General features: G+C 44.9%; 65 protein-coding genes and 2 pseudogenes (2 of these 67 only partly in view). 53 read left to right on the top strand and 14 right to left on the bottom strand.

The genetic code is table 11. From position 1 onward, the window contains the following. From cobD to RRU94_RS22400, 11 genes are all read left to right on the top strand, one after another. Positions 1–10: the 3' end of a threonine-phosphate decarboxylase CobD gene (gene cobD / locus RRU94_RS22450; RefSeq protein ID WP_315693072.1), read on the top strand. Its footprint begins 1061 nt before the window's first position; 10 of the gene's 1071 nt are visible here — the last part of the coding sequence; its start codon lies beyond the left edge, outside the window; it ends in the stop codon at positions 8–10. Further along, a complete protein-coding gene (locus RRU94_RS22445) occupies positions 7–549 on the top strand; it encodes a bifunctional adenosylcobinamide kinase/adenosylcobinamide-phosphate guanylyltransferase (protein ID WP_315693071.1) in 543 nt (180 codons plus the stop codon). The genes cobD and RRU94_RS22445 overlap by 4 nt, the downstream gene beginning before the upstream one ends. Then, complete coding sequence (locus RRU94_RS22440; protein ID WP_315693070.1) at positions 537–1994, top strand: cobyric acid synthase; 1458 nt, start codon at positions 537–539, stop codon at positions 1992–1994. Before RRU94_RS22445 ends, RRU94_RS22440 begins: the two co-directional genes overlap by 13 nt. Then, positions 1991–2767 (top strand): adenosylcobinamide-GDP ribazoletransferase, encoded by a 777-nt coding sequence (gene cobS / locus RRU94_RS22435; protein ID WP_315693069.1) that lies wholly within the window; start codon positions 1991–1993, stop codon positions 2765–2767. Before RRU94_RS22440 ends, cobS begins: the two co-directional genes overlap by 4 nt. Further along, positions 2725–3336 (top strand): histidine phosphatase family protein, encoded by a 612-nt coding sequence (locus RRU94_RS22430; protein WP_315693068.1) that lies wholly within the window; start codon positions 2725–2727, stop codon positions 3334–3336. Before cobS ends, RRU94_RS22430 begins: the two co-directional genes overlap by 43 nt. Further along, positions 3288–3713 carry a bifunctional adenosylcobinamide kinase/adenosylcobinamide-phosphate guanylyltransferase gene (locus RRU94_RS22425; protein ID WP_315693066.1) on the top strand — a complete coding sequence of 142 codons (426 nt, stop codon included), beginning with the start codon at positions 3288–3290 and terminating at the stop codon, positions 3711–3713. The genes RRU94_RS22430 and RRU94_RS22425 overlap by 49 nt, the downstream gene beginning before the upstream one ends. Beyond that, positions 3710–4297, top strand: coding sequence for a cob(I)yrinic acid a,c-diamide adenosyltransferase (locus RRU94_RS22420; protein ID WP_315693064.1), 588 nt, complete (start codon positions 3710–3712; stop codon positions 4295–4297). The genes RRU94_RS22425 and RRU94_RS22420 overlap by 4 nt, the downstream gene beginning before the upstream one ends. Further along, positions 4294–4782, top strand: coding sequence for an ECF transporter S component (locus RRU94_RS22415; protein ID WP_315693063.1), 489 nt, complete (start codon positions 4294–4296; stop codon positions 4780–4782). Before RRU94_RS22420 ends, RRU94_RS22415 begins: the two co-directional genes overlap by 4 nt. Further along, entirely contained in the window at positions 4775–5449 is a 675-nt protein-coding gene (locus tag RRU94_RS22410) for a type 1 periplasmic-binding domain-containing protein (RefSeq protein ID WP_315693062.1), read from the top strand. The genes RRU94_RS22415 and RRU94_RS22410 overlap by 8 nt, the downstream gene beginning before the upstream one ends. A gap of 248 nt (positions 5450–5697) precedes the next feature. After that, a complete protein-coding gene (locus tag RRU94_RS22405) occupies positions 5698–6147 on the top strand; it encodes a DUF6376 family protein (protein ID WP_315693061.1) in 450 nt (149 codons plus the stop codon). Positions 6148–6303: 156 nt separating this feature from the next. After that, the gene (locus tag RRU94_RS22400) at positions 6304–8373 is read left to right on the top strand and encodes an amidase family protein (RefSeq protein ID WP_315693060.1); all 2070 of its coding nucleotides are present in this window, start codon (positions 6304–6306) and stop codon (positions 8371–8373) included. A 48-nt stretch (positions 8374–8421) separates the two neighbouring features. Here RRU94_RS22400 and trhA read toward each other — a convergent pair whose 3' ends face one another. Beyond that, positions 8422–9066, bottom strand: a complete 645-nt coding sequence (gene trhA / locus RRU94_RS22395) for a PAQR family membrane homeostasis protein TrhA (protein ID WP_315693059.1) — start codon at positions 9064–9066, stop codon at positions 8422–8424. A 138-nt stretch (positions 9067–9204) separates the two neighbouring features. Here trhA and RRU94_RS22390 point away from each other — a divergent pair, with 138 nt between their 5' ends. Then, positions 9205–9756, top strand: coding sequence for a DUF1836 domain-containing protein (locus RRU94_RS22390; RefSeq protein WP_315693058.1), 552 nt, complete (start codon positions 9205–9207; stop codon positions 9754–9756). 76 nt (positions 9757–9832) lie between these two features. Here the strand turns inward: RRU94_RS22390 and RRU94_RS22385 are convergent, their stop codons facing one another. The 3 genes from RRU94_RS22385 to cidR all read right to left on the bottom strand — a co-directional run bounded on the left by RRU94_RS22385 (position 9833) and on the right by cidR (position 11794). Beyond that, on the bottom strand, positions 9833–10207 hold the full coding sequence (locus RRU94_RS22385) for a hypothetical protein (protein WP_315693056.1): 375 nt from the start codon (positions 10205–10207) through the stop codon (positions 9833–9835). 13 nt (positions 10208–10220) lie between these two features. Then, positions 10221–10751: an acyl-CoA thioesterase gene (locus tag RRU94_RS22380; protein WP_315693055.1), complete on the bottom strand. Its 531-nt coding sequence runs from the start codon at positions 10749–10751 to the stop codon at positions 10221–10223. A gap of 146 nt (positions 10752–10897) precedes the next feature. After that, positions 10898–11794, bottom strand: coding sequence for a cidABC operon transcriptional activator CidR (cidR, locus tag RRU94_RS22375; protein WP_315693054.1), 897 nt, complete (start codon positions 11792–11794; stop codon positions 10898–10900). 79 nt (positions 11795–11873) lie between these two features. Here cidR and RRU94_RS22370 point away from each other — a divergent pair, with 79 nt between their 5' ends. The 6 genes from RRU94_RS22370 to RRU94_RS22345 all read left to right on the top strand — a co-directional run bounded on the left by RRU94_RS22370 (position 11874) and on the right by RRU94_RS22345 (position 19629). After that, positions 11874–13271, top strand: a complete 1398-nt coding sequence (locus RRU94_RS22370; RefSeq protein WP_315693053.1) for a sigma-54 interaction domain-containing protein — start codon at positions 11874–11876, stop codon at positions 13269–13271. A 330-nt stretch (positions 13272–13601) separates the two neighbouring features. Then, positions 13602–14924: an aminotransferase family protein gene (locus RRU94_RS22365; RefSeq protein ID WP_315693052.1), complete on the top strand. Its 1323-nt coding sequence runs from the start codon at positions 13602–13604 to the stop codon at positions 14922–14924. Beyond that, positions 14924–16318 carry an NAD-dependent succinate-semialdehyde dehydrogenase gene (locus tag RRU94_RS22360; protein WP_315693051.1) on the top strand — a complete coding sequence of 465 codons (1395 nt, stop codon included), beginning with the start codon at positions 14924–14926 and terminating at the stop codon, positions 16316–16318. The genes RRU94_RS22365 and RRU94_RS22360 overlap by 1 nt, the downstream gene beginning before the upstream one ends. Before the next feature lie 20 nt (positions 16319–16338). Further along, complete coding sequence (locus tag RRU94_RS22355) at positions 16339–17733, top strand: amino acid permease (protein ID WP_315693050.1); 1395 nt, start codon at positions 16339–16341, stop codon at positions 17731–17733. A 64-nt stretch (positions 17734–17797) separates the two neighbouring features. Further along, positions 17798–18055, top strand: coding sequence for a YciI family protein (locus RRU94_RS22350; protein ID WP_242233843.1), 258 nt, complete (start codon positions 17798–17800; stop codon positions 18053–18055). 473 nt (positions 18056–18528) lie between these two features. Continuing rightward, entirely contained in the window at positions 18529–19629 is a 1101-nt protein-coding gene (locus RRU94_RS22345; protein WP_315693049.1) for a GGDEF domain-containing protein, read from the top strand. A gap of 1 nt (position 19630) precedes the next feature. On the opposite strand, the gene RRU94_RS22340 is transcribed toward RRU94_RS22345, so the two are convergent. Then, on the bottom strand, positions 19631–21055 hold the full coding sequence (locus tag RRU94_RS22340; RefSeq protein ID WP_315693047.1) for a PstS family phosphate ABC transporter substrate-binding protein: 1425 nt from the start codon (positions 21053–21055) through the stop codon (positions 19631–19633). 215 nt (positions 21056–21270) lie between these two features. On the opposite strand from RRU94_RS22340, the gene RRU94_RS22335 reads away from it, so the two are divergent. The 14 genes from RRU94_RS22335 (at position 21271) to RRU94_RS22270 (ending at position 35084) form a co-directional block, all read left to right on the top strand. Then, entirely contained in the window at positions 21271–22494 is a 1224-nt protein-coding gene (locus tag RRU94_RS22335) for an MFS transporter (protein ID WP_315693046.1), read from the top strand. A gap of 142 nt (positions 22495–22636) precedes the next feature. Beyond that, positions 22637–24262, top strand: coding sequence for a family 14 glycosylhydrolase (locus tag RRU94_RS22330; RefSeq protein WP_315693044.1), 1626 nt, complete (start codon positions 22637–22639; stop codon positions 24260–24262). A 144-nt stretch (positions 24263–24406) separates the two neighbouring features. Then, positions 24407–25138, top strand: a complete 732-nt coding sequence (pxpB, locus tag RRU94_RS22325; RefSeq protein ID WP_410493059.1) for a 5-oxoprolinase subunit PxpB — start codon at positions 24407–24409, stop codon at positions 25136–25138. After that, complete coding sequence (locus RRU94_RS22320; RefSeq protein ID WP_315693043.1) at positions 25135–26139, top strand: 5-oxoprolinase subunit C family protein; 1005 nt, start codon at positions 25135–25137, stop codon at positions 26137–26139. Before pxpB ends, RRU94_RS22320 begins: the two co-directional genes overlap by 4 nt. A 19-nt stretch (positions 26140–26158) precedes the next feature. Continuing rightward, the gene (gene accB, locus RRU94_RS22315; RefSeq protein WP_315693041.1) at positions 26159–26620 is read left to right on the top strand and encodes an acetyl-CoA carboxylase biotin carboxyl carrier protein; all 462 of its coding nucleotides are present in this window, start codon (positions 26159–26161) and stop codon (positions 26618–26620) included. Between the two features lie 13 nt (positions 26621–26633). After that, on the top strand, positions 26634–27986 hold the full coding sequence (accC, locus tag RRU94_RS22310) for an acetyl-CoA carboxylase biotin carboxylase subunit (protein WP_315693040.1): 1353 nt from the start codon (positions 26634–26636) through the stop codon (positions 27984–27986). Positions 27987–28000: 14 nt separating this feature from the next. Then, entirely contained in the window at positions 28001–28780 is a 780-nt protein-coding gene (locus tag RRU94_RS22305; RefSeq protein WP_315693039.1) for a putative hydro-lyase, read from the top strand. A 97-nt stretch (positions 28781–28877) separates the two neighbouring features. Beyond that, positions 28878–29630, top strand: a complete 753-nt coding sequence (locus tag RRU94_RS22300) for an IclR family transcriptional regulator (RefSeq protein ID WP_315696098.1) — start codon at positions 28878–28880, stop codon at positions 29628–29630. A 17-nt stretch (positions 29631–29647) separates the two neighbouring features. Then, a complete protein-coding gene (locus RRU94_RS22295) occupies positions 29648–30412 on the top strand; it encodes a LamB/YcsF family protein (protein ID WP_315693038.1) in 765 nt (254 codons plus the stop codon). 2 nt (positions 30413–30414) lie between these two features. After that, on the top strand, positions 30415–31629 hold the full coding sequence (locus RRU94_RS22290; protein ID WP_315693037.1) for an NRAMP family divalent metal transporter: 1215 nt from the start codon (positions 30415–30417) through the stop codon (positions 31627–31629). Between the two features lie 76 nt (positions 31630–31705). Beyond that, the gene (locus tag RRU94_RS22285) at positions 31706–32638 is read left to right on the top strand and encodes a sensor domain-containing diguanylate cyclase (RefSeq protein WP_315693036.1); all 933 of its coding nucleotides are present in this window, start codon (positions 31706–31708) and stop codon (positions 32636–32638) included. 29 nt (positions 32639–32667) lie between these two features. Continuing rightward, a complete protein-coding gene (locus RRU94_RS22280; protein ID WP_315693035.1) occupies positions 32668–32793 on the top strand; it encodes a hypothetical protein in 126 nt (41 codons plus the stop codon). A 389-nt stretch (positions 32794–33182) separates the two neighbouring features. Further along, positions 33183–34013: a DUF1206 domain-containing protein gene (locus RRU94_RS22275; RefSeq protein ID WP_315693034.1), complete on the top strand. Its 831-nt coding sequence runs from the start codon at positions 33183–33185 to the stop codon at positions 34011–34013. An 81-nt stretch (positions 34014–34094) separates the two neighbouring features. Beyond that, positions 34095–35084, top strand: coding sequence for a lipoate--protein ligase (locus tag RRU94_RS22270; protein ID WP_315693033.1), 990 nt, complete (start codon positions 34095–34097; stop codon positions 35082–35084). Between the two features lie 44 nt (positions 35085–35128). On the opposite strand, the gene RRU94_RS22265 is transcribed toward RRU94_RS22270, so the two are convergent. Continuing rightward, positions 35129–36187 (bottom strand): N-acetylmuramoyl-L-alanine amidase family protein, encoded by a 1059-nt coding sequence (locus tag RRU94_RS22265; protein ID WP_315693032.1) that lies wholly within the window; start codon positions 36185–36187, stop codon positions 35129–35131. A 270-nt stretch (positions 36188–36457) separates the two neighbouring features. Between RRU94_RS22265 and RRU94_RS22260 the strand changes: the two genes are divergently transcribed. Beyond that, positions 36458–38494 (top strand): catalase, encoded by a 2037-nt coding sequence (locus tag RRU94_RS22260; protein WP_315693031.1) that lies wholly within the window; start codon positions 36458–36460, stop codon positions 38492–38494. Positions 38495–38609: 115 nt separating this feature from the next. Here the strand turns inward: RRU94_RS22260 and RRU94_RS22255 are convergent, their stop codons facing one another. Both RRU94_RS22255 and RRU94_RS22250 read right to left on the bottom strand, forming a co-directional pair. Continuing rightward, a complete protein-coding gene (locus RRU94_RS22255) occupies positions 38610–38906 on the bottom strand; it encodes a spore coat protein (protein WP_315693030.1) in 297 nt (98 codons plus the stop codon). Next, positions 38903–39109, bottom strand: coding sequence for a spore coat protein (locus RRU94_RS22250; protein ID WP_315693029.1), 207 nt, complete (start codon positions 39107–39109; stop codon positions 38903–38905). The genes RRU94_RS22255 and RRU94_RS22250 overlap by 4 nt, the downstream gene beginning before the upstream one ends. Positions 39110–39262: 153 nt before the next feature. Here RRU94_RS22250 and RRU94_RS22245 point away from each other — a divergent pair, with 153 nt between their 5' ends. Genes RRU94_RS22245 through RRU94_RS22235 form a run of 3 tightly spaced genes read left to right on the top strand, consistent with a single transcriptional unit; the run spans position 39263 to position 41013 of the window. Further along, positions 39263–39469 carry a spore coat protein gene (locus RRU94_RS22245; protein ID WP_251272012.1) on the top strand — a complete coding sequence of 69 codons (207 nt, stop codon included), beginning with the start codon at positions 39263–39265 and terminating at the stop codon, positions 39467–39469. A gap of 18 nt (positions 39470–39487) precedes the next feature. Further along, positions 39488–39847 carry a spore coat protein gene (locus RRU94_RS22240; protein WP_315693028.1) on the top strand — a complete coding sequence of 120 codons (360 nt, stop codon included), beginning with the start codon at positions 39488–39490 and terminating at the stop codon, positions 39845–39847. Between the two features lie 29 nt (positions 39848–39876). After that, entirely contained in the window at positions 39877–41013 is a 1137-nt protein-coding gene (locus tag RRU94_RS22235; protein ID WP_315693027.1) for a zinc-dependent alcohol dehydrogenase, read from the top strand. 186 nt (positions 41014–41199) lie between these two features. Here RRU94_RS22235 and RRU94_RS22230 read toward each other — a convergent pair whose 3' ends face one another. Both RRU94_RS22230 and RRU94_RS22225 read right to left on the bottom strand, forming a co-directional pair. Then, a complete protein-coding gene (locus RRU94_RS22230) occupies positions 41200–41775 on the bottom strand; it encodes a beta-class carbonic anhydrase (RefSeq protein WP_315693026.1) in 576 nt (191 codons plus the stop codon). Between the two features lie 56 nt (positions 41776–41831). Continuing rightward, positions 41832–42152 carry a thioredoxin family protein gene (locus RRU94_RS22225; protein ID WP_315693025.1) on the bottom strand — a complete coding sequence of 107 codons (321 nt, stop codon included), beginning with the start codon at positions 42150–42152 and terminating at the stop codon, positions 41832–41834. Between the two features lie 77 nt (positions 42153–42229). Between RRU94_RS22225 and queF the strand changes: the two genes are divergently transcribed. The 7 genes and pseudogenes from queF (at position 42230) to RRU94_RS22190 (ending at position 46664) form a co-directional block, all read left to right on the top strand. Then, positions 42230–42727, top strand: coding sequence for a preQ(1) synthase (gene queF / locus RRU94_RS22220; protein WP_242233818.1), 498 nt, complete (start codon positions 42230–42232; stop codon positions 42725–42727). 479 nt (positions 42728–43206) lie between these two features. Next, on the top strand, positions 43207–43692 hold the full coding sequence (locus tag RRU94_RS22215; protein WP_315693024.1) for a hypothetical protein: 486 nt from the start codon (positions 43207–43209) through the stop codon (positions 43690–43692). A gap of 178 nt (positions 43693–43870) precedes the next feature. Next, complete coding sequence (locus RRU94_RS22210; RefSeq protein ID WP_315693023.1) at positions 43871–44575, top strand: DUF2750 domain-containing protein; 705 nt, start codon at positions 43871–43873, stop codon at positions 44573–44575. A 102-nt stretch (positions 44576–44677) separates the two neighbouring features. Beyond that, entirely contained in the window at positions 44678–45181 is a 504-nt protein-coding gene (locus tag RRU94_RS22205) for a HEAT repeat domain-containing protein (protein WP_315693022.1), read from the top strand. A gap of 37 nt (positions 45182–45218) precedes the next feature. Beyond that, positions 45219–45902: a DUF7003 family protein gene (locus RRU94_RS22200; protein WP_315693021.1), complete on the top strand. Its 684-nt coding sequence runs from the start codon at positions 45219–45221 to the stop codon at positions 45900–45902. Positions 45903–46031: 129 nt separating this feature from the next. After that, positions 46032–46264, top strand: a pseudogene (locus RRU94_RS22195) (site-specific integrase); the annotation flags it as partial. Between the two features lie 43 nt (positions 46265–46307). After that, positions 46308–46664: a hypothetical protein gene (locus RRU94_RS22190; protein WP_315696096.1), complete on the top strand. Its 357-nt coding sequence runs from the start codon at positions 46308–46310 to the stop codon at positions 46662–46664. A 472-nt stretch (positions 46665–47136) separates the two neighbouring features. Here RRU94_RS22190 and RRU94_RS22185 read toward each other — a convergent pair whose 3' ends face one another. Then, positions 47137–47337 (bottom strand): hypothetical protein, encoded by a 201-nt coding sequence (locus tag RRU94_RS22185; protein WP_315693020.1) that lies wholly within the window; start codon positions 47335–47337, stop codon positions 47137–47139. A 180-nt stretch (positions 47338–47517) separates the two neighbouring features. After that, positions 47518–47775 carry a colicin immunity domain-containing protein gene (locus RRU94_RS22180; protein ID WP_315693019.1) on the bottom strand — a complete coding sequence of 86 codons (258 nt, stop codon included), beginning with the start codon at positions 47773–47775 and terminating at the stop codon, positions 47518–47520. On the opposite strand from RRU94_RS22180, the gene RRU94_RS22175 reads away from it, so the two are divergent. The 5 genes and pseudogenes from RRU94_RS22175 to RRU94_RS22155 all read left to right on the top strand — a co-directional run bounded on the left by RRU94_RS22175 (position 47752) and on the right by RRU94_RS22155 (position 50880). Next, complete coding sequence (locus RRU94_RS22175) at positions 47752–48081, top strand: site-specific integrase (RefSeq protein ID WP_315693018.1); 330 nt, start codon at positions 47752–47754, stop codon at positions 48079–48081. The two genes, RRU94_RS22180 and RRU94_RS22175, sit on opposite strands and share 24 nt — an antisense overlap. Before the next feature lie 47 nt (positions 48082–48128). Beyond that, positions 48129–48344 (top strand): annotated as a pseudogene (locus RRU94_RS22170) (NADPH-dependent 7-cyano-7-deazaguanine reductase QueF); the annotation flags it as partial. A 471-nt stretch (positions 48345–48815) separates the two neighbouring features. Continuing rightward, entirely contained in the window at positions 48816–49232 is a 417-nt protein-coding gene (locus RRU94_RS22165; RefSeq protein ID WP_315693017.1) for a hypothetical protein, read from the top strand. A gap of 17 nt (positions 49233–49249) precedes the next feature. Then, entirely contained in the window at positions 49250–49582 is a 333-nt protein-coding gene (locus tag RRU94_RS22160) for a hypothetical protein (RefSeq protein WP_251271990.1), read from the top strand. 641 nt (positions 49583–50223) lie between these two features. After that, the gene (locus tag RRU94_RS22155) at positions 50224–50880 is read left to right on the top strand and encodes a M50 family metallopeptidase (protein ID WP_242233817.1); all 657 of its coding nucleotides are present in this window, start codon (positions 50224–50226) and stop codon (positions 50878–50880) included. A gap of 15 nt (positions 50881–50895) precedes the next feature. Here the strand turns inward: RRU94_RS22155 and RRU94_RS22150 are convergent, their stop codons facing one another. Then, positions 50896–52158 carry an erythromycin esterase family protein gene (locus RRU94_RS22150; protein WP_315693015.1) on the bottom strand — a complete coding sequence of 421 codons (1263 nt, stop codon included), beginning with the start codon at positions 52156–52158 and terminating at the stop codon, positions 50896–50898. Between the two features lie 175 nt (positions 52159–52333). Here RRU94_RS22150 and RRU94_RS22145 point away from each other — a divergent pair, with 175 nt between their 5' ends. Beyond that, positions 52334–52555: a DUF378 domain-containing protein gene (locus tag RRU94_RS22145; protein ID WP_315693014.1), complete on the top strand. Its 222-nt coding sequence runs from the start codon at positions 52334–52336 to the stop codon at positions 52553–52555. A gap of 170 nt (positions 52556–52725) precedes the next feature. Beyond that, positions 52726–52896, top strand: a complete 171-nt coding sequence (locus tag RRU94_RS22140) for a hypothetical protein (protein WP_242233814.1) — start codon at positions 52726–52728, stop codon at positions 52894–52896. Between the two features lie 178 nt (positions 52897–53074). On the opposite strand, the gene RRU94_RS22135 is transcribed toward RRU94_RS22140, so the two are convergent. Next, complete coding sequence (locus tag RRU94_RS22135; protein ID WP_050181749.1) at positions 53075–53275, bottom strand: cold-shock protein; 201 nt, start codon at positions 53273–53275, stop codon at positions 53075–53077. A 278-nt stretch (positions 53276–53553) separates the two neighbouring features. On the opposite strand from RRU94_RS22135, the gene RRU94_RS22130 reads away from it, so the two are divergent. From RRU94_RS22130 to RRU94_RS22120, 3 genes are all read left to right on the top strand, one after another. Beyond that, positions 53554–54159, top strand: coding sequence for an FAD-dependent monooxygenase (locus RRU94_RS22130; protein ID WP_315693012.1), 606 nt, complete (start codon positions 53554–53556; stop codon positions 54157–54159). A gap of 119 nt (positions 54160–54278) precedes the next feature. Next, positions 54279–54848, top strand: coding sequence for a TetR/AcrR family transcriptional regulator (locus tag RRU94_RS22125; RefSeq protein ID WP_315693009.1), 570 nt, complete (start codon positions 54279–54281; stop codon positions 54846–54848). 88 nt (positions 54849–54936) lie between these two features. Continuing rightward, positions 54937–55361: the start of an MMPL family transporter gene (locus RRU94_RS22120; RefSeq protein WP_315693008.1), read on the top strand. The gene runs 1657 nt beyond the window's last position; only the first 425 of its 2082 coding nucleotides appear in the window; its start codon is at positions 54937–54939; its stop codon lies beyond the right edge, outside the window.

Here is a 55361-nt window from a genome sequence, read left to right as displayed (position 1 = left end):
GGCGCAATGATCGTTTTTATTACAGGAGGTGTCCGCAGCGGAAAAAGCAGCCTGGCTGAAAAGCTAGCGATGCAGCTGGCCTATGAGGAAAGCCGGCTCGTTTATGCAGCATGCGGACAGCGGACAGACAGCGAAATGAAGGAACGTATCCGGCACCATCAAGATCGCCGGGCAAACTCAGGTGCCAGATGGATAACGGTGGAACAATCTGTCGACCTGGGCCAGATCGAGACAGCGCCGTCTGATATACTGCTGGTCGATTGTATTACAACGCTTTTGGCCGGTGAGTTTTTTCGTGAGGACAAGCCAGTCTCCGAAGCAGACGAACGAATCGTAAGTGATTTGCTTTCGCTGGCTGGCCGGGCGCATGCGGTCGTTCTTGTTTCCAACGAGCTGTCATTCGAGCCGATGCCGGGTGAATTGACGGCGCAGTATGCGAAAAAGCTCGGCCTGGTTCACCAGCGGCTTGTACAGGAATGCGAGACTGCTATTTTAGTAGAGCACGGTATTCCCATTGTCAAGAAAGGCGGGATTTTATGCGCGGAGTGATGATTCAAGGAACCTCTTCCGATGCGGGAAAAAGCTTCGTTGCGACGGCTCTTTGCCGTCTTCTTTTGCAAAAAGGATACCGGCCTGTTCCATTTAAGCCGCAAAATGTATCGAATAACTCCTACGTGACAGCCGACGGAAAAGAAATCGGCCGGGCGCAGGGACTGCAGGCCGAGGCGGCGGGCCTTGAGGCCAGTCCCTTCATGAATCCGCTGCTTTTAAAGCCTGCGGGCAATGGCTCGTCGGAAATTGTGCTGTTTGGGGAACGGCTTGAAGTCATGTCTGGCATGGCGTACAGAAAGTCCTATTATGAGCAGGCCATTTCCGCTATTCAAACAGGGCTGGCAGAAGCAGAAAGGCTGGGCGATACACTTGTGATTGAAGGTGCTGGCAGTCCCGTTGAAATGAATTTGAAAAAACGGGAAGTCGTGAACATGAAAACGGCGGAGCTTGCGGATGTGCCTGTTCTTTTAACAGCAGATATCGACCGCGGCGGCCTGTTTGCCTCGCTTGTCGGAACACTCGCTCTTTTAGAGGAAGAAGAACGCAGGAGGGTAAAAGGCATTATCATAAACCGGTTTCACGGTGACCCTGCTTTCTTTGAAGACGGGAAAAAGTGGATAGAAGATTATACGGGTATTCCTGTTCTCGCGGTTCTTCCGTTTTTGCCGGGGCATGCGCTTGAAGGAGAGGATTCTCTTTCGATCCGCAATGTAAACCGGGAGGGAGCCCATATAAAGCTTGCTGTTATCCGTCTGCCGTACGTATCCAATGGAAGTGATATAGAACCGTTTGCATTTGAGGAAGATGTGAGTGTGCACTGGGTGGGCAGTGCGGATACGTTTGGGCAGCCGGATGCGGTCATTATTCCAGGTACAAAAAGCGCTTTTGCGGATCTCCGCTTTTTAAAAGACACCGGTCTCGCCCAAAAAATCTGTTCCTTTGCCGAAAAAGGAGGAACGGTTATGGGCTTATGCGGCGGCTTTCAGCTCATGGGAAGAGAGCTGGTTGATCCGGAAGGCCGTGACACCGGGGTGCCGGGTTCGATTGAACGAGCACTTAGCCTGATTCCGGCTGATACGGTATTCCAAAAGAAAAAAACGGTCATCCGTACAACAGGAACAGCGAATGGGATTCCACTGTCCGGTTATGAAATTCACTTTGGCCGGACGACCGTAGACGGCCCGCCATTTTTAACGGGGGCTTCGCATGCGGACGGCTATCGTTCAGAAGATGGGCGGCTTTGCGGTACGTATTTACATCATTTATTTTACAATGATGCTTTTCGAGCCGACTGGCTGAATAGGCTTCGTCTGGAAAAGGGTCTGACGAAGCGGCCGCCGGCAGATATAAACCGGGATGGCACCTATGACCGGATTGCCGCTCATCTTGAGAAGTATCTTGATTGGCCGGCGTTTGAGGCTATTTTGGAGGATCGGCAATGAAATCCTACTTATACGCTGCCGGGATCATCCTGCAATTTTTTACGATCGTTCCTTTGCACCGAACTTTGCCCATGGAGCGGGCTGAGCGAAAAGCTGTTCTGCATTTACTGCCGCTGCTTGGCATTGCGAAAGGATGTATCTATGCCGGCGCTTTTTGGATGCTGCTGGAATGGAGTCCCTTTTCAGTGCTGTCCGCTGCATTTCTTGTCTGGCTGCTGCCCATTGCGTTAACCGGAGGACTGCATTTGGACGGATGGATGGACTGGGCAGACGCCCATTTTTCCTTTCGTGATAAGGAAAAGAGGCTTGCTATTTTAAAAGATCCCCATATGGGTGCATTCGGAGTCCTGGCCCTTGTTTTGCTTTTAGCAGCTAAATTTCTATTTATTTACGAAACGGTGCGTGCTGGCAGCGGATATACATACAGCATCGTTCTCATTCCGTTTTTTGCACAGGCGCTCACCGGCCTTCTGCTTCAGTACGTACCGCCGGCGAAAGAAGAAGGCTTAGCTGCTTTTTTTCAACAAGGGCGCTCTGCTTCACTGCCATTTGTCTACGGCTGTTTTTTCCTAATCGCTGTGCTTGTTTATACACTTCACCCTATGTTTTGGGTAATGGCAGGTGCTTCGTGGATATATTTTATATGGATAAAAGGCACCATGAAAAAAGAATTCGGCGGAATGACCGGAGATTTACTCGGTGCTTCACAGGAAGGAGCGGAACTGCTGTTATGGATGATTGTGTGGCTGTCGGTCTCTTTCGGCATGGAATAACAGAAGCAAACGAGAGGAAGCAATTCTGCGGCTGGACCGATGTGCCGCTCAGCGAAAGCGGAAGAGCGGCGCTTGGGCGGCCAATGGCAGAGTATGATTGGATCGTAACAAGTGATTTAGTGCGCTGCAGGCAAACTGCCTCAGTGTTTTGGGCGCAGCCGCAAACCGTGTTCGACAAACTGCGTGAGTTTCATTTTGGGGAGTGGGAAGGGAAAACCCATGTTGAGCTGGAGCATGAACCTGCTTATCAGCGCTGGCTTGAGGACTACTCTCTTCCAGTACCGGGCGGCGATTCGTATGCCTCCTTCGCCAAACGGGTGGAAGAAGGGTTTCGCGATGTATTAAACGAAATGGCTGAGCGGAACATCCAGCGTGCGGCGCTTGTGACCCATGGGGGTGTGATCCGCCATTTATTATCGGTTCGGGCGCCGGAAGCAAAAGGATTTGGTGAATGGACATCAGAAAATGGGCAGGGGTTCGAGCTTTCGGGAAGCCTGGCCGACATGAGGAGGGGGAAACGATGCACTTCGTTACGGGCGGTGCCTTTAACGGCAAGAAAAAATGGGTGACCGCTTTTTATGGGCTGGAGCAGAAACCGCACCAGTGGCATTCGTTTTATAAAGAAAAGGAAGCACCTGAATTAAGGGAAGAAATCGTTGTATTGGAAGGGATAGAGCGGTATATACGTGCCCTGCTGGAGCGGTCTGAAACACCGGAGGAAGCCCGGCTGCTGTTTCGAAAACAGCTGGAGAAGTGGCAAAAAGAAGACCGAATAGTGATTTTAATTGGGACGGATATTACAAAAGGCATTGTGCCAATGAATGCTTTTGACCGTTTTTTCCGTGATGCAGCGGGCTGGTGTTTTCAAGATACGGCAGCCGCCTCCAGACGTGTAGACACCGTCTGGTATGGTATTGCCGAAACAATAAAGGAGGAAACAGAATGAGACTGTATACACGAACAGGCGACAAAGGAGAAACGAGCATTATCGGAGGACGGGTTGGCAAAGACAATGTCCGGGTAGACGCCTATGGCACAGTTGATGAATTAAATTCAGTTGTCGGCATAGCGATGACTGAGCTTGACCCGGTCAATTTTCATGATATTCTGGCGGATCTGGAAACCATTCAGCATGAACTGTTTGACTGTGGCGGTGATCTAGCTACGATCAATGGGAAACGCGGTTTTAAGCTGCAGCAGGAATCGATTGATAACATGGAAGTAAAAATTGACACGTATATTCAGGAAGCGCCGGAGCTGGAACGATTTATCCTGCCGGGCGGCTCAAAAGGCTCTGCCCATATTCATTTGGCACGCACAGTAGCACGCCGGGCGGAACGTCTTGTTGTCGCGCTTATGCGCACGGGTGAAGAAGTGCACCCGGTGACGCTGAAATATTTAAACCGTTTATCAGACTATTTCTTTGCCATTGCCCGTGTTATTAACTTTCGTGAAGGTGTGAAAGATGTGGAGTACGTTCGGAGCGCGAATGTTTTCCGGAAAGGAAAACGGAAAGAGGACAAATCATGAGAGCGGGAAAAGTAAGCTGGCTGGCACTGTTTATTGCGCTGTCTGTGGCGGGCGGGATGATAAAAGTGCCGGCACCTGTTTCAAGTGTGGCGCTTGATTCATTTCCGGCACTGATTGGTGCGGTTTTGCTGGGCCCGGCCGCAGGTGCCTTGATCGGTGCTTTTGGCCATATCGTCTCAGCGCTGTTCGGCGGCTTTCCGATGGGGCCGCTGCACGGGATTGTGGCAGCGGAAATGGCCGCCGTTATGTGGGTGTTCGGCAGGATGTACCGATCAGGCTGGAAATGGCTGGCCCTGCCGGTCTTTGTCTTTTTAAATGGAATCGTGCTGCCGGCGCCCTTTATCCCCTTTATGGGTATGGCGTTTTATGTAAGCTCGGTACCGGCGATTGGAGTTGCTGCTTTGATCAACGGTGCAGCCGCTTATATATTGCTTCCTCGCCTTGTACCTCTATTTAAGAAACGGTATGGACGTTTTTATGCGTGATGTAATTCGAACAAACGGACTGATTATCGCTGCTGATAACAGCGGCGCTATTGGAGAAAAGGAGCATGATGCCGTCCGGGCTCCGTATGAAGTAGTTGGTTACTTTTCAGCCCGGGTTGCTTTAATGGAATGTATTGCTGCTGGCGGAGAGCCGTTTGCGGCAGTTCTTCATAATTTCTCCGGAGATGCGGCATGGAAGCCGCTCAAGGAAGGGGCTCAGCGGGCGGCTGCTGAGCTTGGCTGTGCACTGGAGGTGACCGGCAGTACAGAATCGAACTTCAGTATGCTTCAGTCAGCCGCCGGCATGGTCATCATCGGCCTGCCCGCTCGGGAAGCCGGCTGTGTGGAAGGAAGCGAAGTACAGTACGGCGTTGTCGGCAGGCCGCTCGTCGGCAATGAAGTACTGGAATGCGCAGAAGATGTAGCGCCTCTTGCTGTTTTTCATGAAATCGTCAAAATGGAAGGTGTCCGGGCCGTTTTACCTGTCGGGTCAAAAGGAATTGCCTATGAGCTTGAGCAGCTTTCCGGCAAAAAGGGCCGCTGCGAGCTGGATATGAAAAAATCAGCCGGACCGTCTACTTGTTTTTTAGTTGCCTTTGAAGAAGGAGCGGCACAGCGAATCGAAGAAGCGGCAGGCCGGCTTTACCGGCTGCGCCTCGTTGAATAAGGCTGCCCGCAAACGTCCGTTTTCGGCGTCACTTGCCGTCTGCGAATGCTCATGACCCGAAAACGGTCACTCCGCTTCTCAGTCGGCGGCGTTCCTGGAAGAGCAGGTGTTTTCAATCAGCCTGCTTTCTTATTTTGTCTACACCCTCATTCACCGGCTCAAAGCCGGTGAATTTTTTTGTGAAAGAAATGAATCCATTTGCTTGTATCATTCGTATACTAGATAACGAAGAAACGGGAGGAAATGACATGATGTTAAAATGGGCCGCGGCTGCCGGGCTGTCTGCTATTCTATTAAGCGGGTGCAGCCTGCTCGACCAAGCCAATGATACGTTAACCTATGCCAATGATATATCAGGCTTTTTAGATGAAACACAGCAGTTTGCGAGTGATATTCCGGCGCTGCTTGAAAATGCTGCATCAAATCCAAGCTTGATGGAGGATGCGCAAGGACAGCTTGAAAACATGCAGCAGGAAATTGACCAGGTACAGCAAATGGAAGCGCCGGTCATTGCGGAAGGCGTGCATGAAAAGCTCCTTGATTACAGTGCACAGCTTGAATCAGGTTTAAATGAAGTAAACAGCAAGATCGAAAACGGTACACTTGACCCGGCTGCTCTTTTAGAAAATACGGAACTGTTAAAGACGGTCCAGGAACTTCAGGAGCTCCGGAATAATATAGAAAAGCTCGGCCAGTAAAACAAGCGCAAATCGATTTGCGCTTGTTTTTTTTATTTCCTCCCAATCAAGTAGAAATGGCTTTCTTTAAATCATGTGAGGAAATATTACATGAAAAGAGAAATGAGAACTTGAATTTGCTAATTTAAAAAGTAGATAGCTAGAGGAGGAGATGGCATGAAGAAACAAAGTAAAACAGCTGCACTGTTTACAGCAAGTATTACTATGGGGCTGAGCGTGTTTGCGACAACAGCGGGAGCCGAGTTTTCAGATGTAGAAGGACGGCTGGCAGCAGAAGTAACAGAAGCAAAAGAGCGTGGTTTAGTCAGCGGATACATAGATGGCACATTTAAACCGAAGCAGGCTGTGACGAGAGGGGAATTTGCCCGGCTCGTTGTAGCTGTATACGAGTCAGCCGGTGGAGAGGAGCTGCCAGACGGTTCCTCGGAAACATTTAAAGATGTTCCTGCCGCGAGCACATTAGGACCCGCGATTTTAAAAGCGGCGGAAAAAGGCTGGATTGCTGGTTACAGCGACGGAACATTCCGGCCAAACGAGCCGGTTTCACGCGAGCAGGCTGCCAGAATTTTAGCCGAAACCGCGGAGCTTGCGTCTGCAGCCGAATCGTTCAAGGATGTGAAGGATGACGGGGCGTTTGCCGGTTCGATCGGAGCGGTTGAAAGAGCTGAATTTATGTATGGCGACACGAACGGCAAGTTCAATCCAGCCTTGCATATGACACGTGAACAATCTGCCGCAACCATTTTACGGCTGTTTCACTTTCTCCAAAAAGAACTGGTTGAGCAGTTCGATATAGAAGAAGCAACCATTGCTGAAATGAGTGCCGCGATGGAAGAAGGGAAATTGACTTCAGAAGAGCTGGTCCGTTTTTATTTGGATCGTATCGAAAAGTTTGACCAGCAGGGGCCAAAGATCAACTCAATGATCTCCGTGAACGCACAAGCGATCGAAACCGCAAAACAGCTTGATAGAGAGCGGGCAGAAGGAAAAATCCGCGGAGCGCTGCATGGCATTCCTATTGTATTAAAAGATAATTATGACACAGTCGATATGCCAACTACAGCTGGTTCCTTATCATTGGAAGGATCGATGGCACCGGATGATGCTTTCCAGACAGCAAAGCTGCGTGAGGAAGGTGCCGTCATTATCGGCAAAGCAAACCTGCATGAATTTGCTTTCGGCTTTAATACATACAGTTCATTGGGCGGGCAGACTTTGAATCCGTATGACCTAACACGTTATCCCGGCGGCTCAAGCGGCGGAACCGGTGCTGCTGTTGCTTCAAACTTTGCGGCAGCAGGGCTGGGAACAGATACAGGCGGTTCGATTCGGGTACCGGCTTCTTTCAACAACCTGGTTGGAATCAGGCCGACAATGGGTCTTGCCAGCCGGGATGGCATTATTCCACTTGCACTGACGCAGGACACGGGCGGGCCGCTGGCTAGAACTGTGGAAGACGCGGCTGTTGTGCTGGATGCAATTGTTGGTTACGATGAGGCGGATCCGATCACGGAAAAAAGCAATGGCCATATTCCGGACAGCTACACTGATTACCTGGATGAAGATGGGCTAAAAGGCGCGCGGATCGGCGTTGTCAAAGCTCTGTTTGGAGAAGACGAGCAGATTATTGAAGCGACCGAGCAGGCGATTGATGATATGGAAGCGCTCGGAGCGGAGGTAGTAGATGTGACCATTCCAAACCTGGATAAAATTATGGCTTACCCAAGCTTAAGCTCCTATGAGTTTAAATTTCAGTTAAATGATTATTTAGCTTCGCTTGGAGAAAATGCACCTGTAAAATCGCTGAGTGAGATTATCGCGAGCGGAAAATATCATCCTGCAATGGAAGAATCAATGAAAGCGCGTGATGCGAAAGTATCTCTAGAAGAAGATGCCACTTATCAGGACATCATCGTAAATCGTCCTAAAATGACGACTGAAAGTTTAATGGAAGTGTACGAAGAACAGGATATAGACGCTTTAGTGTATCCAACTTCAGCTATACTGCCGCAAAAAATTGGCGGTGATCAGGGCGGCGGGCCGAATCCTAAATTAAGCCCATTCTCAGGCTATCCAGCAATGTCGGTTCCAATCGGATTCAGTGATGAAGGACTGCCGATTGGCATGGAGATGCTTGGCACAGCGTTTAGCGAGCCGACGCTGATCAAGCTTGCTTACTCGTATCAAGAAGGAACAGAACACCGTCAGGCACCGGACTTTGAATAAAATCGGACAAAACCACGGGACTCACGAGCCCGTGGTTTTTTATTAGCGTTAAAGAACGTAAAGAAACACAGCCCAAAAGTGAGCGAGGCTGCCGAGCAAAATAAAAATGTGGAAAATTTCATGAAAGCCCATCTGTCCAAATTGCATCCAGGACGGCTTGAGCCCATAAATGATGCCGCCGATCGTGTAAAAAATGCCGCCGGCTATAAGCAGGGCGAGACCGCCGGTTTCCATGCTTGAAGAAAGCGGGGAAAAAACAAACACGGCCATCCAGCCCATGAATACATATAGAACGGTTGACAGCCATCTCGGACAGGTGAACCAAATCATTTTAAACAAAATACCTAAAATAGCTGAAGCCGAGACGATCCAAAATAAAATCAATCCGGCCCGGTTATGCAGGCTGATCAAGCAAAAGGGTGCATAAGAGCCGGCGATGAGCACGAAAATCATCGAATGGTCTAAGCGCCTGAAAAAGGCAATCACCGCGTCAGACGCGATAACGGAGTGATAAAGCGCAGAAGCTGAGTACAAAAGAATTAAGCTGATGCCAAAGGCCAGCACAGCTAAAAGCGTAAGTGCAGAGCCGGTTGTAGAAGCCTTGAGCAGCATCGCAGCAAGGGCAGCTACAGATAAAAACGCTCCAAACCAGTGAGTAAGGGCATTGATGGGTTCGCGAATAAGAGAGGTCATAAACGTTCCTCCTGTTACATGTAGTTTTAATAACTATATAATATGATACTGTTATTATGTTATATAGTCAAGTTTTACATGTGGAGGATATTCCCTTATAATAAAAGTAATATTACGATCTAAAAAGCAGGTGTTTATGTGGGAAAACTGACAGACGTTTTAAATGAACTTCATCTTGATAACCAGTTGACACCGGATAAGATACCGAGTATTGACTTATACATGGACCAGGTTATTCAATTATTCGAACGAACATTTGAAAGCTCGACGCGGAATGAAGAAGAAAAAGTATTAACAAAAACGATGATCAACAACTATGCAAAAGGAAAACTGTTGTTTCCTATTCAGCAAAAAAAGTATTCGAAAGAGCACCTGCTGCTGATCAGCCTCATTTACCAGCTGAAAGGCTCATTGTCGATCAATGACATTAAAACAACACTCTCCGGCATTAATGAGCGGATCGGTGACATTGATTTGGATTCTTTTTATGAAGAATTTTTAACGATAGCGGCTGATAACGTAAAGCATGGAAGGGCGGATATTGCCGGCCGGATCGAGGATATTACGGCTCGTACCGATGAGCTTGGCCAGATTATGCAGATCCTGGCTCTTGTTCATATGAGCAACATGTACCGCAAAACAGCAGAAAAGCTGGTCGATCAGCTGGCAGAAAAAAAGAATCTCTCGTAAAAGGAGATTCTTTTTGCTTTTTGAATACAAGCCTGCTGAAAAACAAAAAAACCAGGAAGAGTCCTCCTGGTTCTGATTATTTTACGCTTGATGCCCCGATAAGAGATTCGGGTGAACGGCCAAGAGCAAGCAGGCTGATTTTCGCATAGCCTGTGTCTTTAAATGAACGGAAAAGCTTTTTCAAGGCATCAATATGCTCATCGTTTTTCAGCGTTTGAACTTCTTTTTTATAAAGGCGAAGCACAGAGCTGTATGGAATATTTGGAATGCAGTCATCAGAATTTTCATCCATAATCAAGCAGCCCATATACTGATACTTTAACTGCAGTGAGCGTGTTAAGCCGGCCACATGAACGAATTTTTCACAAAGAGCAGGATAAGAATCCTGCAAGTCGACAAGCGCCGTTTTCGCTTCTTTTAATTCATCAATACTGCACAATGTTGCAATCATTCTTGTTCCTCCTTTATCTGTCCCATGGTTTTTTCAGTGTCATGTATTCAGCAAGTTCTTTGCTTTTTGTTCTGCGGATTTTACGCATTTCCGCACGGTCTTTTGCTGTTTCAAATAAAAACTTTTCTTCTTCGGTTTCAGGAATAACGCCAGGTACTTCGACAGGCTTTTTATCCTCGCCAATAGCTACAAAGGTTAAAAAAGCAGTGGCTGCAATACGGCGTTCGCCTGTGCCGATATCTTCGGCAATCACTTTACAGAACACTTCCATTGATGTCCGGCCTGTATAAGTAACGAACGACTCAACGCAAACCGAATCCGTTTCACGAATCGAATCTAAAAAGTCGATGGAATCGGTTGAAGCAGTCACGCACTGTTTTACGCGAGAATGGCGTCTTGCGGACAGGCAGGCAGCGCTGTCGATTTTTTTCATCAGCACACCGCCGAATAAAGTTTGATAATTATTTAAATCGCATGCCAATACTTGGTCGGTATGGACGATGCGGCTTTCACGTGTTTTGATCGCTTCTTTTACTGCGCTCATGGTTTTCAATCCTTCCATGTTGGAATCACGCTCTCAGTGTACGCCCGTTTACAATGTAAGTAAAATAGTTGTTTTTCATTTTCAGTATAGCTTTTGTCTATGTAAATGTTTTCATTCATAAATAAACAGCATAAAAGGAAGCGGCTTCATTGGGAAGAAGCCGCTTTTGAAAGCTCTTTCTTAGTAAATGACAGCCATTCCTTGGCTGCATAGGATAAATATTGATTTTTTCTCCAAATAATAGCCAGATTCCAATTAATCGATGGATTTACCACTCTCACTGTACAAACGTGATCGCTTAAATGCCGGCATATGCTTTCTGGAAGAAGGGAAATGCCAAGCTTTGAAGCGACCATTTCTTCGATAAATGACCATTGCGAGCTTTCAGAAATCACACGAGGCTGGAATCCGGCATCATTGCAGAAAGAAATGATCCGATCGTTCAGCGCAAAGTCTTTATTAAATAAAATAAAGGATTCGGATGAAAGTGATGCCAGATCGATTTCCGCACGTCCGGCAAGAGGATGGGATGTAGGGAGAACGAGCATTAAATCTTCTTCCATAAAGGCAAAGTGATGAAACAGTTCGTCTTGTGTAGGGAGAACAATCACGCCAACATCCAGCTCGTTTTGTTCCACGGCATCTTCAATAGATTTTGAACCTTCTTCTTTCAGCTGAAACGTAATACCAGGGTATTTTTCATGAAACAATCCGACGACCTTTAAAAAAAAGTGCGCATCAAAAATAGGCGGCAGGCCGATTCGAATGTGTCCGGTTTTCAGCTCCAGCAAATTATCGAGCTCGGTTTCCAGATTACGAAATGCTTTGTTAACAAGCTTTGCCTGCTCCAATAAAATTTTGCCTGCATCGGTGAGTACCAGCTTTTTGCGGGAACGGTCAAACAGTTCCACGCCAAGCTCCGCTTCCAGATTTTTAATCATCTTGCTGATAGTCGGCTGCGTGATAAACAAGTGATCGGCGGCTTTTGAAAAGCTGTTGAAATTTGAAACCTCGATAAAATATTGCAAGTGTTTAATATCCATTTGTTATTCATCCATTTCTTCCGTAGTCGCTCCATTTTTCATTTGATACAATAAAACAAAAAATGGAGTAGTGATTGCGATGGACCATACGCATCTAGAACTTGAGCTTGAAGCGATATTGCATGCATCCAATGATAATATCATTGTAACGGATGGTAATGGAATTGTGTTGCGCGCCATCAAAAACAGCGATGAATTTTACGGAGAATCATCGGAATCTATGATCGGCCGCTCCGTTTACGAGCTGGAACAAAGGAATATTTTTTCTCCGTCCGTTACCGTGAAAGTGCTTGAGCAGAGACAGGAAGTACAGCTTATGCAAAAAACAGCGGTCGGGAAAACGATCATGGCTAAAGGCATTCCTGTATTTGACCGTGAGGGGAACATCGTCCGTGTAATCAGCCTTTCACATGATTTAACAGAAATTCAAAAGCTCAAGGAAGATTATGAGAAGCTGCAGTCAAAAGTTGAACGTTACGAGTCGGAGATCGAAAAACTGCGTGAACAGGAAACAGCTTTTGGCCGTCTGGCCACAAACAGCCCGAAAATGAGAAAAGCACGTGAAACGATGCGGCGTGTGGCCTCGAGTGAAGCAACGGTTCTGCTTTCTGGGGAATCCGGAGTGGGTAAAACCATTTTTGCCCGGGCCATCCACCAGGAAAGCGGGCGGCATGACGGGGCGTTTATTGAAGTGAACTGTGGAGCCATTCCCGCAAGCCTGGCGGAATCGGAGATGTTTGGCTATGAGCCGGGTGCTTTTACTGGTGCAAGTCAAAGAGGTAAAAAAGGATTGATTGAATCTGCAGACAAAGGAACCTTGTTTTTGGATGAAGTCGGTGAGCTTTCGCTTGAAATGCAGGTGAAGCTGTTAAAAGTCCTTCAGGAAAAGGAAATCACAAAAATTGGATCCGTCAAAAGCACAAAAGTCGATTTTCGGCTCGTTGCTGCGACTAATCGTGACTTAAAACAGCTGGTGGAAAAAGGAGAATTCCGCGAAGATTTATTTTACCGCCTGCATGTTGTGCCGGTAGAAATTCCCCCGCTGCGTGAACGAAAAGAAGATTTTCCTATGCTTGTCGATCTGTTTTTAACACAGTTTAACCAAAAGTACAATAAAGCGCTGCGTCTTCATTCAGAGACAATGGCAAAATGTCTTTCATATCACTGGCCGGGAAATGTGCGGGAGCTTGAAAACACAATCGAACGCCTTGTTATTATGTCTGACCAGCCTGTGATTTCACCGGGCCTGCTGTCATTCCATACGGAAACGCCTGATCAGCCTGAACAATGGCCTTCTCTCTCCCTGTTTGAAGAGGGAGGAAAAACACTAAAAGAAATGATTGCTGATGTGGAAACGCAATGGCTGCGGCAAGCAGAAAAAAAGGGGCTTTCCACTTATCAAATGGCAAAAACATTAGGGATCAGCCAGCCGACTGTTGTCCGCCGGCTTCAAAAAATAAAAACCGATTCAAAATGAATTAAACTGATTCATTTTGAATCGGTTTTCGTTTCTTTTTTGATTCATTTTGAATCAAAAGAAATGACAAACGCGAATGTATAGCATATACAGCGGTTGGCACACTTCTTGCAATAAGTAAAACAAAGGAGATGCAAGATTTTATAAAAATATATTAAAATAACAAAATTTTATTTAACTAATATTGTAAGCGATTGCAATTAGAGGTATTTTTATTAATTTAAAAGGGTTTAAAGAAAGTTTGTTATAAAATCTGACAATAGTAATTTCAAAATTTAGATTTTTTGAAATAATAAATTCAAGTCATTTAAACACGGAAGGAAGATCGCAATGATTCAAGAAAAATCAAAATTACAGGAACTAGCAGAATTAGATAAAAAGCACTTTTTTCATCCTACCTCCGCTGTGAAATCACAGCAGGAAAGCGGGCCTGCTTTTATTTTCACAGAAGGAAAAGGCGTGTATTTGTATGATGAAAGCGGCAGAAAAGTAATTGATGGAATGTCTTCGCTTTGGAATGTAAATGTCGGCCATGGACGAAGAGAACTGGGGGAAGCAGCGTTAGAACAAATGTCAAAGCTTGCATTCAGTTCGTCTTTCGCTTCCTTTAGCAATGAACCGGCTATCCGTCTGGCGGCCAAAATCGCGGAGCTTGCACCCGGAGATTTAAATGCGGTGTTTTTCACTTCGGGCGGATCAGAAGCCAATGACACAGCTTATAAACTAGCACGCCACTACTGGGTGTTAAAAGGGCAGCCCGATCGCCAGAAAATTATCTCCAGAACAAAAGCGTACCATGGCGTCAATATTGGGGCGACCAGCGCAACCGGCTTAAAGCCATTCCGTGATTTTACGAATTCACTCGCGCCGGACTTTCATTACGCAGATCACATGTCTACAGAAGAGCTGCGCCGCGTTATTGAAGAAGAAGGGCCGGAAACGGTGGCTGCATTTGTGGCTGAGCCCGTTCAGGGTGCAGGCGGCGTTCATATTGCGCCGGACGGATATTTCAAAGAGGTGCGCCGCATTTGTGACGAATATGGCATTTTGTTTATCACAGATGAAGTCATTACCGGCTTCGGCCGCACGGGTACATTTTTCGGTATTGAACACGATGAAGTTGTCCCGGATATGATGTGTTTTGCAAAAGGGGTTACAAGCGGATATGCACCGCTTGGCGGCGTCGTGTTTTCTGAGTCTCTTTATAAAGAAATGGGTGATCTTTCTACAGGCACGCTTCTGCATGGATACACATACAGCGGACATCCAATGGCCTGTGCTGTTGCTTTAAAGAACATCCAAATCATTGAGCAGGAAGGGCTTGTTGCGAATGCAAAAAGAATGGGAGCGGAGCTGCTGAAAGGATTTGAGACGATCAAAGCAGAGCGTTCTATTGTCCGCAGCGTACGGGCACGCGGATTAATGGGTGCGATCGAACTGGCCACGCCAGCCGGTAGCGAGCCGCTTGCGCCAACAGTGGTGGCCGAGGCAGCAAAGCATGGATTGATTTGCCGGTCCGTCACATTTGATGGGCAGGACACGCTTGTGTTTGCACCGCCGCTGATCATTAACGAAATAGAAATCAAGGAACTGATTGTAAGCTTAAATACGGCTTTGCAGGAAATAGAAAAGGTAATGGGAAGTGAGGGATAATGATGAACGCAGCCGCTGTTGACATCATCGAAGTGATCAACCCGGCAACCGGCCAAATCGTTGGCCGGGTGCCAAAACAAGGACGAAAGGAAGCGAAGCAGGCAGCAGACGCTGCGTACAATGCTTTTTCGGAATGGGCAGGGCGGACAGCGGAAGAACGCAGCGTTCTTTTAATGAACTGGCACCGCCTGATCAGCCAGTCAGAGAAGGAACTCGCAGAGCTGATGACAAAAGAGCAGGGAAAACCGCTGAAAGAAGCCCTCGGAGAAATCCGGTATGCGAACAGTTACATTTCCTGGTATGCGGAAGAAGGGAAACGCCTGTATGGGCAGACCATTCCGGCTTCAGACCGGAACAAGCGCATTATCGTTCAAAAGCAGCCAGTCGGCGTAGTTGCAGCGATTACACCATGGAATTTCCCGGCCGCCATGATTACCCGGAAAGTGGCACCGGCGCTTGCAGCCGGATGCACGGTCGTTGTAAAGCCATCTGAATTCACGCCTCTGACTGCCTTCAAGCTGGCCGAACTGGCTTATGAGGCAGGCATTCCCCGTGATGTGCTTGCTGTTGTAACGGGCGATCCAGCAGAAATCGGTGATACATGGATGGAAGACGGCCGTATCCGTAAGCTGTCTTTCACGGGTTCGACGAGTGTTGGTAAGCTATTGATGAAAAAAGCGGCAGATACGATGAAAAAGCTGTCACTAGAGCTTGGCGGCCACGCTCCCTTTATCGTGATGCCGGATGCGGATCTCGATCAGGCCGTTGAAGGACTGGTTGCCTCGAAATATCGCAATGCAGGACAGACGTGCATTTGCACAAACCGTGTATTTGTTCATGAGTCATGCGCCGAGGCGTTTACAGGAAAACTCGCTGAGGCCGTTTCAAAGCTGAAAGTAGGAAATGGGCTCCATGCTGGTACCGATATCGGTCCTGTTATTAATCAAGCTGCCCTCGAAAAAGTAAGGGGTCACGTGGAAGACGCTGTTTCGAAGGGAGCTGTTCTTCTTTCTGGCGGCCGTGAGCACGGGGAACAGGGGACTTTCTTTGAACCGACAGTGATTGCCCGCGCAACAGATGATATGCTGTGCATGAAGGAAGAAACGTTTGGCCCACTTGCTCCTGTCGCCACGTTTCAAACGATGGATGAAGTGATTCGCCGGGCGAACAATACGCCATACGGATTAGCCGCTTATCTATACACGAAAAATCTGTCCGATGCGATCCGGATCAGTGAAGGGCTTGAATATGGAATCGTCGGAATCAATGATGGACTGCCATCTGTGAGCCAAGCGCCATTCGGCGGCTGGAAACAAAGCGGGCTTGGCCGTGAAGGCGGGCATTATGGGCTCGATGAATACGTGGAAGTAAAGTACATTTCTATGCATCTTTGAAAAGCAGAGGAGGGACAAGAATGAAAGAGCAGCAGTTAACGAATCAATTAAAAACAAGGCATATTTCCATGATTTCAATCGGAGGCATTATTGGAGCCGGCTTGTTTGTCGGGAGCGGCTCCGTAATTAATGCGACTGGGCCGGGGGCGATTGTGTCCTATGCGGTTGCCGGCCTTCTCGTTATTTTTCTAATGAGAATGCTTGGGGAAATGGCAACGGCAAATCCGGACAGTGGCTCGTTTTCTACCTACGCCCGCCAGGCAATTGGCCCGTGGGCGGGGTATACGGTCGGCTGGCTCTACTGGTTTTTCTGGCTGATTGTCATTGCGATTGAAGCAACAGCAGGCGGTGCCATTATGAATCAATGGGTGCCTGCCGTGCCGATTTGGGCCTGGAGCTTGATTCTGACGTTCCTTCTAACGTTAACAAATATTTTTTCAGTAAAGTCGTTTGGTGAATTTGAGTATTGGTTTGCCATGATTAAAGTAATAGCAATTGTTGTGTTTATGCTTGTTGGCCTCGCTATTTTATTTCAATGGATTCCGGGAACCAATTCACCAGGTTTATCTAACTTAACAGGAAACGGCGGATTTATGCCAAATGGATTCAGCTCGGTTTTTGTTGGAGTCGTAACAGTTATTTTTTCTTACTTTGGCGCGGAGATTGCGGCTATTGCGGCAAGTGAATCGAAGGATCCTGTTAAGTCTACAACGATGGCGATCAACAGTGTCGTATGGCGTATTTTAATTTTTTATGTGGGCTCTGTATCCATTTTAGTCATGCTTCTGCCGTGGAATTCAGCGGAGCTGTTAACAAGCCCGTATGTGACGATGCTGAAGATGGCAGGGATTCCTGGCGGCGCTCAAATTATGAACGCAGTCGTGCTTGTGGCGGTCCTGTCATGCTTAAATTCGGCGCTTTATACCAATTCCAGAATGCTGTATTCGTTGGCGAAAAAAGGAGATGCGCCAAAAATGCTGCTCAAGCTGAACAAGCATGGCGTACCGGTTCGCGCAGTCTGGCTCAGCACCGTTCTTGCTTATGTGTGCGCTGTTTTCAGCTTTGTGTCTCCGGATAAATTGTTTCTTTTCCTGGTGAATGCATCGGGGGCCATTGCTTTACTTGTGTACTTGGCTATTGCGGTGTCCCATTTGCGGCTGAGAAAGAAAGCAGAGCGTGAACATATTCAGCTTGAAATGAAAATGTGGCTTTTTCCGTATATCACGTATGCGGTGATTGCTGGCATTGGCATTATTTTAATCTCCATGATCTTTATCGATTCTATGAAGTCTCAGCTCTTATTGACTCTGCTTATTACCGGCGGGCTGATCCTTTCTTTCTTTTTCAAGAAAAAAAGACCGGTCGAGGAGCAGGAGAGCTATAAAACAGCAGAGCAAAAAATCTTAAACTCGTAACAGTTTTCTTTCCTTTTTTTCTGCTATACTGACAGAGTATTCAGAATCGAATGGAGGAATAAACGTGGGATATTATGCAGCGTTGTTGCACATGATCGATCCAGAGAAAAACAAGGAAGTACGCCCGCTTCACCTGGAGTATCTGGCGGAGCTTGAAAAAGAAAATAAAGTGTTTGGGAAAGGGCCTTTTGCTGACGGCTCCGGCGGAATGGTTGTATATGTAGCCGATACATATGAAGAAGCACTTCAGCTGGCTGAAAATGATCCGGCTGTTACGCACAAGGTACGCCGTCTTGAGTTAAAAGAGTGGCTGAAAAATTAAAAGAGAGAGACACCTGGCACATTCCGGGTGTCTCCGGCTGTTGACAAACGCCCGCTTTCGGCGTCACTTGCCGGCTGTGAATGCTCATGACCCACAGAAGGTCACTCCGCTTCCCAGCCGGCGGCGTTCCTTGAAGAGCAGACGTTTTCAATCAGCCTGCTTCTTACTTTGTCTACACTTTTAGACACCTGGTACATTCCGGGTGTCTTTTTTTGTGTTTATTAGTACTAAATAACTGAAAAGGGGGTATAAGGTAGAGAAACGTGCATAAACGGGACTAATATATTAATCCTAAAGAATTGGATGTGAAGAATTAAATAACAATTTCCATGAAATAGGACCTGCTTGTTATAAGGAAGGCGAATGTAAAGGACGGCTGGCTAAAAAGCAAAATACGCCTCACCCGGGAGCGGCACCTTAAACCGTTTGTAAAGCACGTGAAGCAATGATACAAAGAGAGATGGGGAAACGGTATGATGAACATCAAAGAATTTGTCATGAATGCATCCGTATTGATGGCTATTATTACGATGGGCGGCTTGGTATATAAACAATTTTTAGTCAACACCGGGCCGAGGCTGAAAAACAGCCTGCTGACAGCCATGGTGGTGTTTTCAGGATGGGCCTCCATGTTTTTTGGCATCCATCTAAATGACCAGGTTATTTTTGATCTTCGGTTTGTGCCTCTTATTATTGCCGTGTTGTTTATGGGGAAAAAAGAACTTATTTTACTGGCCGGACTGGGAATTGGCCTGGCCCGTTTATTTTTTGGTGTAAATGAAGCAGCCCTCTCAGGTTTTTGGACGGTAATGGCTGTTTCAGCAGCAGGCGTTATTTTACGTACTATTTTTTCAAACTGGGCTCCGGCCAAGCAAGTGATTTGGACAGTTTTAACTTTAAACAGTGTAAATGTTTTGTTTATTGCTTTTTTAGGTGTCATTCCCGCCCGGACCTATTTAGTTGAAATAACACCAATTGCTCTGCCGACGAGCATCCTGCTCAGCTTTTTAATCGTCTGGATGATCAGCGACCTGCGCCGTGAATTTCTATCCAAACAGCATTTGCTCGAGTCAGCCAGGAGAGATCCATTAACGAAGCTGTATAACCGCGGGGCATTTATGGCTTACTTTCAACAGTTTTCAACTGGAAAGCGTGGAAAAAAGCCATTTGTTTTAGTTTTCATTGATATTGATCATTTTAAGCAGGTAAATGATACATACGGACATATTGTCGGAGACTGCGTACTAAAGGCAGTGAGCGGGAGGCTGCTGAATAATGTGCGCAGCGTGGATATTGTAGCCCGGTACGGTGGTGAAGAGTTTGTCATCATTCTGCCGGACTGCACAAAGAAAAATGCGCTGGCTGCCATTGAACAAATTCGTGAAATGGTTGCCAGCCAGCCAGTCGCTGTGAACAATGTCCAAGTGCCCGTTACATTTTCAGCAGGACTGGCTATATCGGATGAATTTACCTCTGAACAGCTGCTCAAAGAAGCGGACCATGCGCTTTATAAAGCGAAGCAGGCAGGCCGCAACCGGATCGTCTGCGCAAAGCCGACGGCGGTCTGCTTTTAACTTATTGATTTAGCCTCACATAACCGGTTTTCTCAACCAATTGCTGCCCTTGTTCGCCTTGCATCCACTGAAGAAAAGGCGCCAAGGACGGCTTTTTATTTTCTTTTAGCGTAATAGCGTAAAGAGTAGCGGTAAAAGGATAGCTTCCATCTGCTATATTTTGTGGAACAGGTGCTACACCATCAATAGACAAAAAGCGAAGCTGCTCGTAGCTTTGCATGCCGGAAGCGAAAAAACGAAAAGAAAAGCCAATCGCTCCTTTGTAATTACGGTAGTCAGCGACTTCTTCTAAAATGCCGCCCATCCCTTCCGGAACTTCTTCTTTTACAGGAGTCATAATCGTTTTGCCCGCCATGATTTTCTGCAGCCACGTCTGGCTTCCTGAATTTTCAGGGCGTTGAAAAGCAAGAATATGCTGGCTGTTTCCGCCTGCCTCTTTCCAGTTTCTCGTCTCACCGCTGTAAATGGATTGAATTTGTCTAGTTGAAAGGTTTTGAACCGGGTTGTGCTGATTAACAAAAAATACAAACGCCTCTTTGCCGATCGGAGTCATCACTAACTCGACCCCGGCGTCCTTGGCCATTTTCAGCTGAGCTTTAGACGGTTCAGCACCGAAATAAATATCTGTCTCTCCTCGAAGCAGCCGTTCATAAGCATGGATCGTATTGGTAAACGTAATAAAATCGCTGTTTTGATTTGCATTTTTATAAACGGCCTGTGCAAAAGCGGAGTAAACAGGAAACGCCGCTTCAGCACCGTCGAGTACAAGCATATTCTGCCGCTTATCGATCCAAAACAAAGATTTTTCATTCAGTTTGGGAAGAATGTTGTCTGGATTGGTCACGTTATAAGGAGTTAAATTTGTACTCGAATTGCCTCCTTCATAATCAAATCCATGAGAAGGAAGGACCGTTTTAGCCCGCTCCCATGTAATAAACAAGCCTGTTCCGGCAAAAAGGACTATCGCTGCTGCTGTCAGAATTGTTTTTTTCACAGCTTGAATGTTCAGCTTTCGATTTCTGGCCAAAAAGCCGATTAAAAAAGCGAGTTCATACAGTGCAGGAATCATAATAAATAAATAGCCAATTCCATAAAGCGAAGAGAAAAAGTATGCGGGCCCAAACGGAAGATGCAGCAGAGCAAACAAGGACCATGCATCTGCTCCGTAAAAGCCTTTGCTTATGATCATACACGCTGCCCATAATCCAAGTGTGTAAAGAAGCGGATAAAGAAATATGTCCAGCGGTCTGATACTTGCTTCACTGCCTGCCCACATGCCGGCAGCAAAACCGCCAATTGTAAAGACGGCAGCAAAAACCACTGCTAACTGCTCAAAGATCAAAAGTCCTCCAGCAGCAAGCAAAGCAAGCAAAAATGGAACCAATCCATAATTTAAAAAATAAAAAACTCCTTTGTTTGTATTCATCCATGCACATCCTTTCTGTTCGATTCAGCTAACTTTCTGTCATATTGCACTCCGTACATTTTCACTTTTTATAAATATATGTTTTATTTAGTGTAATAATACACTATTTGTATTTTAGTGGCAACAGAGGCGTAAAGCAAGAAAAATTATAAAAAAACAGGAAATTGGAATATTTGCTATAATGAAAAAAGTTTGTAGAAAGAAGGGTGGTTACGATGAATACATACACAAAAGCTGCTTCCGGCCTGTATGTAAACTATTTTTTGCTTGGTATGGTCAATATTATTCTATCATCCAATATGGCCTCATTATCCGAGCAATGGGATACAGACAAGGCGGGGATCAGTTACATTATCAGTGCAATCGGGATCGGGAAGCTGCTTACTTACGCATTATCCGGCCATCTTTCGGACCGGTTTGGGCGGAAGCCGCTTGTGATTTTTGCGGCGCTTGCGATGGGGATTTTTCTTGTGGGCATTCCACTGTCGCCCGTTTATGAAGTAGCCTTTATGTTTGCGCTTTTAGCAGGAGTCGCAAACTCAGCAATGGATGCAGGCTCGTATCCTGGCCTGGTTGAAATTTTTCCGCGTTCGAGCGGCTCTGCCAATGTAATGGTGAAGGCATTTATCTCTCTCGGGGCGGCGCTGCTGCCATTTATGATTTTGTTTTTTGCCAATCAGGGCGCATCGTACAGCTATGCTTTTTTTGTGCCGGCGGCTATTTTCTTTTTTAATATGCTGTTTCTCATGACGGTTACATTTCCGGATCACCGGGCCATTGTGGCCAGCCAGGCAGCTGAAAACGCCGGCCAGTCGAAGTTTTTATCAGAACCGAAATTTTCACGTGAAGGAATTGCGCTTGTAATCATCGGGTTTACCTCGACCGGATTGTTTACAGTCGCGCAAATCTGGCTGCCAAGCTACGGGGAGGAAGTGCTCGGAATGGCCGCAGACAGTGCGGTAAAATTGTTGAGCTACTACAGTATCGGAGCGCTTATTTCCGTTCTCTCTTTATCTATTTTGTTGAAAAAAATGGTTCGTCCGGTCACTGTGATTGTCATTTACCCGATTATGACGCTTATCGCGATCACAACGATTTTAATGGTGAAAGTTCCGGCCGTCGCCGTTGTAACAGCTTTTTTTATCGGCTTTTCAACAGCTGGTATTTTCCAGCTTGCGATTACGATCATAACGGAGCTTTTTTGGCAGAAAAAAGGTACGGTTACGGGAATTGTTGCGACAGCAGGAGGGCTGGCAGCCATTGTAATGCCCCTATTGACTGGACTTTTATCCGAAACGGGCAACATCGCGATTATTTTTATTTTTGATGCTTTTTTAGCCGTGATCGGCTTTGTAGCCGCGGCGTTTGTTTACTATCGGTATGGAAAAATCGTCCGAAAGTCAAAAGGCGCAGATATAGAGCGGAAAGTGCTCTCTTAATCTAGCTATAAAGATTCATTTTTGAAAACAGGATTGACTGAATAGAAGTTCATTTACTATACTTTCTTTGAAAAGAAGGAATGGGCTTCTTTTTTTGCTTCGAAATGCAAACGTTTGCACAAAACAAAGGAGGTTGTGTTAAATGAGGAAAGTAGGGTACGGATGGCTGCTGTTCAGTTTACTGTTTGTATCTGCGGTTGGGGGTGTACAGCCGGCTCAGGCGGATGTACAGAAAGAGTACAAGCTTTATGTGATGGCACCGCTAACGGAAATTACCGACTGGGAAGCATTTGAAGAAAAGCTTAAAACGATGAAGGAAAACGGTATTTATGCCCTCACTACAGACATTTGGTGGGGAATGGTAGAAGGCAAAGGGGATAATCAATTCGACTGGTCTTATTATGAGAAGTATGCGCAGGCTGTCCAGGCGTCCGGATTAAAATGGGTACCGATTATGTCCACCCACCAGTGCGGCGGCAATGTCGGAGATGATTGTAATTATCCTATTCCATCCTGGCTGTGGAAAAAAGACAGTGTTGAAAATATGGCGTTCAAAAGTGAAAGCGGTTACTTAAATAAAGAAGCGCTGGCTCCGTGGTGGGAAGGGACAGCTAAGCAGTATGAGGAATTTTACCGTGCTTTTGCGAGGCAGTTTGCTGATGAGGAGGACTTGATTGTAAAAATTTACTTGAGCGGCGGACCAGCCGGTGAACTTCGTTATCCGTCTTATCAATTTGCGGACGAATGGGAATGGCCTGAGCGAGGGCAGCTGCAGGCTTATACAGAAGGAGCAGAAAAAGACTATCAAGACTATTTGAAAACGAAATATAAAAATGTGAAAAAGCTTAACGCAGCGTGGGGCACAGCGTACAAGAGCTGGGCTGAAATTGAGCCTCCAGCAAATGGAGATGCATTTTTTGAGAGCGGCGATGCTTATAAGCCGGGATACGGTCAGGACTTTATGAGCTGGTATCAGGGTGCATTAGAAAAACATATGAAGAACATTTCAAAAGCGGCCCATAAACAGTTTGACCGTACATTTAATGTGCCGATCGGTATTAAAATTTCAGGTATACACTGGAAAATGAATGACCCAGAAATGCCGCATGCAGCGGAATACAGCACAGGCTACTATCAGTATGGCAGGCTGCTCGATCATGTGAAAAAAGCAGATCTGGCCCTTACATTCACCTGCTTAGAGATGGATGACAACAATGCGCAGGTTCCCCCTTACTACAGCGCGCCCAAAACACTTGTAGCTCAAATTGCCACACTCGCGAATGAGCGGGGTATTTCGCTGAATGGCGAAAACGCGCTGGCACTGATTAATAATGAGTGGGGCTTTAACAACGCAGCAGAAATGGTATTTAACTACGGCTTTGATGGTTTTACATTGCTCCGCATGAATTATTTATTTGATGAAGCAGGCAATCCAACGAATGAATTCCATATGATGAAGGATAAGCTGGCGTTAGTGCACATGCCCGTCACATTTACGGTTTCAAATGTTCCGAAAGAGGCAAATCATGTATACGTGATTGGAGACCGGGGAGAAATGGGCCGCTGGAATCCAGATCTGTATAAATATGAGCTGACTAAAAATATGGATGGCAGCTGGAGCGGTTCCGTAAATCTTGCGGCAGATCGTTCATATTCGTTTAAGTTTTTGTATAAAAATGCAGCAGGTGAACGCATTTGGCAGAGCGGCGAAAACAATCAGTACACAACTCCTTCAGCCGGGGAAGCGTTTTTTAGCGGCGAATGGTAATACTAAAAGCGATCAGAAAAGATTCTGATCGCTTTTAATTTTTCTTGCATTTCATTTTTCTGATAATTATAATGATTCTATATTCCGAAAATAAGAATTGAGGTTCCGATATTTGGAACAGAGGTGGTGAGATTGATTCAAACGATGAAAAATAATCTGGAAGAAATCCAAATGAAACCGTTAGGGGAGTCGGCGATAACTGTTCAATTTGGAGCCGAAATCAGCCCGTCTATCAATAAAAAAGTGAAAGCGCTAGCATCAAAGCTTCAATATGAATCATTCTCCGGATTTATTGAATGTACACCTGCTTTTGCCAGTGTAACGGTTTTTTATGACCCATTGATCGTTAAACAGGCATATGGGGAAAAAGCAAAAACGTCCTTTCAAATTGTTCATGCGATCTTAGAACGGATGTTAGAGGTACTTGTTGAAGACGAAGAGAGTAAACCGCGGATTGTAGAAATTCCCGTTTGCTACGGCAATGATTTTGGACCGGATCTTGATTTTGTAGCAGCGCATAACAACCTTTCAGCTGATGAAGTAATACATTTACATGCATCAGCCGAGTATCCCGTTTACATGATCGGATTCGCGCCGGGCTTTCCTTATCTGGGCGGCCTTTCAGAAAAAATACATGCCCCGCGCCGGCCGTCACCGCGTACGTCTATCCCGGCCGGCAGTGTTGGAATAGCAGGCAGCCAAACAGGCGTATATCCGATCTCTACACCGGGCGGATGGCAGCTGATCGGACGGACACCGATGGCTCTTTTCCGTCCGGACCGGGATCAGCCAAGTGTTCTGTCGGCGGGTGACATCGTGAAGTTTGTGCCGATCACCAAGGAAGAATATGACCAGTATCAGGAGAGATGGCAATGAGTGTACAAATCATCCGCCCGGGACTCTTGGCAACGATTCAAGATTTAGGGCGCTACGGATTTCAACAGTACGGAGTTGTGGTTGGCGGCGCAATGGATTCGCTTTCGCTTCGTCTCGCAAATGTATTAGTCGGAAATGAAGAGGGAGAAGCAGCCATTGAAGTAACAATGATGGGTACATCTCTTCAGTTTAACGAAGACACATTGATATCCATTACGGGCGGAAACTTAAACCCGGTCATCGATGGAAATCCCGTTCCTTTATGGAGGCCTGTTTTTGTACAAAAGAATACGGTTCTTTCGTTCACCGGCTGTAAAGTGGGATGCCGCGCGTACGTTGCTGTGGCAGGCGGCTTTTCCATTCCAAATGTGATGAACAGCAAAAGTACTTATATACGTGGGGAAATTGGCGGCTTTAAAGGGCGCGCTCTTCAGGAAGGTGATTTGATTCCGCCGGGAGAGGAAACCAGCTTTTCCCGGAAAATAAAAAAAGTCCTTCAAAGCAAGCTGAAACAAAGGTCATTTGCGTCAACTGACTGGTATGTGCCGTTTGAACATTATATCAACGGAAGTGTTGTCCGTGTTTTAAAAGGAACCGAATTCGAGGAGTTTTCGGAATCTTCCCAAAAGCAGTTTTTCGAACAGGAATTTCAAATTACCCCGCAGTCGGACCGGATGGGATACCGCCTCTCAGGTACGTCTCTTGGGCTAAAACAGCCGTTTGAATTATTGTCTGAAGCGGTATCGAATGGAACGATTCAAGTGCCGAGCGATGGCAACCCAATTGTACTGCTTGCAGACCGGCAGACAACCGGCGGCTACCCGAGAATCGGACAAATTGCAGCGGCCGATTTACCGATCATCGCTCAAAGGAAGCCGGGAGACCGCGTCCGCTTTCAAGAAATTTCGCTTTATGAAGCAGAACAGCTTTACATGGAACGCGAACAGGAAATCAAACAAATTCGTACCGCTCTTTTGTTAAAGAAATGGTCATTTGAATGAATGGATAAGGAGACAGCCCATGATTAAAATGAGTGACTTTCAGGAAATGGTGAACATTATTGACCGGTCGAGTGTCAATGTCTTCACGTTTGAATATGAAGGAATGAAAATGAAGCTTGAAAAACAGCCAGTCCTTCAAAATAAGATTCAAAAGGAAGAGGTCAGTGTATCAGTACCTGATCAGCTGCTATCAAATGAACAAACAGATAAAGCAGCGAAGGATGAAGCTGTATCGAAGGATGAAGTTATTACTTCTCCCATGGTGGGCACCTTTTACACACGTGCTAACGAAAGCGAAGAACCGCTCGTTCAAGTGGGAGACACTGTCCAAAAAGGACAAGTTGTCTGCATTGTAGAAGCGATGAAGCTGTTTAATGAAGTTCAGGCGGGTGTAGATGGTGAAATTGTTGAAGTGCTGGTGGAAGATGGAGACGTAGTGGAGTATGGGCAGCCGCTTTTTAAGCTGAAGAAGCGATCGTAAAAGGAGCATTCACATGTTTAAAAAAGTATTGATTGCAAACAGAGGGGAAATCGCGGTACGGATTATTCGCGCCTGCAAAGAGATGGGCATCCAGACGGTTGCAATTTTTTCCGAAGCAGACCGCGAGTCGCTGCATGTAAAGCTTGCGGACGAAGCGCTTTGTATCGGGAAAACACCGGCTAAAGACAGTTATTTGAATATGCATAATATCATGAGTGCTGCCGCGGTGACGCAGGCAGATGCAATTCATCCGGGGTACGGGTTTTTGGCCGAAAATGCAGATTTTGCGGAAATGTGCCGTGCATGCAATGTCGTGTTCATTGGACCCGAGCCGGAAGCGATCCGCAAAATGGGCGAAAAAGCGGTAGCGCGCTCAACGATGAAAAAAGCAGGAGTGCCAACGGTGCCGGGAACAGAAGGCATCATCCAAAGTCAGGATGACGCCTTAAATGTGGCAAAAGAAATTGGCTACCCGGTTATGGTCAAAGCGACAGCAGGAGGCGGCGGCAAAGGGATGCGCCTGGCGGAAACAGAGCAGGGCCTGCAGCAGGCGATTCATCAGGCGCAGTCTGAAGCGGAAAAAGCCTTTGGCAATGCTGCTGTTTACCTTGAAAAATACATCGAGGAACCGCGCCATATTGAAATTCAAGTGCTGGCAGACCGCTTAGGACAGGTGATTCATCTGGGCGAACGAGACTGTTCCATTCAAAGAAGGCATCAAAAGCTGGTGGAAGAAGCGCCCTCACCAGCGCTGAGTGAACAGCTTCGCCGCCAAATGGGTGAAGCAGCGGTAAAAGCAGCTCAAGCAGTTCAATATCACAGTGCGGGAACCATTGAATTTTTGCTTGATAAGCATGGCCAGTTTTATTTTATGGAAATGAATACCCGCATTCAGGTCGAACATCCTGTAACGGAACTTGTGACTACAGTAGATATTATTAAAGAACAAATAAAGATTGCAGCCGGTCTGCCGCTTTCGTATAAACAAGAAGATATCCGGATAACGGGCTGGGCTATTGAATGCCGGATTAATGCGGAAAGCCCTGAACATGACTTTCGGCCGTCTCCGGGACGCGTAGCGGAATATCTTCCGCCAGGCGGTTTTGGGGTAAGGGTGGACAGTGCCGTTTATACCGGGTATGCCATTCCTCCTTTTTATGATTCAATGGCTGCAAAAGTGATTGTGTGGGGAGAAACAAGGGAGGAAGCGATTCAAAAAATGAAACGATCGTTAAATGAAATGGTCCTCATAGGAATTGAAACGACGATTCCCTTTCATTTAAGGCTTCTTGATCAGGAACAGTTCCAAAAAGGAACGTTCACAACACGTTTTTTAGAAGAGGTTCAGCTTTTTCCAGAGAAGTAAAAGGGGGCGTAAAAATGAAAACATCATTGGAATGGATTCGCAAAGAGATTCGGGAAAACAAATGGACGAAGCTAACAGCCGGTTTGGCCCCTGGATATACACAAGCCAATCTTGTGATTTTGCCGAAAGAACAGGCATATGACTTTTTGCTGTTTTGCCAGCGAAATCCAAAAGCGTGCCCGCTCCTCGAAGTCACAGATGTTGGCTCGCCGGTTCCAAGATTGACGGCACCAACAGCTGACTTACGTTATGACACACCAAAATACCGGATTTACCGGCATGGGGAGCTTGTTGAGGAAGTAACGAGCATCGAATCCTACTGGCAGGACGATTTTGTTTCCTTTTTAATCGGCTGCAGCTTTACATTTGAGCATGCCCTGCTGGAAAACGGCCTTTCAATTCGCCACATTGATGAACAGCGAAATGTACCGATGTATATTACAAATCAGCCATGTGAACCGGCTGGTGTGTTTCATGGGAATCTCGTGGTCAGCATGCGGCCGTTTCAATCAAAAGATGTGATACGCGCAGTTGAAGTAACGTCCCGCTTCCCGGCGGTGCACGGCTCACCTGTACATATCGGCATGCCGGAGCAAATGGGCATTGCCCAGCTAGACAAGCCGGATTTTGGCGATGCTGTAACAGTAAAAGAAGGTGAGACGCCTGTTTTCTGGGCATGCGGTGCAACCCCGCAATCTATTGCCATGTCAAGCAAGCCGGCATTGATGATTACCCATGCGCCTGGACATATGTTTATTACTGATCAGAAAGACAGCCAGTACTCCGTTTTATAAATTTGGCTGCTCCTCTGTCCACTGTTTCATATATAATGGAGCAAAATCATAAATGGAGAAGTTATTCCATTTATCGGAACAGGGAGAAGGAAGAAAAGTGAATAAAACCGTTCTTAAATCAATGGAAATCATCCAATTGTTTTTTACAGAAGAAAAATTAACGCTGCTGCAAATGATAGAAAAAACGGGGCTGCCGAAAACGTCTGCTTACCGAATGGCAGAATCATTGCTTGAACTCGGATTTCTCGAGAAAGACCAGGAAGGTACCTACCGTTTAGGGTTAATTTTCCTGGCGCTCGGCAATCTTGTCGCTGAACGGCTGGATATCCGCTCCATTGCATTGCCCTACATGCAAAAACTCCGGAAAGAAACAGGGGAAGCTGTGAATCTTGTGATCCGGGACGGAGATGAAGCGGTTTACATTGAGAAGGTTGATACGCAGGAACGTGTCCGTGTTTACACACAAATTGGCCGCCGTGCCCCGCTATATGGAGGGGCATGCCCGCGTATCCTGCTGTCTTTTATGGAGTATGCCGAACAGGAGCGGTTCATTGAGTCATCCGAGATTGTACGTTATGCAAAGGGAACACCGAAAAACAAAGAAGAACTGCGGCAGCTTATTGAGGAAACACGGAAAAATGGCTGGTCGATCAGCCATTCTGAATTAGAAGATCATTCTTCGGCTATTGCTGCTCCTATTTTTAATCACAAAGGAGACGTAGTAGCCGGGATCAGCCTGGTAGGACCTGAAGTCCGCTTTCAGGATGAAACACATGCAAAAGAAATGATTGAAAAGCTAACAGAAGCATCACGGCAGATTTCCGCTGAACTCGGTGCCGTAGATCGCTGATTTTGGAGGTGCGGCTTATGAAAATAGATATTAACTGTGATATGGGAGAAAGCTTTGGAGCATACTCTATCGGCCATGATAAGGACATCATGCCATACATTACATCGGCGAATATTGCCTGTGGATTTCATGCAGGCGATCCGGATGTGATGAAAAAAACGGTTCATTTAGCGATGGAGCATGGCGTCAAAATGGGCGCCCATCCAGGCTTTCAAGATTTAGCCGGTTTTGGACGCCGGAACATGGCACTTTCGCCAGAAGAAGTATACTCACTTGTTGTGTATCAAATCGGCGCTCTTCAGGCGTTCGTGCAAATAGAAGGAACTGCCCTGCATCATGTGAAGCCGCATGGTGCACTTTATAATATGGCAGCTTCAAATGAAGAGATGGCGTCTGCTATTGCGGCAGCCGTTAAAGATGTGGATACATCTCTTATTCTATACGGTCTGGCGGGAAGCAAACTGGTTGAAGCCGGCCAAAAAGCAGGACTGAAAACAGCCAGTGAAGTTTTTGCGGACCGTACTTATACCCGGGAAGGGATGCTGACGCCGCGGCGTTTGCCCCATGCATTAATTGAGGACTCGGAAGAAGCGGTATCTCAGGTAATCCGTATGGCGAAAGAAAAGAAAGTACGGGCAGCAGACGGGACAGAAGTCGATATTCAAGCGGACACGGTATGTATACATGGCGACGGACCTCACGCGCTTTCTTTTGCCCGGCTGATCCGGACAAAGCTGCAGGAAGAAGGGATTGACGTGCGTTCAATCGCCAGGGAGGAATAAATATGTCAAAACAAAAACAGCTTCAACAGCAGGAAAAATCAAATTGGAGTATATTATTAGGCGCTGCCTTTTTAATGGCGACTTCCGCCATTGGCCCCGGCTTTTTAACGCAGACAACGGTTTTTACTCAACAGCTCGCCGCCAGCTTCGGTTTTGTTATTTTAGTTTCGATTTTGCTGGATATTGGCGCTCAGACGAATATTTGGAGAATTCTTGTTGTGGCGGAAAAGCGGGCACAGGATATTGCAAACCTCGTTTTCCCGGGTCTGGGCTACGTGCTTGCTGCGCTGATTGTTTTGGGCGGCATTGCTTTTAATATCGGTAATATTGGCGGTGCCGGTCTTGGTGCCAATGTTATTTTCGGGATAGACCCGGTGATGGGTGCTATTATCAGTGCTGTAATTGCCGTCGCCATCTTTCTTGTAAAAGAAGCCGGTCTATTAATGGATAAGTTTACACAAATAATGGGGTTTGTCATGATTGGCCTTACCCTGTTTGTTGTCTTTAAAGCAAGCCCTCCGGTCGGGGAAGCGGTAATCAAAACATTTGCCCCGGATACGATTGACCTGCTTGCGATCGTTACCCTTGTTGGCGGTACAGTGGGCGGCTATATTACATTTGCTGGAGGACATCGTCTTTTAGATGCGGGAATAAAAGGAGTCGGCGCAGTTCCACAGGTGACGAAGAGCTCAGTGTCTGCTATCGGAATTGCTTCAATCATGCGTATTTTTCTTTTCCTTGCTGCACTTGGTGTTGTGGCACAGGGCTTGCCGATTAATCCGGAAAACCCGCCGGCGTCTGTGTTCCAGCAGGCCGCAGGTAATATCGGATACCGCCTGTTTGGTGTGGTGATGTGGGCTGCGGCAATAACGTCTGTTGTCGGAGCAGCTTATACATCTGTTTCGTTTATCCGCACGTTCCATCCCATGATTGCAAAGTATGATAAAGCAATTATTGTTGGCTTTATTTTAGTATCAACTGGTATCTTTACGACCATTGGCCAGCCGGTGAAAATGCTTATTTTAGCCGGAGCATTAAACGGTCTTATTCTGCCGGTTGCACTTACGGTTATGCTCATTGCAGCTTATAAAAAATCGATTGTTGGTGAGTACCGTCACCCGATTTGGATGACAATCGCGGGGGCTATTGTCGTTATACTCATGACTTTTATGGGCGGCTACACATTAATCAACCAGCTCCCAACATTATTCAAATAAAATACCCCAAAAAGTCAGCCAGCCAAGGCTGACTTTTTGCTGTTTCATCGTTATACTGAAATGAATGATTGCATGGATGAAAGAAGGTGAAGAAGTGGAAACAGACTGGCTGGAAACAGCAGCATTTTCCCGCGTCTTTGCGGATATTTTGTCGATAGCCAACGATTTAATCGGAGATGAAACGTTTTATATCAGCTTGGTTGAAAGGGATCGCCTGAAGGTATTACAGACCCTTTCTAAAAGTGATATTTTGGTTCAAGAAGGGAAAAATGTCCGGCTGCAGGATACATACTGCCAAATCCCTTATGCAAGCGGACAGCCGATGCTGGTTGGAAATGCTAAGGAAGATGAGCGTACAAAGCATAATGATTTTACGTACTCGCTGAATATTGGTTCGTATGCGGGGGTACCTATTTCTTTAAGAGACGGAAGCACATTCGGCACGCTTTGCTCTATGACTACATGCTTAAATCGATATGACAACAAAACAGTTCAAATTCTCAAAAAGCTTGCTTCCTTTCTGTCTTATGCCATTGATACCGAGCGGCTGCTTATCCAGGACGGATTAACCGGCTTGTACAACCGTGTTTACTGGAAGCGGATCCTGACATCTGATTGGATTGAAAAAGAGGCACATGCCCTTTTAATGATCGATCTGGATAAGTTTAAACAAGTAAATGACCGGTTTGGACACGAAGCGGGAGACCATGTTTTAATGGAGGTTGCTTTAGTTATCAAGCAAATCATTCCTGACGATGCCTATGGTTTTCGATTTGGCGGTGATGAATTTGGTGTGCTCTTTTTGCACCGGTCAGCAGAGGAAGCATCTCTATTCGCCCAGGAAATAATCGATGAAAGCAAGCGGAATCAAGAACTCCGTACATATGGCGTTCTTTTATCGGCTGGGATCGCTGACACAAAACGAGTACCGGTTCAGTCTTTAATGAAAGAAGCAGATGGACTGTTGTATCAATCAAAGCGAAACGGTGGCTGCCGCGTATCTATCTGAGAAAGCACCTAAAAAGGGTGCTTCATTATATGGATGACCGGGCCGTGCACATGAATGGGATGGATCGGCGGCGTCCGGGCAGCTCCGCTTTCCATGGGGCAGGCGCTAAGCCCGGGCTTCGCCTGACGGATCTACCGGTCTCAGCTGCCCGCTAGTCCCATAGGAGTCTGCGCTGCCCTCCCACCGTCAAGTGGCTTGCGACAAGGTAGTATGGAGTTAATAAGGCCGTATGTTTCTGCTTAAAAAAGAGAACTTTCTATTCCGTTCTTGCTTATGGATCTTCAACACCACTTATCGGCTCTTTTTTAAAAGCGAAAGACCTTGTCTACACACTGAAGCACCCCAAAAAGGGTGCTTTTTTCGTTCTGCTGCATGCTTCGCTTAAATGGCAGAAAAGAAAGCTGAGCAGGACTGCATAACTTTATTCGTTCTTTTTCTATGGCTGCGTACCCAAAAGGGCTCATGGATCAAAAAAATACCAGTTTGCGTAAAAACAAAAAACGGGAATGAGAAAGGAAAACGAAAGCGGAGGGAGGAAGAAAAGATGACAGCAAAAGAAAGCATGCGATCAAAAGTACATGAAGCCAAACCGTGGATTCGGAGATTCGGGCGGCTGGGGCATATGGCAAAAGGAACGGTGTATGCACTCGTTGGCCTCCTTGCCCTGATGGCAGCAGCAGGCGCCGGCGGAGGAACGACCGATACAAGCGGCGCCCTCGTGACTGTAGCTGACGAACCATTTGGCCAGACACTGCTCTGGCTTATTGGCATTGGTCTGATTGGATATGTGATATGGGAACTCATCAAGTCGATAAAAGATGTCCAGCATGAAGGCACTGGAGCTAAAGGAACGGCAAAACGGATTGGTTACATGATCAGTGCGGTTATTTATGGCAGCCTGGCTCTCACTGCCATCCGGCTTGCTATCCATGCCGGCGGAAGAGGAAACTCGGAGAAAACTATTTCCGCAAAGCTTCTGTCTCAGCCGTTTGGGCAGTGGATCATTGGCTGTATTGGACTTATCATTATTGTGTATGGATGTATAGAATTATACCGGGGCTTTAAGGGGAAATTTATGCAATATTTTAAAATGAATGAAATGAATAAAAAAGAAATAGGTCTTGCCCGAAGAGCAGGAAAAGCTGGACTCCTTGCAAGGGGAATTGTGCTTGCGATGATTGGTTTTTTCTTTATTAAAACGGCTGTTACAGCCAATCCGAATGAAACAAAAGGCATTGATGGAGCGTTGGCAGAGCTTGCTTCGCAGCCGTACGGACAGTTTTTACTCGGCCTTGCCGCAGCAGGGCTTCTATTATATGGCATATACGAAATGATTCGCGGCCGTTACCAGCGCATGAATTTCGGCAGAGAATGAAGCATCCGGAATCGGGTGCTTTTTCTTTGAGAACGAATCTCAATATGCTACATTTGAACTAAACCAATTCGGAGGTGTATGATGCTTTTTATTGACAACAAAGGGATTATCGATCCGCGCATTAATTTAGCGATTGAAGAATATGCCGTTAAACACTTGAATATTGAAGAATCTTATCTGCTTTTTTACATTAACGAACCTTCTATCATTATCGGTAAAAACCAGAATACCATTGAAGAAATAAATGTAGATTATGTCGAGGAAAACGGTATTCACGTTGTCCGCCGTCTGTCCGGCGGCGGCGCGGTTTACCACGATCTTGGCAATTTAAATTTCAGCTTTATTACAAAAGATGATGGAGACAGCTTTCATAACTTCCACAAGTTTACCGAGCCTGTTGTAGCAGCATTGAACAAATTGGGCTTGAATGCAGAAATGAGCGGGCGCAATGATTTAACAGCTAACGGGTTTAAGATCTCAGGAAACGCCCAATTTGCCACAAAAGGACGTATGTTTACACATGGGACGCTCCTGTTTGATACCAACATGAATGATGTCGTGGCTGCCCTTAAGGTGCGTAAAGACAAAATTGAATCTAAAGGCATTAAATCGATTCGCAGCCGTGTGGCAAATATATCTGACTTGATTGAGCAAAAAATGTCTATTACCCAGTTTAAACAATTTATTTTAACCCAAATTTTTAATGGTGAAGAGCAAGTAAAAGAATATGTGCTGACGGAAGAAGACTGGAAAGTCATTCACCAGATTTCAGCCGAGCGTTACGGAAATTGGGATTGGAACTACGGCAAATCGCCGGCTTTTAATATCGAACGCTCTCATCGATTTCCAGTCGGGCTTATTGATGTGCGCCTCCATGTAAAAGGAGGAGACATTCAAACAGCACGTGTTTTCGGTGACTTTTTTGGTGCAGGAGATGTAGCCGAAGTGGAAAAGGCGCTCCTTGGAACAAAATATGAAAAGGGTGCTATTCGCCAGGCGCTTGAGCCGCTGGATATGAAGCATTACTTCGGAAATGTTACGACCGAGGATCTTGTTGACCTAATATATTGAAAAAAAAATAGCGCCAGGCAAAAAGCCGGGCGCTGTTTATGCTGTTAACGAGAAAAATAAGAGGCTAAGCCGTCTCGAATCCCGGCTGCTGCCTGCTGCTGGTAGGCAGCTGACACGATTGAAGATTCTTCAGCTGGATTTGTTAAATAACCAAGCTCAAGCAGGGCAGCGGGCCGCTGATTTTCACGAAGAACGAAATAATCGCCATACTGTGTCCCGCGGTTTGCATTCGGCAGTGTTCCATTTAGCCCTTCATTTAAAGAACGGGCAAGCTCTTGGTGCCCCGCATGATAGTAATAAGCTGTATGGCCGGCTGCCTGCTGGCTCTGTGCTCCGTCATAATGCAGGCTGATAAAAGCATCTGCTCCGTAGTCAGCTGTCCGGGCTGGCAGCGGTACATATTGATCGCCCGTCCGGGTTAATACAACGGTTGCTCCACTTGCAGCCAATGTATCACGCAGCTTCCAAGCTGTTTGAAGCGTCACATTTTTTTCAATGGTGCCGTATAAACCAGACGTTCCGCCGTCCATTCCCCCATGACCGGGATCCAGAACAATCACTTTGCCCTGTAAAGAAGAAGCAGAAGTAGAGGCATGGGTCCCTTGGCCTTGTCCAGATACAACCCAGCTGGCTACATAAGCTTCATTTCCGCTTGCAAGGCGAATGCGAATCCAATCTCCGCTTCGTCCTGTAACCGGGTAACGCTCACCGACAGATCCCTGAACAATGACAGAGGAAGATGTTGAAGGGCCGCTTCGCAAATTGGTCCCCTCTGTTTGAATGCGGACAAATTCTCCTGAAGAAGCTGTTTTTTCAGCTGCTCCTCCGACAAATTGTCCGCTAACCCAGGCTTTTTGGCTTCCGTAGGAGATCTGCACCCAGCCATTTTGGGATGAAAGAATAGAGACACGGTCTCCCGTATGTACCTGTCCAAGAACCGAAGCCGAAAGAGAAGGGCTTTCACGTACATTTACGCGGTCTCCTGTGATAGAGCCCGTTTGAGCGTGGGCTGAAGCCGGCTGTCCTGCCAGTCCGGCAAAGCCGAGTAAAAAAAGAAGTAAAATGCCGAGCCTTGCTTTTTCCATAATCCACCGCCTATTCATTCATTTCACTTCTATCGTATCATCTGGAAGAAAGCGTCACATCCGCAAAAATAATGATTCATTTTGTAAGAAAATTGGTCTGAATAAAAGAAAAATTTCCCTGTTTGAGCAGGATATTTTGAATAATTGGGTCGAATATGGCAATGGAATCCACAACCTTTGCCTGTTTTGGATGAATATGTTGTCTTTTTTTGTTTTAGTTCATTTAAAAAGTGGTACGGATAGTAAGTAATGAACTTTTAGTGAATGTATCAATAAGGGGGCTAAAGCATGGCGATTAACGAAAACAGCAAAAACAAACAGCTGGATGAGTTCCGTGTAAGCGATCAAGGAGAAAAATTAACAACGAATCAGGGACTTCGCGTGTCAGAAGATGAACATTCGTTGAAAGCAGGGGACCGCGGGCCTACATTGATGGAAGATTTTCATTTTCGTGAAAAAATGACCCATTTTGACCATGAGCGCATTCCAGAGCGGGTTGTTCATGCACGCGGGTTTGCAGCGCATGGGTACTTTCAAGTGTATAAGTCTATGAAAGAATATACAAAAGCCGGCTTTTTACAGGATCCATCGAAGAAAACACCGGTTTTCGTCCGTTATTCGACTGTAGCGGGCTCCCGGGGTTCAGGAGATACGGTTCGTGATGTGCGCGGATTCTCAACGAAGTTTTATACGGAGGAAGGAAACTACGACCTTGTCGGTAATAACATCCCGGTCTTTTTTATCCAGGATGCGATCAAGTTTCCAGACTTGATTCATGCCGTCAAGCCAGAGCCTCATAACGAAATGCCTCAGGCAGCGAGTGCCCATGATACATTCTGGGATTTTATTGCTAACAACCAGGAATCAGCTCATATGGTTATGTGGCATTTGTCCGATCGTGCGATTCCGCGCAGCTACCGGATGATGGAAGGATTCGGTGTTCATACATTCCGTTTTGTGAACGAAGAAGGAAAAGCGCGGTTTGTAAAGTTTCATTGGAAGCCGGTTCTCGGTATTAAATCACTTGTGTGGGACGAAGCGCAAAAAATTGCCGGTAAAGATCCGGATTTCCACCGCCGCGACCTATGGGAATCGATCGAAATGGGGGATTATCCAGAATTCGAGTTTGGCGTGCAGATGATTGACGAAGAAGACGAATTTAAATTTGATTTTGATGTGCTGGATCCGACTAAAATTTGGCCGGAAGAAGACGTACCGGTAAAAATCATTGGGAAAATGACGCTTAACCGTAACGTCGATAATGTATTTGCCGAAACAGAACAAGCGGCTTTTCATCCGGGCCACGTTGTACCAGGAATTGATTTTACCAATGATCCGCTCCTGCAGGGACGGCTTTTCTCTTATACCGATACACAGCTTATCCGCCTCGGCGGGCCAAACTTCCATGAGCTGCCGATTAACCGCCCTGTCTGCCCGTTTTTTAACAACCAGCGTGATGGATACGGGCGCCAGACGATTAACGTCGGGCAGGTGAGCTACCATCAAAACTCGCTGGCTCAAAATACGCCGGCACCGGCCAAGGAAGAAGAAGGCGGCTACGCTCATTACCAGGAAAAAGTAGAAGGCCGTAAAGTAGCGCGCCGCAGCGATAGCTTTAAAGATCATTTTTCACAGGCCGCCCTGTTCTGGAACAGTATGACAGAGGTTGAAAAAAAGCATATTATTGAAGCGTTCAGCTTTGAACTGGGCAAAGTAAAAAGCAAAGATATTCGCCAGCAGGTTGTGAATATGTTTGCGAATGTCAATGCAGGCCTGGCGGCACAAGTAGCTGATGCCATTGGCGTGCAGGCACCATCTGGTGTAGAGGAATCGTCCATTACCAAATCTTCGCCCGCACTAAGCCAGGAAACAAACCCGGTTAAAGGGGTGGCAACCCGCAAAATTGCAGTCTTAGCAGGCGAGGGCTTCTCGGGCAAAACGATGACCGATATTTACAAAGCCTTTGAAAAAGCCGGCACCCGTCCCGAAGTGGTGAGCACAAAGCAGGGAATAATCAAAGGCGATGACGGAGCGGAGCTTGAAGTAGACCATACTTTCCTGACAGCCGACTCGGTTTTATTTGATGCCGTTTACGCAGCAGGCGGATTGAGTGCCGATCCAAAAGCGAAAAAGCAGGCAAAAGCTTTTTTAACAGAAGCATATGAACACTTTAAAACCGTAGGAGCGACAGATGACGGCGTGGATTTGATCGCGGATCTGCCTGGTGATCCGGGCGTAGTAGCGGAAGCATCTCCATCTGAGGGCTATGCAGACACCTTCCTCGCTGCTCTTGCTGAACATCGTCACTGGAACCGCTCTGTATAAAGCAAGAAATAAAAACTGCCGAATGGGATGTCGGCAGTTTTTTTATGGTTTTAAAGGTGAATAAAAGCCTCGTCTTTCACTTAGTAGAAGCAAACAAAGCAGGAGGGATGGGCTGCTATCTTACAAGGTCCTGGCTTGTTTGTGCGACAGCCAGATCGATTTTCGTCTGTTCTTCCAGGTTGTAAGGATGGTAATATCCTTTTTCCATCATATATTTGCTGATGCTTTCATGAGTTGAAACAGTGGCCATAAGCTGTTCACGCAGGGCCGAACGCAATTCAGGTGTTACGGCTTCCGTAAGCGCGAACGCTGCATTCCTCACACCGGATTTGGCAGAAATCAAAAAGTCCGTTGCAATCACCTGATCCGTCATGCCGCCCATGCCTGCTATGCTTTTAAATAAATCATTCATTGTGTCACGCCACCTCCCGGCAAAAGCTGCTTCAGCTGTTGAAGGTGCTGCTGGCCCGCTTGTGTGTCTGCTTCAAGCAGGGTTTTTAATTCCGGATCCTGTGCAAGTTTGCTCATCATCGCTGATTTTGTCGTACAGAGGCTTTTAAAAACGACTAATTCATGCAGCTCCAGAGACTCGTGCTGACCTAAATGATTCCTCATATTTATCACCTCTTCAGTTATTCATACATGCTTCTTATTTTGGCTTTTCATCTGTTCCTTATTCAAATATGCACGGATTGAATGAACCCTCTGAATAAATGAAAAAAATGAAAGGGAAAATGAATGTTGTGACTAACTATAGGGGTGATAAATATGGACCAAAAAAAGTTGGCCTTTCATGAAACAATGGAGCTCCATGAGATGATTAACTTTAAAACGAGCTGCATGCTCAAATCAAAACTCATGCAGGGTGCCTGCTTTGACAGTGATTTAAAAGCGATGCTAGAAAAAGACGCACAGCAGTCGATTCACCAAACGAACGAATTGTTAGAGCTTTATAAGGGAGCCAGAACATTTTAATTTTTGGAGGTAGAAGATGTGAACGATTATTTAGATCCGATCAATTCAGTGGGAATGCCAGAACTTGCTGATTCTGCTATTGCGCTTGAATTTTTGACCTCTGTAAAAAATGGAGTAAGAAACTGTGCGATCGCTATAACAGAAGCGGCTACGCCGGAAGTCCGTTCTGTGCTGATTAAGCATCTGGAACAAGGTATCGACCTTCATGGTGAAGTAACAGAATTAATGCTGCATAAAGGCTGGCTCTATCCGTATGACGTGGATAAACAAATGCAGCTGGACATTAAGTCCGCTGAAACGACTGTCGACATTGCCCGGCTGCCGCTCTTCCCGACCAATACAAATCGAAAAGGGTTATTTCCAACCCCGCCTAAATAAATGCCATAATCGTGGAGGAGATTTTAAAAATGAAAGCCGTCACATATCAAGGTGTGAAAAATGTGGTTGTAAAAGAAGTAGAAGCACCCAGCATTCAAAAACCGGACGATATTATCGTCAAGCCTACATTAACAGCTATTTGCGGGTCCGATCTGCATTTGATTCATGGCATGATTCCGAATCTTCAACAAGATTATATTATCGGGCATGAACCGATGGGGAGTGTAGAAGAAGTCGGTCCGGCTGTTACAAAAGTAAAAAAAGGAGACCGTGTCATTGTTCCGTTTAACATTAGCTGCGGAGAGTGCTGGTTTTGTAAGCATGACCTGGAAAGTCAGTGTGACAATTCTAATGATAATGACGAGATGGGCGCTTATTTTGGATATAGCGGCACGACAGGGGGATATCCTGGCGGGCAGGCCGAATATATGCGTGTTCCGTATGGGAATTTTACACCGTTTAAAATTCCAGAAGACAGTGAGGTGGAGGATGAGAAACTCGTCCTGCTGGCGGACGCCGCTTCAACGGCTTACTGGACCGTCGACAATTCCGGCTTAAAAGAGGGAGATACAGCGATTATTTTCGGCTGCGGCCCAGTTGGACTGCTTGCTCAAAAATTTGCCTGGTTAAAAGGAGCAAAACGTGTCATTGCGGCTGATTATGTGAGATATCGGCTTGAGCATGCGAAGAAAACAAATAAAGTAGAAATTGTGAACTTTGAAGACGAGCAAAACATTGGCAATCATCTGAAAGAAATGACAGGCGGCGGGGCAGAGGTAGTCATGGATTGTGTTGGAATGGATGCCAAAATGACACCAATCGAATTTCTTGCAGTGGGCATGAAGCTTCAGGGCGGTGCTTTAAGTGCTCTTGTGGCAGCCAGCCAGGCTGTCCGCAAAGGCGGTACGATTCAAATAACAGGTGCATACGGTGGAATCTATAACGCTTTTCCGCTCGGTGACATTTTTCAGCGCAACGTTAATATTCGGGGCGGCCAGGCTCCTGTTATTCACTACATGCCTTATTTATATAAGCTGATTGCGGAAGGAAAAGTGGATCCGGGTGATGTCGTGACGCACATTTTGCCGCTCGATCAAGCAAAAAAAGGCTATGAATTGTTTGATACAAAAACGGATGACTGTATAAAAGTAGTGTTAAAGCCATAAAAAAGCGGCTCTTTTAAAGAGCCGCTCAGGCTGCCCGCAAACGCCCGCTTTCGGCGTCACTTGCCAGCTGTGAATGCTCATGATCCTAAAAAGGTCACGCCGCTTCCCAGCCGGCGGCATTTCTGGAAAGACAGACGTTTTCAATCAGCCTGCTTTCTTACTTTGCCTACACTCTCAGAGGCTCTTTTAAAGAGCCTCTTCTTTTTTGTATCCATCAACCACAAGATCTAATTTGCCCGTTGAAGGGTCAATAACAAGCCCGTGTACAGGAATAGAATTCACCATCAATGGATGAGACTTAATCATTTTCACGCTGTGCTCGACACTTTCTTCTACGCTGTTAAAGCCGCTCAGCCATTTATCTACTTCAATTCCAGCGTTGCGAAGTGTATCGACTACTTCCTGCTGGATGCCCCGTTCCTTCATTGCATCGATAATGACATCGCTTGAAAGAGAACCCATACCGCAATCATGATGCCCTACGACCAATACTTCATCCGCTTGAAGCTGGTACACTGCAACCAGCAGGCTTCGCATAATCGATCCAAACGGATGGTTGACGATCGCGCCGGCGTTACGAACGATTTTTACATCTCCGTTTTTAAAATTCATGGCTTCAGTTACAAGTTCGACAAGACGTGTATCCATACATGTTAAAATGACGACACGCTTATCCGGGAACTTTGTTGTCTCAAATTTTTCATATTCTTTGTTTTCTACAAACGTTTCGTTAAACGCTAAAATGTTTGTTAATAATGTCACTGTATTCTCTCCTTTCCATACTCCCTTATTATTGTGAAGGATTTCATAATTTTTTGTCAAATGATTTTTAAAGCATCGCCAATACTTTCTCTTAAGCCTCCGATCGGAACAAAACGTACCGCGCGGAATTGCTCCTTGCCTTTTAAAAAGAAAAGAACAGCTGGCACAGAAAAAACAGTCAACTGGCCGGCAATATCCGGCGCGATTCCCGTATTTGCGTAAACCATTGTGACACGGGGGAACTCCTGCATAAGTACTTTGACCTGAGGCAGCAGGGCGTGACAAACAGAACAGCCAGGGCTTGAAACATAAAGCAGCACGGCTTCGCTGGATGAAATAATATCTGAAAATTCCGTGTATGAGGTTACATGCTGCATTTGTACCACTCCTTTTTCTCATTGTAAACTGTCTCTGCTATAATAAAAAAGAATATGATTTATAAGGAGGCTCCGGCATGGCTGGACGAAAAGAAGAAGAACTAAAAGACATTACGCTGCTTGGCAATCAGGGAACAAACTATATATTTGACTATGACCCATCCGTTCTTGAGACGTTTGACAATAAACATCAAAACCGTGATTACTTTGTAAAATTCAACTGCCCGGAATTCACGTCGCTTTGCCCAATGACGGGTCAGCCGGACTTTGCGACTATTTACATCAGTTACATTCCCGATGTGAAAATGGTCGAAAGTAAATCGTTGAAGCTGTACTTGTTCAGCTTCCGCAATCACGGTGATTTTCATGAGGACTGCATGAACATTATCATGAATGACCTTATTGAACTTATGGATCCACGCTACATTGAAGTATGGGGCAAATTCACGCCGCGTGGCGGGATTTCCATTGACCCGTACACGAACTACGGGAAGCCTGGCACGAAATACGAGAAAATGGCTGAGTACCGCATGATGAATCATGACCTGTATCCAGAAACAGTCGATAACCGGTAAGGATAAAGAAAGAGCGTGGTCACACGAAATTAGCTGAAATGTGACCAGAAATACAGTCTTTTTTCAAAAGATGTGACCAAATGTGTGACCAATAGAAGTTGAAAATAAAGTGATGTGACCACGCATTATACGTTAAAAAGAGGTATCTCTACCTGGAGATATCTCTTTTTGTTTTATTGTTCCGTTATATATTTCTTCATGTCATGTCTTGGCATGAGTGCTTTTGCAATGTGGGGGAATGAACTAAGAGAGCAAAATGATAAATATGATCCACTTAACCCTCTAGATATTTAATTAACACCAAGAGCAAAACGACCTTCATGTTTTCCTTGTTAAAGGTAGCATGGGGGCTTTTATTTAAGCTTTCCTAAGCTTCGTTGTTGAATCTCTTGTTAAACCAATGGGTTAGATTAGTCTAAGTAGGACATGAAACCTGATACAATAATTATGAAATCTATGTTTGGAAAGGAAATTTATTAATGTATTCCATTCAAGAAAAATTGGACTTATTACATAATGAAATAAAGGAAATGGGCGGGATCATAGACTTGGATTGGTGTGGCAAATTGTTGTACACATATTATGAACATTTTAATGATAATCACCCAAGATATAGAGCAGGTTCACTTCTTGCTTTTTGGGGTCTTCTCTTAGATTGGGAAGAAGAAAGTGGATTTCCGTTTTGCACAGGTATTGAAGAACAAGACTGTCATCATTTTGATAAATATCTTCAAGAGTTTTTAACCTACTCTTCTAACATTAAGAAGCAATACCCAAACATTTATCTTGCTATTGTTGAATCTCTAAGTCAGTTGGATGAAAGAGATGGTTGGGAAAATGAATTTCCGAATATCCCAAGTGGTTTATTTAATACCGCTAGAAAAAAGTTGCTTCAAAACGGTGTTGAAAAGCCAAGTGATGACGTTTATGAAAATGTATTTAGAGAAGCGGAAATGCCTTATTGAACTGACGACCCTGCTAGTACAACGGCCAGCTGCTTCCCAATCCGAGAATAGTGTTGTTCATTTGTATCCTCGAACTGTTGATTAGTCAATTTGAATAAAGAGTATGGTTAAACTAGAATAAAGACAACAGATAGTGGAAATTCACTTTACTATTTAACCTGCAAAAGGGGTAACAGTCATGAGCCTACCAGGTGCTAAACAGACAGCCGTTCAAAAAGCAGAACAAGATTTAGGTATTTCGCTCCCAGAAGATTACAAGCAACTTTTGCTTACGCAAAACAAATTTGAGATTGGTGATTGGGCGTTTTATCCCATTAAAGATGAAGAGTTTATTAAAAAAACGTGGGATAATATCGTCAGGAATAACCAAGAATTAAAAGAATTGCTTCCTTCGGGTTTTGTTGCAATTGCAGATAACGGAACATTAAATCAGCTAGGATATATAAACGCTGAAGGGTATGTTACAAATGCATTGTATTATTGGAATCATGAAACAAAAACACTTTCATTGGAATCTTTTTCATTAGGCGACTGGATTCGTGAGATTCATCAAACGGAAGAAAGCAGATTAGAGCAGTTCGCTAAAGAAGTTAAAGCCAGCCAAATTATCTACACACTTATTGACGAAAAAGAAGGTGGGTTAGCGTGTGCAGCTTCTGCCGAAGAAGATACAGATGTGTTATTGTTTTGGTCTAATGAAACCACTGCAAACCAGTGGACTGAAGAGTGGAAAGGGTATACGATTCTTGAAATTTCGTTATCAGATTTTCTAAAAAAATGGATTTCAGGAATGCAAAAAGATGGTTTGTTATGCGGTGTAAACTGGAAAAGAAGTATTAGCGAAACAGAATCAGAGCCTGCGAAGCTAAATATGTGGTTCTAGCAATCATAGCCAACTGATGATTTAAAATACTTATTATTCTTCCAACTCCTTTTTCAAAAACATAAAAAGATATCCAATAAATTAAAGAGAAGGGGAACTTTGATGAATAAAGAACAGGCTTTATTGATACTTGAAAAATATTCTCCGATGCCTAATGAGGAGTGCATGACGGAAGAAATGCTGAATGAATACGCTGAATCAATTGACTATTTTAGCGAACATCCAGACACAGTCTGTATTAAACCTATTATGATGACCTTTAGTTTAAGTGAGAGTTATGGGATACATGACCATGCTGTAGCGGTATTGGAAAGTTTTTCTAATGACCAAGTAGTGCCACAGTTGATTGAAATCATACAAAGCGAAAATGAAGGAAAGAGGTATTGGGGTACACAGATAGCCAAATCTTTTCCTGATGAAAGATTAGTCGATTCTTTATCATCATGTATTAACGATCCAAATGAAGAAATTAGAGCATATTCTATTTATGCTTTACATTGCATTGGAAACAAAAAGATTCTTCCACTGCTTCAAGAACGGTTAGCCATAGAAGAAGACGAAGAGGTTCTTGAAGAATTAAATGAAGCTATTTCAAGTTTTACCTAACTTGGTTGACTAACTTTATTGGAGAGCGAAATTAGAAATGAAAGCAAAAGAAATACTTCAAACATTAGACAGCTATTCAGAAGACTTTGATTTTCCAGTATTGGATAATTACAATTTCGATTTAGCTCAATGCAGGCTATCGGTTTTTAAAGATGAAGAAAACTGGCTTATTGTATTCGAAATCGTAGGTGTCGATAAAAACCAAAACATTGCTAATGATCTTTATGTTTACGGGAAGGATGCCGAGGAACAAGGGTTTATTATCAGTTTAGACGATATTGTGACTTTAGCAGACAATAGAGAACTATTTGATGATGACGATCAATTTTTAGTGAATCCCTTCCACTTAGATTTGATTGTAAACAAAGAGACAGTTGTCCTAGAATCTCAGGCTGGAGATTACGCACAGTTAGGAATTGAACCCGAATCCTTTAATCCAACCAAACTGGCTCGCTTTTTGAGTGCTCATTGCAAAGAAAAATTTTGGCTGAGCACTTCGGACATGTTTCAAGAGATTGATGCTGTCCCTTCCCTTACTTTATTTTACCAAACGGAAGGGTGGGAACACATAGATGAGGAAAAACCAAGTGAAAATCATTTCTTTCAAAGCCTTGCAAACGCTATTGAGCTAAATGATAAAAATGTAATACATGAAGAAAATCCAAACACTCATTGGTCAAACTGGACATGGAGTGATTTTGAAAAACAGGACGAAGAGTGAGTTTCCCAAAGACTTGGTTGTTTAACCAACACTACTGGTCTACTGTTAGCTAGAGATTAAAATAAAGCATCAAGGTTCGTGGTGATCCATCACGTGCCTTTTTTGTTTGTAAAAATGGGCGTTGAATGAACACACATACAAGCGTACAGACAATTGAATAAAGCAGCAGACATGGCTATATAAGTACAGGGATTGGAACACACACGATGCGTAAAACGTTCGGATACTGGCATTACAAACAATTCCATGACGTAGCAACATTGAGAAAGATACTAAATTATTCCCATCCAGCCATCATACTAGATTATATTGGAATTACAGCAGAGGAAATTGAGAAGGACTTTGACACGTTTGAATTATGACAAGTCGTTCAGTAAAACTTGAATGTGAAGGAGCTTGAAGAAAATGGAATGCTCTTGTGAACAAAACATACCTTATGAATTGATAATCGAAGGGGATATGGGTGGTGACCCTATATGGTGTAGTCATTGTGGCAGCAACCTTGATATAGATGAAATTTCAATTTCGGAGGGATTAAAAGAAGAACTTTGGGATTGGATGACAAGATATGGAGAATGGATTGATTGGGATAAAGACAAGCTGCTGCCTAACGGAATCGAATTTGAAGTAGAGCATAATAGGCAGGGAATGGAACTAACTGAAAAAGCAAAGAAGGAATTAGAAGGAAAGCACAAAATAAAATTTTCCCCTTCTACGTCAGCAAGAAGATATGCGAACGCAAGAAAGTTCTGGAGAAGGTGATTAGCTAAAAATAATAAGCCTAGAAGAAGAGTTTGCCTAAGCAGCTCCTGTTTTTAAAAACGTCAACTAGGGATGTGCGTTTTGTAAGTAGAGGGGAGCATATACGTAAGTGGGGGGTGTTAATCACCAGATGCTCGCACTGCTTTTTTAAAAGCAGTGTATGTACCTTCATCCCCACACTCAGCTTCATTTTTTGTACGTACGAAAGACGTTAGCGGCATGCCTAGAATCCTCTCAATAGACAAGGTTTTTGCGTGTGCTTAACGTGTGATAAAATTCTGTTTTTATCACGCTATATACAAGATTTCATGCTTTGAACTATCTCTTTTTCTTCGAATGAAATGAAGCAGTAGACCGAAACTGTAAAGTTGTTATTTTGATGAAACCAATCATTCAACTTTAAAACATACGGAAGAAGCAGGTTTATTATGGTTTCACATTGATAAGAAAGCAAAAAAAAGAGCCTAAAGGCTTATGCGACTACTTCTGTCATGATAGAATCTTCAATCACGGCTTTTGCTTGTGCTGAAGATAGCCCTTGTTCCTTTTGTAGCCAACCTTGCAGATCAAGATGGAGTACTTCAAACTGATTGATTTGGCCTGGTCTGTTTTGTCCACTTATGCTGAGTAGGTATTCTTTATGCAATTCTAGATAGATGTTTGCTGAGTTCATATAAAGCCCTCCCTTTCACAACTGTATACCCGTTTTGACAGTGATTAATCAAAAAAGAAGAGAAAATCAGAAAGTTTTTTACAAACCGAAAACCGATCTTACTAAACAGTACGTCCATACAGACAAGCAGGAATAATTCTAGATTAAGCGGCAGTTGACCGAATCTGATTAATAACATTCTTAAAAGTTGAGTGCATTGGTTAGTTTCGTTAATGCCTGATATACTTCTTCTCTTAATTTCTGTTCGGAAATTTCAAAGGCAGTTTCTTGACCTGGAAGACACTCGTGCCAATAACAATCAACTGATTCGAACACATTATTTAAGATACGAAATATTTCCTCGCCCATCGGTTCTGTTTCTTTTTTGAAGGTTTCAAGATAAGTGACTTCAAAGTCTTCTATCGTGAGCGAGAGGTGCTGGCAGATGAGTACCTTCAATATGATTTAGTTGTTTGTACGAAAAACGGAAACTGGGTGCATCCAAATAACTTTAGACGAGCGTTTAAAGTGACAGTTCAGCAGCTAGGCATTCCCGAAATTCGTCTTCATGATCTCAGACATACGCACGCTACGTTCTTGATGGCAAATAAGGTGAATCCTAAGATCATTCAGGAGCGGCTTGGCCACAAGAATGTAACGGTGACATTGAACACATACAGCCACGTATTACCGTCGATGCAGCTTGAAGCGGCTGGCACGTTTGATGAACTGTTCAAGTCTAGTGACCATAGTGGTGACCAATGATTGAATGAAGCCGCTCAGCCCTTGATATAACTGGGCTTGCAGGCAGTGATTTTCATGAGGACTGCATGAACATTATCATGAATGACCTTATTGAACTTATGGATCCACGCTACATTGAAGTATGGGGCAAATTCACGCCTCGTGGCGGGATTTCCATTGACCCGTACACGAACTACGGGAAGCCTGGCACGAAATACGAAAAAATGGCCGAGTACCGCATGATGAACCATGACCTGTATCCAGAAACGGTGGATAACCGGTAAGAGGCGCAGGGTATTCGTTTAAAATGGAATCAAGCGATTCGCCATCATAACATGTGCAAAAAAGAGATGCCTTAATAAGGCATCTCTTTTTGTTTTCAGCCGTTGATTTTTCATGGAAGACGCTGGAGTTCAAATAAATATCTGAATGAGAAAAAGGAACGAAACCATTTATATATTTATCCGTATATATGAGAGAAAAGTGGAAGGCTTGTTTTGAAATGGCGAAACAGGAACCTTTTTATCGCATTTCATAAAAATGTCGTTTTTACTGAGATAGGTCATTTTTCACTTTATCTACCTAGTACGTATCACGCATACTGGTAAATAAGGCAATTGGAACCTTTTGTAATGCACACAAAAAGAGGCCTCCGCCCACTCAAAGGGCAGGCATTATAGTGTTTGTGATCGTTTATAATTATGCCTTCATAATTATATATTTATTTATTTATTTATTTAAGGGAGGAACTGACTATGTTTAAAAGCAAAAGTTCAGTAAGGGAAATTGGAAACAATATTGATAAGGTTTTGGTAGAGATTAAAGATATTCAATCGGATATTGACCGTTCTTCTGATAAAATTGACAACGAGTTAAATTCTTGCTCGCGTGAGCTGATCAATGCGCAAACAACGTTAGGTGAAATTCAGCCGCTTATCGATTCACTTGTGGCTCAAGTTGGCAAGGATGCCCCAGATCATATCAAGGTATTGGTCGGAACCATTTCAGACGGGATTACCGGCAAAGTTAGAAACACATTAAACAACTTAGCTGAAGTACAGAAAAATGTGAAAGACGTCGATAAGCTTACAGATGAAATTGATACATTAACAGACCGGATCAACAATAAGGTTAAAGAAATTGACGATATTACAGATAAAGTTCAAGGCTAAAAGAAGGGAGTACTGTCATGAGCTATATTAACTCCAACTCAAACGGCTGGGGAAACCAGCATACAAATGATGTGGCGAATAAAGTGGATCATATTGCCGATAAAATTCAATTTGCAGTAGATATGGTAAATAACGCTGCCATCAGTTTAGAGTCCGCCCAGCAAGAATTGAATGCATTGGCGAATGCACCGTATCCACCACAATCGTCACAACTGTCCCAGTTAGCGAGCCGTATTGGTACAAGTAAGCGCCAGATTGATGATGGTTTAGCTAAAATAAAAGAAATGGCACGCACGATTGATTCTGAAACAGACCATATCCAAACAAATAACCAGCACCGCGGATGGTAGGAAAGATTCATTCAGGGCTGTGGTATACCTGCTGCTTATATAGCCAGATGAATATAAAGTCCAAACAAAAGAAGGTGTCTTATGAAGACGCCTTCTTTTGTTTGGACTGCTGCGAGCCGCTCCGTAAAAAGGATAAATGAAGAAAAGAAAAATAGTCGCTTCTTTCTCATAAAATTTCATTACGACAGAAGAGATAGGATTTTATTAGAGGTTTTTTTCGGAAAATGCTCATAGTAAAGAGTGGAGGCAGAGGCTTTTCTGGCTGGACGGATAAAGCTTGTTTAAAGCGTTGACAGAAGGGGGTAAAAGAAAGGCACTACTACAAAAGGCGGGTTATAAACTATGCGTATGTCCTGTATGGGAAGCATTCTCATTTCCATTGTTTTATCGATTGTTTTAACGATCGTATTAAACATGCTGTTCTTTTAATGAAGACTAGAAAAGCAGCAGCATGGAGATAAATGATCGTACAGTCCACTCATGTAAGAGCCGGGCTCGAATAAAAAGCGATGCACCCGCATCGCTTTTTCACCAGTCATCCGAAAGTTGGTGGACTTTATTCGTGCATGATAAAGTAAATAAATTGAAGCATGTAATCAGTTTTTATACGTGTGAAATAAGCGGATAAAGAAGGGGATGCGATGACAATCAGCCAGGCGATGTTGTTCGTTGGAGCAGCAATCCTTTTAACGTGTATTCCGATAGCGGGGAAATATTTTCGTGTGTTAAATACGCTTTTGCATGAGATTGGCCACGTACTCGCAAGTCTCTTGTCGGGCGGCGGCATCCACCACGTCCAGCTGTTTTGGGATACGAGCGGCGTGGCCTATACAACGCATGCCAACAGGCTCGCTGCGATTGTTACATCGCTTGCCGGCTATCCGTTCGCATCTGCCTCTGCGTTTTTTGTTGCCTGGGCATCGCTGAATGGTTATACCGGCTGGCTGTATTACGGCTTGTTTATGATTTTAGCGGTCAGTTTAGTGTTATGGGTGCGCAACTGGTTCGGCTTTCTTTGGCTTGTAGCGTTTTTCGCAGGAACCGCGGCCATTTATATGTACGCATCCGGGGCTGTTCAGCAGGCATATATGTATGTAATTACAGCGGTTTTGCTGGTGGAATCTGTCCGTAGCAGCTGGGTCATTTTTTACTTAAGCCTTATTTCTCCTCAAAAAGCGGGGGATGCTTCTGCTTTAAAGCGCTCTACCGGGATTTCAAGCCGCGTTTGGGGACTGCTTTTTTTGATTCAGGCTTTGTATTTCGGCATTTATTTACCCGGCAAGCTGCTTGCCGGGTAGGAAAATTTTATTTTGTTAAAGCAGTCCATGAAAAAAGTGAGGCGACAAAGCGTGCGTTTTGTCGATATGGATAAAAGCGTTATAGCGTTCGGATAAGCGCGACGGAACATAATTGCCAAATCGTTCTCTTCCAGGGTGATAAACAACACCGATAGCCCGATGTCCAACTGTTTCCCGAAACAGCTCCTGGTTTTCAGGGCCAAATAAAATGTATTGATTAAAGGCGCCAGCCTTATGAAGCATATCTTCCCAGCTTCCAGGCATTGCTTCCGGCACCGGCATCACTTCCATTTCTTCTCCCCATCTGTCAGCAGCGATCACAGTACCACGGTGAGTGCCAAATCCGATTGCAAATACTTGATCATGCCCGTATATTTCTCGGGTCAGCTGCCCGACGTTTACCATATTTTCCTCTGCCATATCTGTGGCACGCGCATCGCCAATATGTGTATTATGCTCCCATATAACTCCTTTTGAGCCGGCTCCGTAATGAGCCGTAATAAATCCAAGAGCCTCTACCATATGACGGTCACGGATATTCCATGATTCATTTCCGTTAGTTACCATTGCGTGATAATACGATTCTGCGTTTTTCGCTGCAAGGGCATTTACCTGCATATTAAGAGCTGCTTCCGGATCACGCGTGTACGTTTTTCGGTTTTGCTGGATGGTCTTGAGTAAATCCATGACTTCTTCCATGCAGCTTTCACCGTAAAAAGCAGCAGAAATGCCATATTGCTCGGCTTGGCGGTGAAAGGGTTCAAAACATTCAAATGCCCGCTTCGCTTTCTCCATATCAGGCGATCCAATTTCTTCTAAGTAATCAACAATGGCTTCCATGGATTCCCACAGGCTGTACACATCCATCCCATAAAACCCAACCTGTTTTTCATTTGTTTGATTAAAATCGTATAGCCAATTTACCAGGTCTTCTATTTCATCGTTTGCCCACATCCAGGATGGCCAGCGGCGAAAAGAACGAAGCACTTCTTCCGCATTGGCATACTCCGGCGCCTGTCCTTTTATATAGCGGTTCACTTCAAAGCAGGCTGGCCAGTCTCCTTCCACTGCAATAAAGGAAAAGCCATGCTCTGCAACCAGTCGTTTCGTAATGGCGGCACGTGTAGTGTAAAATTCGGATGTTCCATGTGATGCCTCGCCAAGCAGGACATATTTTGCATTTTTGGCCGCTTGAACAACAGGAGACAAATCTTCAGCATGCGAAAAACGGACAGTGTGCTGTTTAATGCGGTCCACGTACTGTTCTGTTTTGAGCATTTTTTCACTCCTCACGTTTTTTTTAGTATAGCCATAATCACGAACTTCATTGCGGTTGTAAAACGTTTTATTTATAACCCAATCCTGCTTTTTTAAAACTTATTTTGGCTGTATGTTTCAAAATGGAGGATAACGGTAATACTAATTGTAACGAAGTGAAAGGAGGTGCAGAAACATGAAGGGTCTTGATTCTGTTGCACTCATTTTGTTGATTGTCGGTGGTATTAACTGGCTTCTTGTCGGTTTGCTGCAATTTGACTTAGTGGCTTCCATTTTCGGTGGACAAGATGCTCTTCTGGCAAGAATCGTTTACATTCTTGTTGGACTATCTGCATTATATTCACTAAAATTTCTGTCGCTTATCAACCGGGACAATGCACGTCGCACTACTCACTAATACTACTTTGAGTATGGATAAAAAGCTGTTTTAAGCATCGCGCGTACTGGATGTTTAAAACAGCTTTTTTGCGTAAAAGGCAAAAAAGCCGACTGCAAGTTTCTATAAATAAAAAGCAAATGAAGCAAAAACATGATACACTGAAAAAAAACAAGCATGGAGGAATAAGGATGGCTGAAAAGAAAATGACGCTGCAAGAAGCAATGATGAAAAAGCTGGAAGAAAAGAAAGCACAAAATGCAGGCGGCAATGCAAAAGGAAGCTTTAATACATCAACGAAAAAAATGCAAAGCCAGCAAACGAAAAAAGTAAGCAACTCTCGCCGGAAAATGGGTGTGTAATACACATCTTGAAAATAAAAGCATCAGGAAAAAGATCTTGTGGTATACTCAATATACCATTTAACAATCCATGTTGATGTTGATGCAGCCCTCTGTTTATTTCAAACAGAGGGCTTTCCGTTTTCAAATAAAAAAGCAGACTTTCATAAGAAAGTCTGCTGCGTATAACGAAGTGAAATTACGCTTTTTGTACGTTTGTTGCTTGTGGTCCGCGTTGACCTGCTTCAACATCAAATGTTACAGCTTGGCCTTCGTCTAAAGATTTGTAGCCATCGCCTTGAATAGCTGAGAAGTGAACGAATACGTCATCTCCAGATTCGCGTTCGATGAAACCAAAACCTTTTTCTGCGTTAAACCATTTTACTTTACCTTGTTCCATGTGTGTTTCCTCCTCGTGTGCTCTGCACACATTGTGTTACTATCCTTGCTCACTACGTTCAGATGGAAAGTTTATCACTTAACAGCTTTTTCCGAACAAAAATAATTCTTTTTCATAATAACAGGAAAACGGAAATAAAGCAAATTTCTTTTTAAAAAAGAACTGAATTTTTAAAAAGTTTGTCAATCTTTCTGACAAACTTCGAGACAACCATCTTAATTCTTTATATAGTGAAATTAGCAAGACAGAATAAACACTTTCAAGAAAGGAAGATGGAAATGGACACCACTGCAATCACAAGCCAACAAGCCGGTGCTGTGACATTGGAAACGGATATCTGTATTGCAGGAGACGGGCCGGCCGGGATGATTATGGGGCTTTTTTTAGCAAAGCAGGGCATGAATGTGATCGTGCTGGAGAGGAACCCGGATTTCCATCAGCCACAACAGCAAAATGAAACGTCGTTTACACAGCTTATGTATGAGCTTCAGCTGCTTGACAGCGTTGACCGGCATATTAAACCGGCGATGCAGGAGCTCTACGTTTTTCTGGAAGAAGAAAAAGTACAGCAGCTGCTCATGAAGCCTTTATATAAGCATAATGGACATATGAACCGAATGGTGCTGCTCGCGCTGTATCGGCAGGCTGAATCCTTTTCGAATTTAAAGCTGCTCAAAAGCGCTTCCGTCAAAGGAATTTTGTTCGATGAAGATGTGCTTGCCGGCGTATACGCTGAAACAGACGAGCAAACCTACTTTATCCATTCAAAAATCACGGTAGGAACAGACGGAGAACCGCATCAACAAATCGAAAAAGCGGCATTGGCAGATAAGAGCCTTCTCTGGATGACGGAGAGCATGGGCTCTGTATCGGAAGCAATGTAAAATCAAAAGAGCCTGCTTGAGACAAGCAGGCTCTTTTGATATGGAAGCAGCCTTGTGTGGAACAAACCGGTGCCCCATGATAAACTGAGGGAGAGAATTGGATTAAAGGGGCGGTCGCCGTGGGGCGAAAACGGGCATTTACAGAAGATGAGCTTTTGGATACGGCGGAGGCGCTTATTGTGCAGCACGGTTACAGCAGCTTTCATTTAAAGCTGCTGGCCAGCCATCTGCCAGGAGCGCGCAGTACGATTTATCAATATTACGCAAACAAAGAAGAGGTAGCAGCAGCTGTCATGAAGCGGGCAATGGTACGGGCTCTTGTAAAAGCCGGAAGAGTCGATGAAACGAACCCGATTCAAGCGCTGCAGCAGCTCTTGCGTGTATACATGGAAGAAGCGGATCTTCATTATTTTTTAGGAGACGCCCGCAAAGTGGATGTCACGCAATCTGAAAAAGCGGCACAGCAGGTAAAAGACGTACTGGTTATGCTTAAGCATTTGCGCGGACAGCTGGATCGGATTTTTGACGCCGCACGAAAACAGGGCACGATTCGTTCAGACATCCCTATTAAGGTTCTGGCCGGTTTGTTTTTTCAGCTGATTAATACACCAAATTCCCTGCAGCTGCCGCCGCATGAATGGGCGGATTACTTGTTTGCATTATGGTATGAAGGAAGCGGAGCGCATTGACGCTCCGTTTTTTTACATTTTAAATTTGACAGTTGTGTCAGAAATAGAATTTAATAAAGGTATTCTAGCTGCTTAAGGAGGAACAGATATGAAAAAAGCGCTCCAGCCGCTGACGGATTGGGTGGCGACAAAAAAAGGAATGTGGGCCGTGCTGGCAGCCTGGCTGCTGGGGATTGTGCTGTTAAGCATATGGGCACCGGCAGCACGTGATTATACTGCGGATGCTTTTGAGTCACTGCCAGAGGATGCAGCATCGATTGAGGCGGCAAAAAAAGTGGAAGAGTATTTCCCGGACGAAGGCGGCACGCCGGCTATTCTTGTTTTTAACGAGGAAAATGGAAAAGTAGAAGAAACGGAGATTGCCAGGACGCTCGCCTCTATTGAGAAAGAAGTAGACGGGATCACGGGCATAGCACCGTTTGCTCAGCTGCCGCCTCAGGCGCGAGCCGAGTTTTTATCGGCAGATGCCTCTGCCGCAGCTATCCCTGTTGTGTTTCAGGAAGGCTTCACCAG

The organism is Domibacillus sp. DTU_2020_1001157_1_SI_ALB_TIR_016, assembly GCF_032341995.1.
In the GTDB taxonomy this organism is placed as follows: domain Bacteria; phylum Bacillota; class Bacilli; order Bacillales; family Domibacillaceae; genus Domibacillus; species Domibacillus indicus_A.
This window is presented reverse-complemented; position numbering and strand designations above follow the sequence as displayed.

Excerpts from the sequence above, each read along its gene's own strand:
- RRU94_RS22445 (WP_315693071.1), top strand. The coding sequence starts at position 7 with ATGATCGTTTTTATTACAGGAGGTGTCCGCAGCGGAAAAAGCAGCCTG.
- RRU94_RS22440 (WP_315693070.1), top strand. The coding sequence starts at position 537 with ATGCGCGGAGTGATGATTCAAGGAACCTCTTCCGATGCGGGAAAAAGC.
- cobS (WP_315693069.1), top strand. The coding sequence starts at position 1,991 with ATGAAATCCTACTTATACGCTGCCGGGATCATCCTGCAATTTTTTACG.
- RRU94_RS22430 (WP_315693068.1), top strand. The coding sequence starts at position 2,725 with ATGGATGATTGTGTGGCTGTCGGTCTCTTTCGGCATGGAATAACAGAA.
- RRU94_RS22425 (WP_315693066.1), top strand. The coding sequence starts at position 3,288 with ATGCACTTCGTTACGGGCGGTGCCTTTAACGGCAAGAAAAAATGGGTG.
- RRU94_RS22420 (WP_315693064.1), top strand. The coding sequence starts at position 3,710 with ATGAGACTGTATACACGAACAGGCGACAAAGGAGAAACGAGCATTATC.
- RRU94_RS22415 (WP_315693063.1), top strand. The coding sequence starts at position 4,294 with ATGAGAGCGGGAAAAGTAAGCTGGCTGGCACTGTTTATTGCGCTGTCT.
- RRU94_RS22410 (WP_315693062.1), top strand. The coding sequence starts at position 4,775 with ATGCGTGATGTAATTCGAACAAACGGACTGATTATCGCTGCTGATAAC.
- RRU94_RS22405 (WP_315693061.1), top strand. The coding sequence starts at position 5,698 with ATGATGTTAAAATGGGCCGCGGCTGCCGGGCTGTCTGCTATTCTATTA.
- RRU94_RS22400 (WP_315693060.1), top strand. The coding sequence starts at position 6,304 with ATGAAGAAACAAAGTAAAACAGCTGCACTGTTTACAGCAAGTATTACT.
- trhA (WP_315693059.1), bottom strand. The coding sequence starts at position 9,066 with ATGACCTCTCTTATTCGCGAACCCATCAATGCCCTTACTCACTGGTTT.
- RRU94_RS22385 (WP_315693056.1), bottom strand. The coding sequence starts at position 10,207 with ATGATTGCAACATTGTGCAGTATTGATGAATTAAAAGAAGCGAAAACG.
- RRU94_RS22380 (WP_315693055.1), bottom strand. The coding sequence starts at position 10,751 with ATGAGCGCAGTAAAAGAAGCGATCAAAACACGTGAAAGCCGCATCGTC.
- cidR (WP_315693054.1), bottom strand. The coding sequence starts at position 11,794 with ATGGATATTAAACACTTGCAATATTTTATCGAGGTTTCAAATTTCAAC.
- RRU94_RS22370 (WP_315693053.1), top strand. The coding sequence starts at position 11,874 with ATGGACCATACGCATCTAGAACTTGAGCTTGAAGCGATATTGCATGCA.
- RRU94_RS22365 (WP_315693052.1), top strand. The coding sequence starts at position 13,602 with ATGATTCAAGAAAAATCAAAATTACAGGAACTAGCAGAATTAGATAAA.
- RRU94_RS22360 (WP_315693051.1), top strand. The coding sequence starts at position 14,924 with ATGATGAACGCAGCCGCTGTTGACATCATCGAAGTGATCAACCCGGCA.
- RRU94_RS22355 (WP_315693050.1), top strand. The coding sequence starts at position 16,339 with ATGAAAGAGCAGCAGTTAACGAATCAATTAAAAACAAGGCATATTTCC.
- RRU94_RS22345 (WP_315693049.1), top strand. The coding sequence starts at position 18,529 with ATGATGAACATCAAAGAATTTGTCATGAATGCATCCGTATTGATGGCT.
- RRU94_RS22340 (WP_315693047.1), bottom strand. The coding sequence starts at position 21,055 with ATGAATACAAACAAAGGAGTTTTTTATTTTTTAAATTATGGATTGGTT.
- RRU94_RS22335 (WP_315693046.1), top strand. The coding sequence starts at position 21,271 with ATGAATACATACACAAAAGCTGCTTCCGGCCTGTATGTAAACTATTTT.
- RRU94_RS22330 (WP_315693044.1), top strand. The coding sequence starts at position 22,637 with ATGAGGAAAGTAGGGTACGGATGGCTGCTGTTCAGTTTACTGTTTGTA.
- pxpB (WP_410493059.1), top strand. The coding sequence starts at position 24,407 with ATGAAAAATAATCTGGAAGAAATCCAAATGAAACCGTTAGGGGAGTCG.
- RRU94_RS22320 (WP_315693043.1), top strand. The coding sequence starts at position 25,135 with ATGAGTGTACAAATCATCCGCCCGGGACTCTTGGCAACGATTCAAGAT.
- accB (WP_315693041.1), top strand. The coding sequence starts at position 26,159 with ATGATTAAAATGAGTGACTTTCAGGAAATGGTGAACATTATTGACCGG.
- accC (WP_315693040.1), top strand. The coding sequence starts at position 26,634 with ATGTTTAAAAAAGTATTGATTGCAAACAGAGGGGAAATCGCGGTACGG.
- RRU94_RS22305 (WP_315693039.1), top strand. The coding sequence starts at position 28,001 with ATGAAAACATCATTGGAATGGATTCGCAAAGAGATTCGGGAAAACAAA.
- RRU94_RS22295 (WP_315693038.1), top strand. The coding sequence starts at position 29,648 with ATGAAAATAGATATTAACTGTGATATGGGAGAAAGCTTTGGAGCATAC.
- RRU94_RS22290 (WP_315693037.1), top strand. The coding sequence starts at position 30,415 with ATGTCAAAACAAAAACAGCTTCAACAGCAGGAAAAATCAAATTGGAGT.
- RRU94_RS22285 (WP_315693036.1), top strand. The coding sequence starts at position 31,706 with ATGAAAGAAGGTGAAGAAGTGGAAACAGACTGGCTGGAAACAGCAGCA.
- RRU94_RS22280 (WP_315693035.1), top strand. The coding sequence starts at position 32,668 with ATGGATGACCGGGCCGTGCACATGAATGGGATGGATCGGCGGCGTCCG.
- RRU94_RS22275 (WP_315693034.1), top strand. The coding sequence starts at position 33,183 with ATGACAGCAAAAGAAAGCATGCGATCAAAAGTACATGAAGCCAAACCG.
- RRU94_RS22270 (WP_315693033.1), top strand. The coding sequence starts at position 34,095 with ATGCTTTTTATTGACAACAAAGGGATTATCGATCCGCGCATTAATTTA.
- RRU94_RS22265 (WP_315693032.1), bottom strand. The coding sequence starts at position 36,187 with ATGAATAGGCGGTGGATTATGGAAAAAGCAAGGCTCGGCATTTTACTT.
- RRU94_RS22260 (WP_315693031.1), top strand. The coding sequence starts at position 36,458 with ATGGCGATTAACGAAAACAGCAAAAACAAACAGCTGGATGAGTTCCGT.
- RRU94_RS22255 (WP_315693030.1), bottom strand. The coding sequence starts at position 38,906 with ATGAATGATTTATTTAAAAGCATAGCAGGCATGGGCGGCATGACGGAT.
- RRU94_RS22250 (WP_315693029.1), bottom strand. The coding sequence starts at position 39,109 with ATGAGGAATCATTTAGGTCAGCACGAGTCTCTGGAGCTGCATGAATTA.
- RRU94_RS22245 (WP_251272012.1), top strand. The coding sequence starts at position 39,263 with ATGGACCAAAAAAAGTTGGCCTTTCATGAAACAATGGAGCTCCATGAG.
- RRU94_RS22235 (WP_315693027.1), top strand. The coding sequence starts at position 39,877 with ATGAAAGCCGTCACATATCAAGGTGTGAAAAATGTGGTTGTAAAAGAA.
- RRU94_RS22225 (WP_315693025.1), bottom strand. The coding sequence starts at position 42,152 with ATGCAGCATGTAACCTCATACACGGAATTTTCAGATATTATTTCATCC.
- queF (WP_242233818.1), top strand. The coding sequence starts at position 42,230 with ATGGCTGGACGAAAAGAAGAAGAACTAAAAGACATTACGCTGCTTGGC.
- RRU94_RS22215 (WP_315693024.1), top strand. The coding sequence starts at position 43,207 with ATGTATTCCATTCAAGAAAAATTGGACTTATTACATAATGAAATAAAG.
- RRU94_RS22210 (WP_315693023.1), top strand. The coding sequence starts at position 43,871 with ATGAGCCTACCAGGTGCTAAACAGACAGCCGTTCAAAAAGCAGAACAA.
- RRU94_RS22205 (WP_315693022.1), top strand. The coding sequence starts at position 44,678 with ATGAATAAAGAACAGGCTTTATTGATACTTGAAAAATATTCTCCGATG.
- RRU94_RS22200 (WP_315693021.1), top strand. The coding sequence starts at position 45,219 with ATGAAAGCAAAAGAAATACTTCAAACATTAGACAGCTATTCAGAAGAC.
- RRU94_RS22190 (WP_315696096.1), top strand. The coding sequence starts at position 46,308 with ATGGAATGCTCTTGTGAACAAAACATACCTTATGAATTGATAATCGAA.
- RRU94_RS22185 (WP_315693020.1), bottom strand. The coding sequence starts at position 47,337 with ATGAACTCAGCAAACATCTATCTAGAATTGCATAAAGAATACCTACTC.
- RRU94_RS22165 (WP_315693017.1), top strand. The coding sequence starts at position 48,816 with ATGTTTAAAAGCAAAAGTTCAGTAAGGGAAATTGGAAACAATATTGAT.
- RRU94_RS22160 (WP_251271990.1), top strand. The coding sequence starts at position 49,250 with ATGAGCTATATTAACTCCAACTCAAACGGCTGGGGAAACCAGCATACA.
- RRU94_RS22155 (WP_242233817.1), top strand. The coding sequence starts at position 50,224 with ATGACAATCAGCCAGGCGATGTTGTTCGTTGGAGCAGCAATCCTTTTA.
- RRU94_RS22150 (WP_315693015.1), bottom strand. The coding sequence starts at position 52,158 with ATGCTCAAAACAGAACAGTACGTGGACCGCATTAAACAGCACACTGTC.
- RRU94_RS22145 (WP_315693014.1), top strand. The coding sequence starts at position 52,334 with ATGAAGGGTCTTGATTCTGTTGCACTCATTTTGTTGATTGTCGGTGGT.
- RRU94_RS22140 (WP_242233814.1), top strand. The coding sequence starts at position 52,726 with ATGGCTGAAAAGAAAATGACGCTGCAAGAAGCAATGATGAAAAAGCTG.
- RRU94_RS22135 (WP_050181749.1), bottom strand. The coding sequence starts at position 53,275 with ATGGAACAAGGTAAAGTAAAATGGTTTAACGCAGAAAAAGGTTTTGGT.
- RRU94_RS22130 (WP_315693012.1), top strand. The coding sequence starts at position 53,554 with ATGGACACCACTGCAATCACAAGCCAACAAGCCGGTGCTGTGACATTG.